The following is a 56,893-nucleotide window of genomic DNA, read 5'->3' on the forward strand; positions in this document are numbered from 1 at the left end:
TCACACCCGTTCCCATGCCGAACACGGAAGTTAAGCTCTTCAGCGCCGATGGTAGTTGGGGGATTCCCCCTGTGAGAGTAGGACGCCGCCAAGCTAGTTTTTTTTATTTGCTTAAACTGAACGGCTTTATGACCATTCCGCAGTAGCTCAGTGGTAGAGCTATCGGCTGTTAACCGATCGGTCGTAGGTTCGAATCCTACCTGCGGAGCCATGCTTCCATAGCTCAGTAGGTAGAGCACTTCCATGGTAAGGAAGAGGTCAGCGGTTCGAGCCCGCTTGGAAGCTTCCGAATAAACGTTGATATGACAAGGTTTCTCCATCATAGGAGAAACCTTTTTTGATGCTCTGAATTTAACAACCGACCAAACAACCGACCAATTTCATTTTTTTATCCTCGGAAAAGCTTTTCCGGCTTCTTGATTCATCTTTTTTGACACATGAGCATAGATGTTCATCGTGGTTTGGTAATCTTTATGGCCGAGTCGCTCTTGGATCACTTTCATGCTGTAACCTTGGCTCAAAAGATAGGAACAGGAAATTGTGAATGAAGCCAGCATCCGTACAACGATATTTGAGGATACGTACATTGTAGAAATTAGGAAAGAGTCGTTTGATTATTTGGTTGTTAAAGCTGAAAAGGAAGCCAAACTTCGTGAAAAAGCAACTAAGCTTCGGAAGAAAAATGAACGGTTGAAAAAAGCATTGAGTTTTTATTCTGACTGTGATGATTACTTTGGTCATGGTGAAGCGGATATCTTAAAGGATAGAGGTAAGTAGCAAGAAAAGCACTGGCAGGTGATCCCGAATGATACCTTTGCAAACTCAAATTAAACATTCCGTTCTTGCTGCTAAGAATCAGGTGCTGACGGTGGAATATCTGTCAAAGAAATATAAGGTTCCGGCTGAGTAATCATTGCGATGGCTGAACGAAATTAGGATTTGGTTGTGACAAACGGCGTGGTCATGGCGAAACGTGAGAAAGCTTTAATAGCTGTATTCACCGGGGCAGGTGCTGTAGCACTCCTTGCTATTTTGATTTTGCCAGGGTTGTTTGGATGAATGGACAACTACTGTGCAATAGAAAGAGAGCTAATAAATAAGGGGGAGCTATTTATCCCCCAATCCCACTAACTACTCTTATAACATCAGTAAGGTCAAAAATCTTAGATGAAATGTTGGATAACTCGGATAACTCAAATACTATGTATATAAGACTTATGGCAATTATCCCTAAGAAAAGCAATAAAATAATTTTAAAATACATGTCGAACTTGTTTTCCATTAGATCCCTCCGTCCTTTTAGAAAAGAATTATACTAGATTATTAAACTAATGGACATGAAAAATTGAAACAATAAATAAATTTCAGGGGAAGTTGATAGTTTTTATCTTGGTACGTTGAAAATACACAACAATAAATGCCCTAAAAAAGGCTTGTAATCGCCATTTAATGAAACAAGCATGATTATCGACTTTTGGCCATTTATTAGGAGGGAACATTATGAGACTGAAAGAATTGAAAATCGATCCTAGTACAATGAGACTAGAAGTTGATGTAATGGAAGAGCAGGAAAACTTTGCTATTGTAGTCAGCGAAGGAACAGCAAAAATGACCAAGCTTCCTCCTCATGGTGAGACTAAGATCATTACTCATCAGGGAAAGGTGAAGCGTGTGAAATTTGATGAGGGGGAAGAGTTTTGAAGGAAAATGATATTAATAAAAAGATGTTAGAGAAATTAGATTCTGAACTACATTTAATTTACAAACTTAAAAAGCCAGTCAAAGTATTTAACAAATCAAAAGTTCTTATTTCTGTTGCGCCATTAATTATGATAGTAGTATTGATTTTATTTGTAAGAAATAGCTCAATAGACGGGTTAAGTAAGGCTCTTACAATTTCGACTATATCTTTATTTGTCACCTTATTATATCCAATATATAGGGATTTAATGGAAAAATACTTTGGTATGAATCAGAAAATTAATGTTGGTGACCTTTGTTTTACCTCAGTTCTCACAGGCCCAGGCAAGCGAATTGAATGCAACAGTTTCTGATCAGGCTTCAGAAAAGGAATTGGAGAAAGTGTTAAAATTTTATTTTGAAGAAGTTGGGGAATTTACAGATGAAGGATATAAGGTTAAAGTTAAAGAATTGTTTAATGCAAAAGTTTCGACGGGAGATCCTGCAGCTGTAAGATTGAAAGAGTTGATGCAGACCGATTCCGTTTCCTCAGGTTCATGTCAAAAATCTGAGGTTGCTGGTGCAACAACTTCTGACTTTCAAGATGCTAGTGCTACATCTTTCGGTAAATGTGTTGTCAACAAAATGGCAAACAGTTATGGTAATATTGCAAGACAATGGTTACAAGGTTATATCTGGACCTACATCACAACAAAGCAATATGATTTAGCTGCCAGATTGATTTTTAATTCGTTAATTAAAGCCGGTTTTAAAGTTAGTGCAGCAACTATTGCAATCGAGTTGGGTTACTACGGATGGCAATGTCGAAATGAGTGGTAAAGCATAACCTGTAATGGGGGAGGAAGCATGTCTTTTAAACTAATAAGTGAGATCATCTTATTAATAACACTATTGGGTTTATTCGCATGGACTTTCAAAGGTAAAAAAATTATGAAGATGACGTATATAATTATTCCAGGTACATTATTTATTTGCTTGTAGCTGAAGTTGTTATATATGTCATATTTCAGCTAGTTTAAAGCAGACTAAACTTCAATTTAGAGACTTGAAAACGGGCAGCCCAAAAAATCCCGTCAAATTAAGCTTTTCAATAGCCTACAAATTTTGTGGGCTATGTTTTTAAATTTGGGGACTTGAAAATCAACATATGAAAATGTATATTCAATTTACTGGTGTTAGAACTCTTATCGGTTTTGACGATAAGAAAGAACAATGGCGAGTATTCCTTTTTTGGGAATGCTCGTTTTTTATTTTATTGTCATTGGAAATCGTTAACACATGTTCTTGTTTCAATTAAAAAAAGATGGCTCTTTTTTTGAAAAGAACCATCTTTGTTTCCGCACCTTCCGTTAGGAAAGGTGTCTATCCGTCAACAAGGAGATGGTGAATACGGACCAGTTACCGACAGCAAGCCCGACAACTATAAAAATCCGGAGATTGCATTCACTGTTTATTGGCTAACTGATCTCGATCCGATGCTTGTGGCGGTTGCTCTAGCCAACCGTTATCAATCATTATATTGGCTCCATCTTCTGAATATTGTACAATTTCCGCCATTAAACGAGGATAAAGAGCTCCTAAATCGCGTCTTGGACTTGTCCCAAGACAAGCTCCATAATGGGTGATTCCTATCGAAATTAAAGCTGTTACGTGAAACATCATCAGTTTATCGGAAAATGGGGCAACCGTTGAATCAGTTGCTTCAGCATCCCATTTACTAGCTGGTGGCAGGTGATCCTCACTTAATATGGAGCCGAAAATTTCAATATGTTTGGCTGAAATGTCTCTTCCTCTTATCAAGTAGTTACGAACCTCTTGAGACCTCGCTACTTGACTGAATCCCGTGACCAATGCTTTTCCTAATATATTTCGTATCATACTAAAATAGATATTCGAAATTTCTAATGAATTAAGAGGTCTGCGCTTTCCAAACCAACCTGTTAAATAACTTTGTTTTTGAACGTATTGAACCTGTTTTGGTTTTGGAATATGCGGAGATCTCGTATGGTTTCCCTTTGATAACAATACCTGTAATGCTTGGTTAAATAGTTGAGTGTATTCAGTTAGACAGTTGGTGAAATATTGACATTGGTCTAATCGAGAGGAATTAGCTAGGGCCAACCCATATGATTCAATTCCGATTTTGCCCATATTGTGAATGTATGTCAGAAAGAAAGTATCCGTAAATAAAGGAGGGGCTTGTAAATTAAGATCCTCATTTTCGTTAAATCCATCCGGAATCGGAAGTTGTTCTTCGTTAAACATAGCAGTTAATTGTTGCACATGTGATTGAGATAACTGTAACGCAAATTCTAAAACGCTACGAATTTCCGTATCTTGAACAGTGGCTAGAGCATATTTAACGACACAAATGATCATCGTATCATTTTGGTAAGCCGTCCAAAGATTGCCCATTTCCGCAGATGTTAAATCAACATGATGTTCTGTTTGCATTAAAATTCCTCCAACTTTTTATTTCCTAGTAATAATTTCTCCGATATCAAATTAAAATATGTGAGTTTGAGATTAATTCTAAGCCCATCAACGGTTAGCTTGTTATATGAGATTTAAATTACCCCCTCTGCTTTTTCCTAAAAATCTTTTTTAATAAAAACCCGACGAGTGATCCTAAAATAACACACAAAATTGGGAGCCACACGGGTCCTAATCTTGTCCCAAATATCGTTAGTATAGGGGAATAAATGGTTCCCACTGTTACGAAGTAGGCAACAAACAAAAAGGGAAAGAATGAATATGGTTCCTTCCCGGCTCCTGCGTCCCTGTAAGCGTCCCACATTGCGAACATATAAAGACAAGGATAAAACATAAGCCATTGATAATCAGTTTGTTTAATCGCATGATCAATTTCTCCATGAAAACTTAAAATAATCACTTCATTAAAGTTTGCTTGAACGTTTACTAAAAATTCAAGACCAATGAAAAGAACCCCTTTAAATAAATTACCGTTTAAAATTTGTGCAAAGCCAGGTAACGCAATGCTCCAAAGTAATGCTTCGATTTGTTTTGACTTTTTCATTGTCAATCATTATTTCTTTTTTCCTTTTGATAAAGCCATACGGTCATCTGCGGTTGGTGGTTTTTCCATCCAACCATTTTTAATCATTATATTTGTACCATCTTCTGCATATTTCATAAGTTCAGCTGTAAGTCGTGTATAATGTATAGCTAAATCTCTTCTTTGACTAGTTGCTAATGCAGCTCCATAATAAGCAACTGCAGAAGTTGTTAAAAAACCAATATGATACATCATTAATTTATCGGAAAATGGTGTATTTGTTGAATTAGTTACCATAGAATCCCACGATATGGGAAAATTGAGATTGTCTTCACTAAATACCGAACTAAACACTTCAGTATGTTTAGAAGATATCTTCGTCCCTCTTACGAAATATTCACGAACTTCTTGCGTATTCGCCACTTGACTAAACCCAAGCGTCAAAGCTTTACTTAAATATGTTTTAATCATATTAAAGTTAATATTACCTATTTCAGTAGAGGTCAACGGTCTCCGGTCTCCAAACCATCCTGTTAAAAAGTTTTGCTTTTCCGCTAATCCGGCAATCTCAGGCGGATTTATGTATGGAGGTCTTGTATATAATCCTTTTGATAACATCACATCAAGTATTGTGTTATAAAGTTCTATTGATTCAATATTACAATTAGAAAAATATCGCCGAATATCTTGACGTGCAGAAACTCCTAAAGCAACACCATATCCAGTTAGCCCGTGCATTGTCATTACATAAATATAATTTAAGAAAAAGGTATCGGTATAAAGACGCGAGGCTTCTAAATTGACATCTTGTTCCGTAAATCCTTGAGGTATTGGATATTTTTCTTGTTCAAAGAACTCTTTTATTGTTTTTACATGGGTTTGTGAAAGGTTTAATGCGGTTTCATATATAGATTTGATTTCTGGGTCTTCAACTATTGCTAAAGCATATTTATTAAAACATATTGCTATTGTATCATTCATAAATTGACCCCAAAGACCTGCAAGTTCTGGAGCCGTTAGTTTTGCATTAGATTTATGTTCTATTTCCACTTTGAAAGTTACCTCCAATTAAGTAATGTACTTGAATCCGGAATAAGACTTTTACTTAGTTTGTTTTTGCCAATGCTTATTTATTCATTTAAATACAATCTCGTTTATTTTTCGTTATAACGTGTTAAAACAAGAAGTTATTACGAGGGAATAGGCATAATCATCATGCGTAAAACTCTAAAAGATCTAAGTGTACCTCTTATTTGATAACACGCTAACATTTGTTCCTTATTCAACAAGAAAAAATACCCACCTGTTAAGGCGGGCACAATCAGACCTATTAGTCGAGTTTTTCAAGATAGCATATCCATTTATAATAAATCAAAACAATACCTAATAATATTGGGTTAATTAGCACTGAATACCACAAATTCCACCAACCATGATGAAAATATCCCCACGGTTCAGGCAGTAATGCGACAGCTTCATAAAGGGTTGTTCCGGCAACCCAGTATACAAAATAAAGGATTCGTTTATAAAAAGGTTTTCCGAACGGATACCAGCTTAAAAACATGATATTAACAGGTGGAATTAATACTGTTATTGCAGGAAGTGACTCCCAATCAACACCCTTAGTAAAATACCAGTACCTATGATACTTAAAAATGATATATATATCGCAAAGATATTGAAAGGCTATTGTGAACATCCATATGTTTACGATCTGTATTTTGGTTAATCGCTTATTTGTATAAAATACAATAAAATTAAAAAGAAGAGCAGCTACAATTAATCCAAACATTTTAGAAATATTCCTTTTTTTACAATTAGCTTTACCATGACATCTGAATATTAACCATCGATGGCAATCAAATGTTTTTGTTCTTATATCATTGGAGAAGAAGCCCACCAATCGGTGAGCTTTTTTATTTTCGCTTTATATTCACAATATCCATAAATTTGACCAGGTTTGTATCTCCCTTACTATCCACAACATGAAGCCGTTTTGTTCTCTCGTTTATGTATTCCACAAGCCCTGTGACATCACAAAAATGTCCATCATCATACACAATAAACTGTAACGGAAAAACAAGTTCCATTGAATTACTCTTCCGATTGGAGAGGGTTTCAAAATGTACATAACATGCCTCTGGCGCCGATTCTTGTAGTTTTATGCACATAAAAGTGGTAATCCTACTTTTTATAATACTTAGCGAATATGCACAAACACTTGGACCTTACTCAGAATATGATTATTAATATGTTTGAAAAAAAGGAAAAATATATTTTTTTAAGTAAATAAAAAAGTTGAGAAATTGGAGTGATAAAAACCATGAGCGAACATTATGAAGAAGATAGATCCCCTACCTCTTCAACTGAAAAAGAATCTTCAACTGAAAATAATTCCTCTAATAAAAATGAATCTTCAACTGAAATTAAACCAACGATAATGGAACAAAAATGGGTCAAACAATAAAACCTATTATTTTGCTGACATTATGGAGAGATTAATTCTCTCCGGTACATACTAATTCTTTTTTAAATCCACAATATCCTCAAACCTAGTAAAATTCATGTCCCCTTTCTAATCCTTCACATGCTTCTCAAAAGATGAAGCCATCATCCGTATACGCAATCCAATTATTCTTATCCTTATCCCATTTAATCCTGTTTTGCGCGATAAGGCTCCTTACGATCTGACGCTGCTCTTTTTCAGTTCGGCCGGTTTTGATATTATGCTCAGAGTCACCTGTTCGTGAGATGAAGTCTTATTGAAAATGATGCGGAAGACTTTGCTGTCATTCATTTCACACAGCTTGGTCTTTGTTCAAGTAAGAACTATCACTAACTCTCCTGATAAAAAGTTTTCTGATTGGAGGATATTACCTAATAACATAGACAATATCGATGAATCGTATTTTTAGCCCATCTTCTTACCCTCCGCTTTCTTCTTAAAAACATTACGAATCAGTGCTACCAGTAGTAATAACAATGGAATAACCATAACCAGAAAAGGGTGTAATTTCTGTAAAGCTACATTACCTTCCTCTAAATGGTCCGTAAAACTGGTGGCTATATTCATTGACAAAAATATGAGAATACAACTAATTGGTAAAATAATCAGTTTGTGATTTTTTAACTTGAACAAATCCACCATCCCGATTAGGGCACCATAAAAAAAGATGGATGCCTTGAAAAACACCGTCATCAGCATGGTAAAAACAACAATAGCATCAAGTCGCTGTATAAACTCGAAAAGGTTAACCCTTCCGATGGTTGCTAACGTAGAAAACGTAGCTCTCTCCATCACGTCTATCCCAAGAACAGTAACATTTAAAGTTGCTGTCCAACTTAGGATCAGACCGCTTGAAATCAAGGCAGACAGCCACAATTTTTTCACTAATCTATATTGATTTAAATAAGGAAGCAGCATCGTAAAGACAATCATTTCACCAAAAGGAAAAGGAGTAGTGTCCCAAAAGGCTGTCGTTAAGACGGGTTTCCATCCGTTTTCCAGAAATGGTCGCAAATTGTTTAAGTCAACATTACCAGAAATAAGAACCAAAAAGTTTGCTGCTGCCCCAAACAGGAGCAAAATGACAATCATTACTTCTGCTGTACGTCCTAATACTTCAATTCCTAGATAAAGTACATAACAAATCACAAGAACGAATAAGATAATGATTGCTAATAACGGAGTTTCTTGAAATGTCGATGAAAGAAGCAAATCGCCGAAATCACGCGTATTTCTGGCAGAAACATATAAAAAATACACAATATATAACAATCCAATAACCCACCCCAGATACTTACCTAATATTTTTCTAGCATATCCGGTAAGCGGTAAATTGGGGTATTGACGAAATAAAAAGTAGTAAATGAAAAATAAGACCATTCCCCCACACATTCCTAAAAGAATGGCAATCCATGCGTCTTTTTTGGCTTCTATTCCATAACTTATGACCACCGAAGTTCCCATGTCAAACATAAACATCAAAGCAAATAGTTGGATAACACTAATTTTGGCTTTCTCCATCGTCTAGAGGTCTCCTCTTTATTCCGGCTGATCCATACATTTATTCAGTTAAATCTAATTAATTCTTTTCTTATTAGAATGTATTAAAGGTTGAAGAAAATTCGGGATACATGAAAAAAGACAGCTCCTTTACGAAAAGAACCATCTTTGTGAAACAAAATAACCTTCTTAAGGAAGCAGCTCGGAGACATACTTGGCTAGGAAGCTTTATTAGTATACGACAGTTTTAACTTTAATAAACGCTTTTTTATTTTGGCTTCCGTATGTCATATTTTTTAAAGAATTCTTTTATTTCATCTGGCGCTATTCCGATTTCCAGCGGCGTGCAAGATCAACAATCTCCATTCGACCTAGTTTTTTGTAATTCAACCTTTTCACACTGCCTTTCAAGAGTAAAATGTATAGGAACATATGCTCTTCGTCAGGTGATGATTTCCCAGTAAAAAAAGCGAGCAACCAAAATGATTACTCGCTTTTTTTCATTCTATATATCAGATGGTTCATATATCTCAAATTCATCTCAAATTATTGACATTATCATCCTTGAATGCTACCTTTTGTTTGCGGCAAAAAACTAAAACTCGTTCCAAGGTTAAATCATTTTTGCCAGAACACATCTTAGAGAAACACAACTAACCTTTATGAGGAAAGATCCACTCTGCAGCTTGGGAGACAGAGTGGATCTTTCCTCTTACATGGAAGCCTCTTTAGTTTACGACAATTTGCCTTCATTATACTTACCCAACTTTATTCCGGCTTCCGTATCTCATATTTTTTAAAGAATTCTTTTATCTCATTCGGCTTGATTCCTATTTCTAACGCATGCAGAATTAATACTCTCCATTCTAGATTTAGTTTTTTGTAATCCATTTTTTCCACACCTTTTAAATAGTAGGTATGGGTAACCGACCAAACTGACTAAACAACTGACCAAACTGACCAGAAATTGATTTTAAGTGTCATGAAATAGCCTAATGGCAAGCCATAAAACGTTTATATATAAGGGTTTGTCATAAAGTCGAATATTGCTGCCTTGTACCATTATCTCCATGATAAGGAAGAGGTCAGCGGTTCGAGCCCGCTTGGAAGCTTACATATAAACATTGATATAACAGGCTTTTACTCACTTATGAGTAGAAGCCTTTTTTAATTTTATTTTGCATGGGGACAGATTCAAAAAAATTATTAATATGCCATTCTTTGAGGAGCGAATTTTTTCGTTCCTCATACTCAGACTCAGAAATAATTGGAGAAACCGAACCTGAAGTTAGAATTAAGACTAGAATGTTTTGATAAATGGACGAATTGGAGACCATTTGATTATTTTGGTCCCCAATTCATCAAATTTTCTATTGCTTCAGATGCCATTAGATCATTTAATCTGAGGTAGTGATATCAAAAAATCCCCACAAAATAAAAATTAATTTATTATTAAGGGAACGTACATTCTATTTTTGTTTGAAAAAAAGCCCTATAAGAATAGGGCTATATTTAAGCTGAAATGCTTTGTGATTTATCTTTTCTGACAAGACCCATAATCCCTGGGATAATTAATAAAACGGCAGGCAGTAAATAAAATAGTGAGATACATATAAGTCCGCCTACTCCTGAAACAAGAAGTAATATTCCGCCTAATTTAGGCTTTTTCCTAACAATTACAGATGCTACGATCCCAAGAATGGATAAGAATATCGCTCCCCATCCTAAACCTATAATATCACTTGATCCAGTCGAATTAACAGCTGCATCTATTCCTCCGATAGCAAGTGCCATGATCGCACCAATAAATCCAAAAATCCCACCGATTAATCCTAACACAAATTCAGTTGTTCTTTTCATTTACGATCACCTACTTCACAGGTACCGTGAACTCTACTGCTTTTGTTTTCATGAAATCAGCAGTGGTTACGTCACCGAATAGTAGTTTGACCTCTTTGATAGAAGCAACATCAATTTCTTTTCCTTCTGGTGCTAAAAACTCAATAACGCCATCTTGTTTCACTCCGCCTTGAACTTCTCCACCGATTTCCCCACTCGTCATAAACAGATTGGCTTCTAATTGCATGTCACCAACAACAGCTTGTCCTTGATCTGGATAAAAGTTAAGAGCGTCACCAGTTGTATTTTCAAGATTGATCCCTACTGAAATTTTATCAGCGGCAACTTTCATTTCTCCCAAAGAAACTTTCATTCCAACTGCTTCCGTTGAATTTTTAGAAGCATCTACTGTTTTTGAACCATCGTCTTTTGGTTTCTCTTTAGAATCTTCTTTGCTTTCATCTTTCTTTTCAGATGAATTGCCTTCGCTCCCGGTTGAAACATCCGAATTACCACAGGCAGCAAGAGCTAGTGATAAACCAAGTGCTAAGAATAATGCAATAAACTTCTTCACTTTAAAATTTCCCCTTTTATAAATATATTTACATCTATATTATCGGTTGTGCATCTGTTTGTTTTAGTAAAAAAGCAAATAACCATAAATTTTAATATGATTATTTGAAAAACTTAGTGCTAGACTTTACCAAAAATATGAATTAAATTGAACTCATAAGGGGGTATGGTCATGCTAATGGAAGCTGCACGAATCGTATGCGGATTGCTTGTGGCAGCTATAATTGCCTTCGGAATAACAGACTATTTCAGTAAAGAAAACAGAGAAAAAAGAAAAAATAAAACTTCAGAGGAAAAAGAAAAAGAAAGACAAGAAAATGATTATTACACATTTTCGTATGATGATTAGTTCTTTTCACTGGTAACCCCTATAATTAAAACGTTTTCATGCACGGGGGTTGCGGCTTGAACAGAAGATTTTGTTACGCATAGTAGAGCACTACACATTTCAGCCAAAAGCCGCAAAAAAAGTCGCATTAATTATACATATAAATTTCAATCATCCAGCTGATCCTTTTCCTCCTTTTCGTTTCTATAATCAAAGTAACAACAATAGAAATGGGGATGATGAAATTGAATCAACAACCAGTCATTATGATAACCGGGGCATCAAAGGGACTTGGGTATGCGCTTCTCGTAGCATTTGCCAAACAGAAGGCAAGGCTTGCGATTTGCGCGAGAAATAGTGAAAAACTTGAGGTAGCAAAAATAGAAGCTGAACGTTTAGGAGCTGAAGTGCTTGCTGTCACAGCCGATGTTTCAAACATAAGAGATGTAGACCGATTTGTTTCTTTAACAGAGGAAGCCTTTGGAAGAATAGATGTCGTGATTAACAATGCTTCTATCTTTGGACCTGGACCATGTCTCATAGCCGATTACCCGGAGGATGAGTTTTCAAATGTGATTCATGTGAATGTATTAAATCCTTTTTTAGTAACAAAGCGTGTCCTTCCTGGAATGCTGATAAGAAACAGCGGATCCATCATAAATATTACTTCAGAAGCTGGAAAAACAGGATTTGCTGAATGGGGAGCTTACGGAATAAGCAAATTTGCAGTGGAAGGTTTAACTGAAACACTGGCAGATGAGCTAAAGGAAACAAATATAAGAGTTAATATGGTTGATCCTGGGGAAATGGATACAGAGATGCATCACGTGGCCGTTCCGGATTGTGATTATGAACTGGCGCGACCTGAAGATATTACGAGTGTATTTCTATACTTGGCTTCACTGGAATCAGAAGGAGAGCACGGAAAACGATTTGAGGCGCAAAATTTTGTATTCGATAGAAGGGCGTCCAAATGAATACATCATTAATGAAATTTCATATTCCTGAAGCTTTACATGCTGCAGATCCTCCGGAAAAAAGATTATCAGCTCGTGATCAGGTGAAATTATTGGTTCTAGACCGACAAACGGGAAAATTTAAGCATGATCAATTTGTTCATATCAGAAGCTATTTAGAGAAGGGCGATTTGCTGATCTTTAATAATAGCCGAACGATCCCGGCGGTACTACGTGCGAATCATAACGGAAAAAGCGTAGAAGTCAGGCTTTCCCGACGTTTGTCAGATTCGGAATGGGATGTGCTTCTCCCTGAAAGTCGTTTAAATATTGGAGAAAACCTCAAGTTCTCCAATGGCGTTTCAGCAATCATAACTGGATATGGAAGCGAGCCGCCCCTTGTTAAAATCGACTTTTCAGCCCGAGGTACGGATTTGCTCCATCTATTTTACGAAACAGGCGACCCGATTCGATATGAGTATATTCATCATCCTTGGCCGCTTGAAGCTTATCAGACAGTATTTGCAACCGCCCCCGGATCGGTCGAAATGCCTTCGGCAGGAAGAGCGTTTTCTTGGAAACTGATTAAGGATTTGAAAAAAGAAGGGATTGGCATAGCATTTTTATCTCTTCATGCGGGGTTAAGCTATTATGGAAACGACAAGTGGCCCTCTCCAAAAAAACATCCAGAAACGTATTCGGTCCCTAAATCGACAGCTGAAAAAATAAATGAAGCCAAAAGGAATGGAAAAAGAGTCATTGCCGTTGGAACTACAGTCGTCCGGGCATTGGAAACTGCTGCAGGAGCAAACGGTTTGGTCGAAGCAGAAGAAGGGACGACAAGCTTGTATGTCACAAAAAATTATCCGCTGAGAGCAGCGGATGGACTAATTACGGGATTTCACGAACCGGAAGCGAGCCACTTGGATATGCTTACTTCTTTTGTCCAGGAAGAGTTCTTATTATCCGCCTACCAAAACGCAATTTCTAAAAACTACTTATGGCACGAATTTGGTGATATGAACATTATTCTGCCTTTAAAAGGCAAATGATGAAATGGCACCATGTTGGAATTTACGTAGCTGATATGTACGCTGCTGAAAAATTTTATCAATCCATGTTTCATTTTCAAGTTGAAAAACGGTTAACTTTAGATAATGAAGACATCACTTTTTTGATTCATGGGAATGTGAGGATCGAATTGATTCAGGCAAACGATAAAGTGCTTGTAACGAATGGATCTCATATGACGTGGGAAATAGAAAATATGGCGGAATGGATGAGAAAGCTCAGGTGCAAAGGGCTGGCGCCGTGTGAAGGTCCTATCCGCCTGAAAAACGGCTGGAAAACAGTCTTTTACGAAGGTTTAAATGGAGAAATCATTGAACTGATTGAACTTTAATCGAACCTCGGTGCTGCTTTTGCGGCACTTTCTTCATTTCTAAAAAAGAAGGCATTAGTGGTTAGGATTCAATTGTTGGATGTTCATAAGCTCATCAAGCTCTTGACTAACCTCGACTGTTTTTGGGTGGGTAAATCCCATGGATAAGGCGCATTCAATCAATAGGCTTCTGAAATTCTCTATTTCTTCTTCCAGGTTATAGGGCAAATAAAACATCGAATCAACCTCGTTTCAAGAAGATAACAGATATAAAATTCTTTATAGTACAAAATATTACAATAAATATAAAAGATTTACAATAGAAAATCAAGGAATTCTTTTGGAAATTTCGTTAATAATACAATAAATGACACATGGGTAATTGTAACATATCGAATTCAGTCTTTGAACCACCTGTTATTGATAAGAACGTTTGTTCGTGTTATGATAAAAATGAAGAAAGGAGCGACAGTACAGTATGGATTTTTTATTAAGGCGTTCGATGAAAGAAAACATGCCGGTGGAGATCATTTATGACAAAGGCAACGAGTTTTCCAAAAGAATGATTAACGTTTTTGAAATTGAGCAGGATCATGTAAAAGCTTTTTGTTATACGAGAAATCAAATGCGAACATTTCGCACTGAACGAATTCTTGCTGTTGCTCCAGTTCAAATTGTAAAGAATTATAGTTTAAACGCCTAAAAAAGGCTTTTTAGCATGCTTGTTTATCCATTCCTTTTTCTCCAACTTCTTATTCTCCGCCCATTCGGTCGAATTTTTCCTCTCTCGTATCATTCGGATCTCTAAATTTTGGTATAATAAATTTAAAAAGACTTTTCATTATCAATAGGAGTTTTTTGTATGCTTCAACAATTGAATCGCACGTTGGGAAAAGTAATGCCTGTTTTAACGCCGCTTAGTGTCGTTACTGGCGTACTGCTTGCAGACAATCTTTCGTATTTAGCCTTTTTGGTGCCTTGGGTGTTTGCCCTTATGACTTTTGGTGGAAGCTTAGGGTCAAGCTTCAAATCATTTCAGCATGCGATTGTGCATCCGTTGCCTTTAATTATCGTTATCGCTGTCTTGCATATTATCGCGCCGCTTATTGCCTGGAGTACCGGCCACCTCTTTTTTTACGGAGATTCATATACCATAACTGGATTAATCCTGGGAATGATCATCCCAACCGGCATTACGAGTGTTATTTGGGTTTCGATGTATAAAGGGAACCTTGGATTGACACTATCTATTATTTTAATCGACACGATTCTTTCTCCGTTCATCGTTCCTTTCAGCTTGTCCTTACTGGTTGGAGAGCAGGTTCATATGGAGGTCTGGGGAATTATGAGAGGGCTTTTCGGAATGATTGTGATTCCTTCTCTTTTGGGAATGGGCTTTAATCAATATGCCCCAAAAATAACAAAGCGCTTAAGCACGCTTCTTGCACCGGTTACCAAGCTCGGATTAATTGTTGTTGTTTCAATTAATAGTTCGGTCGTTGCCCCATATTTTCAACACATAGACTATAAGTTCGTGTTGACTGCTCTTACCGTCTTTATCTTGGCATTTTCAGGCTATTTAATCTCCTGGTTATTAGGCAGGATGCTTCGAAATTCAAGAGAAGTCATTATTTCTTTAATCTACACGGGCGGAATGAGAAATATTAGCGTTGGAGCCGTGCTTGCCGTTGGTTTCTTTCCTCCGCCTGTGGCAGTGCCCGTGATTACAAGTATGCTTTTTCAGCAGGTTCTCGCCGGATTTTATGGATTTTTAATCGGAAAATATTTAAATAAGCCTGTTTCGGTTCCTGTTCGCGAAGGTTCAGCATAGAATTGGCTGATCATTTAAAAAGAGAGCTCAAAAAACAGCTCTCATGAAACGATGCATTAATTGTAAAGCAAGTACTTCTTACGCACTTTCATAAAGTCTTTCTTACCATTCTCATAGTTACTAACAATTTCTTCAACCGATGCGCCATTTTTAATCATTGCTTGTACCCAGTCATTTCCCATTAGCAGATTAAAGTGGCCGTTTTCCAGGAATTTAAAGTCGTCAGGGTATAGGTCATGTATGGTTTTAATGATGTGCAGCCCGGTTTCGGTCGGTTTGAATTTGTCCCGGTCTGTTACAAAAACCTCTACTCCGTGGCTTAGCTTACCGCTGTGCTTGCTGAACGACGGAGTAAAGGAGGCTGCTCTGAATCGGACACCGGGCAAATAAAGGTTGTTTAATTGCTCGGCAAGCTCTGTGCTGTTTATAAAGGGTGCTCCTATTAATTCAAAAGGCTTTGTCGTCCCTCTGCCTTCAGAAAGATTCGTGCCTTCAATCAATCCTGTTGCAGGATAAACAAAAGTACTGTTTACCGTTGGCATATTCGGTGAGGGCAGGATAAACGGAAGGCCCGTGTCGTCAAAGTTCATTGAACGCCTCCAGCCTTTCATTTTCACTACTGTAAGATCGGCAGCTATACCAAACTCTTCGTTAAAGAGCGCAGCGAGCTCTCCAGCCGTCATGCCATGGCGCAAAGGGATCGGATAAAGTCCAATAAAGGATGAAAACTCAGTCTCAAGAACGGGCCCATCTATGCTTTTTCCTCCAATCGGATTAGGGCGGTCAAGTACGATAAAGGGAATATCATTTTCCTTGGCGGCTTCCATCGCATATGCCATGGTTGAAATGTAGGTGTAGTACCTTGTGCCGATATCCTGAATATCAAAAACGAGTGCTTCGACATTCTCCAGCATTTCCGGAGTTGGCTTTCTTGTTTTTCCGTAAAGACTATACACTGGCAGTCCTGTTTTTTCATCAATATAGAAATCAACGTATTCCCCTGCTTGGGCATCCCCGCGGACTCCATGTTCAGGCCCGTACAGAGCGGTTAATTCAAACTCCTCATGTAACAAATCGACGCTGCTTGTAAGGTCTGCATTCACACCTGTTGGATTGGTAATAAGTCCAACCTTTTTCCCTTTCAGCAAATCCTTTTCTTCCGCTATCAGAATGTCGACTCCTGTTTTTACCTTGTGCATCCTGCCTTCTGTTTCGAGATCGGCTGATACGTTAGTCCCGGTCAATGCTCCGACCAAAAAAACAGCTGTTACTAGAGAAATTCCAGTTTTTTTCAATTGCTTTCCCCCTTCATACTCCCTATTTACAATGCCTGCTTTATTCAAGCGGCTTTCCATTTTTGAGATTTAATCCATATCCGTACTCATATAATATTTCATCCGGATTTGTGATCGAAGGTATGTCAACCGGCAGCTTGCCTTTTGGCGTAGATTTGCCGAAGATGGCCTCAATTCCTGCCGGGATGTTCGGCTGTCTGAACCGGCCGTTTGAATAGCCTTTAAATCCATAAACGGCGATCAGAGCCTTTGCTTCCTCAAAATTTGCAGCGTCGTATGGGTTTCTAAGGCTCATCAATACAAACTTCTTGTCATGTCCTTGGGCATAATTCATAGCAGCCCTAGGGAAAACAGTCGCCCACTTGCTCGGATCCTCTATCACGTCATCGATGACACCGTCCCGAACGGCAGGATCATTTTGAATCACATAAGAGCCCGTGATAATGTAATCGGCGTGGTCAATTTTCTCTTTGACTTCATCGTTTACGACTTGTCCGGAGAAGCTATACGTTTCAATTGACGAGTTTCTTAGCTTTTTGATCTGGCGAATGGATCGTTCCATTGCTTCTGCTTGGTCCTCGAACGGGGCAAGAATGAGAATGCGATCATTTTTCTTCGGTTTGAACGGTAATGTTTTCTCCTCATTTTTTAAAACGGTGACGGCATCCTCTGCCATTTTCTTTTCCAGCTTCTGATGCTTTTTACTGCCGACCGTTTCTAGTGCGTTGTTAACTTTTTCATCAATTGAAGACGTGTCAGGAGTATAGATGCCCCGCTCTATTTTTAAGGCGAGAATCCGTTCGACCGATTGGTTGATTTGTTCTATTGGGATCTTTCCGTTTGAAACAGCGTCTTTTACTGTCTCGACTACGTTTTCCAAACGGTACTCCTCTTCGAGGGAGGTGACAGATGCAGGCATTAAAGCAATGTCCACACCTGCTTGAAGAGCCATGACGACGGCTTCTTCCTGGCCAAAATTATCAGCGATAGCTTTCATATTTAATGCGTCAGTGACAATCAAGCCGTCAAATCCCAATTCTTCTCTGAGAAGACCGGTCATGACCTTTTTGGAAAGAGTCGCAGGAACCATGATTTCCTGGCCGTCTTTTTTGCTGATGTAGGTCGTGTCGTCAAAGGCAGGGAACTGGACATGAGCCGTCATTATTACGTCCACACCGGCATTTATCGCTTGTTCAAAGGGGTAAAGCTCGACCTCGCGAAGCCTTTTTTCATCATGGGAAACGTGCGGCAGACCATAGTGGCTGTCCGTGTCTGTGTCTCCATGTCCCGGGAAATGTTTTGCGGTTACTGACATATTTTCATCCTGTAGTCCTTTCATTGTCGCGATTCCAAGGCCTGCGACAAGGCCGGGCTCAGAGCTGTAGGATCTTACGCCGATCACTGGATTTCCGGGGTTATTATTTACATCAAGCACCGGGCTGAAATTAACATTCAGGCCTAATGAGTGCAGCTCTTTGCCTATAATTTTCCCCGACGTATAGGCATGTTTTTCATTTCTTGTTGCCCCAAGCGCCATATTGCCAGGGAGGTTCGTACCTGATTGCAGCCTTGTTACGATTCCGCCTTCTTGATCAATTGACATGAGTAACGGAATTTCCGGGCTTGCCTGCTGAAAACCGTGTGTTAATCGGACGGTTTGCTCCGTATCCACGACATTTTCAGCGAATAAGATGACTCCTCCGAGATGATATTTTTCAACAATCCCAGCAACCTCGCCATTCATTTCCGTTAAGCCTGAAGCCGATGTTTCCCCTGCTTTTTTCCAGCTTCGAAAATCAGGCATTAACATTTGCCCGATTTTTTCTTCGAGAGTCATGCTGCTTACAATGTCTTTTGCATTTTGGAGCTGTTCACTTGCAGCTCCTGTCCCGGCTTGGCCGAAAAATACAAGCGAAAGAATCAACACGCCGCACATTATTGCTTTCATGCTCTTTCCTCCATTTCTCCTGCTATTGTTTGTTTATTGGCAATAACTTATTTATAGGTATAGTGGTCTATACAATAATAGGCGAAAAGACGGAATTACCGTCTTTCTAAAGCTTCATAGACCGCTGAAACCACTTCTCCGTATTGTCCGGTTGCAAACTCATCCCCCTCAAAAAGATTGGGGTTTTCCAATGGATTAATGATGCGTGAATGTTTCTTATTGGTTAGTAGAACAATTCCTAAATCGAACTCAGGATCTATAATTGTCACTGTTCCTGTCCAGCCTGTATGACCGTATGCATGTTCACTCGCATATGGGCCAAACATCCATTCCATCGATGAGGACCCGTTTCGTCTCCAGCCAAGCCCATAGGTCGGATCTGTTTCGGAAGGTTGGACGAATTGGTCAATCGTTTCCTGATCAAAGAGCTTGGTCTTACCATATCGGCCTCCATTCAGCATCGTTTGCAGCAAGACTGCCAGATCCTCAGTCGTAGAAAAAAGCCCTGCGTGCCCTGAGATGCCGTCCATGGAATAAAAAGCTTTTTCATCGTGTACTTCGCCTTGCAGTGTATATGCTCTTACGTTAGGAAAATAAAACATGCCTTCCCGCGTGTTTCCGATTAATTCAGTAGCTGCAAAATCCTTTGCCTCATAGCCTTTTTGTAAAGGATTAAACATTGTGTTTTTTAGCCCGAGCGGTTGATAAAATTCATTTTCCAAATACTCATCCATTGGTTTCCCGGTAATTGTTTCTACAATGAGCCCAAGAAGCATATAGTCGATGTCGCTGTAAATGTGCTCTGTACCCGGCTCGTAAATAAGTGGTATCTTTGGCAAAAGGCTGAGGGTTTTCTCGCGATCCTGTGAGTAAAACTCCCCTGCACTTTCGGGGTTGTGAAAATGGATACTTGCAGGGAATCCTGCAGAATGGTGAAGAATGTCAATAATTTTCAGGTCATTTTTTCCTTTGATCGAATCATCTTCGTTATCTTTAAATTCGGGAAGATAATGCTGAATCTTTTCATATAAATCAAGCTTCCCTTCACTGACCAAGCGTTGGAGAGCAAAGTTTGTTGCATACATCTTTGTGTTGGAGGCCAAATCAAAGAGAGTATCCTTTTTCATTTTTGCAGGATGCTTTAAAAGTTCGGTACCTTCGTATTTCTTTTTATAACCATACTGGTCGCTTTTGACAATTTTCCCGTCCTTGATGATGACTATGGTAGCACCCGGGAACCCATCTTTGATGTCATTTTTAATCAGCTGATCGACTTTTTTTAATTTTTCTGATGAAAATCCTGTTTCTTCCGGCCGCTTTGATTTTTTCAAAATGGGTGAATTCCCCTCCTGCGTCAGATCCAGATTGAGGCTGGTCAAGCTATATCTGGATGCGAATGCCGGCATAGTGATCGAGATTATCAACAGAAAGCACACGCTCCCTGTAGTGAAACGTTTCATTCGTATCACTCCTTGTCAGTAACAATTATGATTTGTAAAAAGACGTTGTGTCGGGGAACATGGTTGCCAAGGAAATGAATAGAGAAGTAATTTTTTACTAATATGAATGTGTTCAACAGAAGGGAGGATAAATCCTTTAATAAATAGAATTCAGTAAGGAAGTCATATGTGACAAAAATGAACAGGTCTTTAGTATGACCTGTTCATTTCCTTATTAGGTATTAATCGAATTCTGCTGCCATTTCGTCTTTAAATCCAAACAAGTACGTAAAAAGATATCCGAAGGCGTAGGAAATGAGGAGGCCAACCACGTAAAGAATTACTTCATTCGGATTGACGAGAAATATAAGAGGGAGCCCTGACACCCCGACGGAATGTGTCGCGACATGAAAAGCTGCTTGAAAAGCCCCGCCGACACCCGCCCCGAGGCAAGCGGTTAAGAAAGGCCGGCCGAGCGGCAAGGTAACGCCGAATATGAGTGGCTCGCCAATACCAAGTAATCCTGAAGGGAGTCCGCCGCCAATGGCTTTTTTGAGGCGGGATTTCTTTGTTTTCATATAGATGGCAAATGCCGCGCCAACCTGTCCGGCGCCACCCATTGCCAGGATGGGGAGGAGAGGATCGTCGCCAATGGCATTGATTAATTCCAAATGAACGGGAGTCAAACCCTGGTGCAGGCCGGTGACCACAAGAGGAAGGAAGGTTGCTCCCAGAATGAAACCTGCAACAACACCGCCAATATCCAATACGGCGAGAAGTCCTGATGTTATCGCATCAGAAATAAAGCCGCCGACTGGCATAAATACGACATAAGTGACAATCCCCGTCACCAGAAGGGCAATCGTTGGCGTGACGATAATATCAAGGGACTCAGGAATAAAGCGCCGCACTTGTTTTTCAACAATAGCCATAAAGATCGCGGCAAGCAGCACGCCGATCAGTCCGCCTCGCCCGGGAAGCAGGTTTTCGCCAAAAAGGACGATGTTGGCGACCTCGGGATTAATAATCAATATACCTGCCAATGCCCCCATAGCTGGGGTGCCGCCGAATTCCTTGGCTGCGTTCGTTCCGACTAAAACGCCGAGATACATAAAAAGCCCTTTTCCAATAACTGAAAGTATAATTGCGAGCTGGGATTCCTTTGATAGCCAACCTGCCTGCACAATGGCTTGAGTAATCCCGTTGATTAATCCGGAAGCGACCAATGCCGGAATGAGAGGAATAAAGATGCTTGCGATTTTTCTAAGGAAGAGCTTAAACGGTGTCGCGTTTTTCTTTTTAATGTCAGATTTCGTTTTTGAGGCTGCTTCTTTTAAATCAAAATCACCAGCGGAACCGATGAGCTTTCCAAACTCATCTGCGACTCGGTTTACGATTCCTGTTCCGAGAATGATCTGCAAGGTTTCGGCTTTCACAACGCCGATAACTCCATCGATCTGTTTGATCGCTTCTGAGTTAACGAGCTGATCGTCCTTTGGCGTCACCCGGAGGCGGGTCATACAGTAAGTAAACGACTCGACGTTTTGTTTTCCGCCGATATTCTCAAGGATTTGACCTGCCAAAACTTTGTATTTGCTTCCTTCATCCATGATAAAGCCCCCTTTATTCACTTTTTCTCTAAAAATTTGATCGCGTCTCTCGTTCGGTCAATATACTGAATGGTTTTGTCATACTGCTTTGCGGCAATTCCCAGAAATAAAATATCAATTATATAAAGCTGTGCCAGACGGGAAGAGGTTGCGGCACTTCGAAACAGTGCCTCATTAGAATGAGAGGTATAAAGTGAAACGTCGCATAGAGAAGAAACAGTATTTTGTCCAAAAGATGTCAAACCGATTGTGTTTACTCCCTTTTCTCTGGCCAGCCTTAGAATATCTATCGTTTCCCGTGTTTCCCCGGAAAAAGAAATTCCGAAAACTACATCATTAGGATTGCCATTGGCAATGAGTGTTGCGGCAAGGTGCATGTCGGTAAATGCAGTTGCATGTTTATTGATGCGCAACAATTTTTGTTGGGCATCTGTCGCGACAATGTGGGACGCGCCGATGCCGCAGAAATGAATATAGCTGGCATTGATAATAAGATCGATGGCTCGTTTTATCTCGATGTGGTTAACGATTTCTGCCGTGTCGCGAATCGCTTGGATACTGTTGCTCGTCGTTTTTTCTACAATTGAATAGAGTGATTCAGATGGTTCAATATCTCTGTAGCCCTGTTCTGCAGGTTTATTTAAGTCGCCGGCAATTCTGATTTTCAAATCCTGAAAGCCATTCAGTCCAAGAGATTTACAGAGACGAATCACTGCGGCGCCGCTTGTCTCAGCAGAGGAGCTGACCTCCTGAACAGTGCTGTTGATCACCTCCCTCGGGTTTTTTAAAATATAGGCGGCAAGCTTCCTTTCAGATTGAGGAAGCTTGCTCATCATCTGTTGAATCATTTTTAGTCCGCCGGTTGTCATTGGTTATTCTCCTCGTTCATGTAAAGTGATTGCTTTTTCAATAAATCCATCGGTTATAGCGAGAAGTTCTTTAGCGACATCATAGGACGTGTTGGTTTTTAGCATTACAATTGCGGGTTTTACTTGAAGATCTGCTTTTTCCAAGGTTACCTTTGCTGTTTCGTAACTGGCGCCTGTAACGGTACTGATGATTCCAATTGCCCGTTCCTTTAATTTGTAATTGCTCACTTTTACATCGACCATTAAATTTTCATAAACCTTTCCCAAGCAGATCATTGTTGTGGTGGAAATCATATTTAAAATCATTTTTTGTGCGGTTGCTGCCTTCATTCTTGTTGATCCTGTCAATACTTCAGGACCAACGATTGCTTCAATGCGGTGATCTGCCTCATTTCCAATTAAAGAGTTGCTATTATTCGCAAGAGCGACAGTTTTGGCGCCGATTTTTCGGGCGTATTTTAACGCGCCGATAACATAAGGGGTTCGGCCGCTTGCTGCAATTCCGATGACAGTATCCTTTTTATTTAACTTGATATTGATAAGGTCTTCTTGACCAAATTCTTCTTTGTCCTCTGCACCTTCCACTGCTTTTACAAATGCTTTTTCTCCTCCTGCGATAATTCCAACAACCGATTCAAAAGAGGTGCTGAATGTAGGAGGGCATTCTACTGCGTCTAACACACCGAGACGTCCGCTCGTACCAGCACCGATATAGAGTAACCTTCCGCCGTTTTTAAGTGATGCGACTGCAAAATCAACCGCTTTTTTTACATCAGGAAGAACCTTCTGAACGGCTGCCGCGACCTTCATGTCTTCGTTGTTGATTACTGTCAAAATCTCCATCGTATCGGAGTGATTCATGTTTCTTGAACGATCATTACGTAATTCGGTCGTTAAAGAATGCAAATCGTTTTCCTTCATTAATATGGATCCTCCCAAATTGCAACCAGATTAAGTTGTTCGTATTTTCAGTATATGAAGACTCAAATGAAATTTCAATAATTATTTGTATTTTCTGAAATTTTATTTCAATTTGAGTTCTATTATCGCTATGTTCAGCATAGAAACAGGGTTTTTATCATTTTACAATGATGGGGAAAGTTTTTTTGTTTTTTTATCATAAAATGATAAATTTTCTCTTTACAAACTAGTAGAAACCTGTTTATAATGGTTTTTGTCAGATTCGACAGAACACGAACGATGGCCCGTTGGTCAAGCGGTTAAGACACCGCCCTTTCACGGCGGTAACACGGGTTCGAATCCCGTACGGGTCACCATACTGTGGAACGCTAAGAATTTCTTTGGAGGATTAGCTCAGCTGGGAGAGCATCTGCCTTACAAGCAGAGGGTCGGCGGTTCGAGCCCGTCATCCTCCACCATCTTAGTTGAATAATCTTTAGGTTTTGTGTTATCTTATAAAAGCTGTGTTTGATTTGTAAGTACCAAATTTGGGACGGCGAGCCCAAGTTGAATACTACAGCAAGATCTATTATTTTTCTTGCCGGCATAGCTAAAGACCTTAATATGGAGGGGTAGCGAAGTGGCTAAACGCGGCGGACTGTAAATCCGCTCCCTCAGGGTTCGGCGGTTCGAATCCGTCCCCCTCCACCATCATTGGGCTATAGCCAAGCGGTAAGGCAACGGACTTTGACTCCGTCATTCGTTGGTTCGAATCCAGCTAGCCCAGTATATGTAATAAAAAACTCTGGCAGGAATTATTCCTGCCAGAGTTTTTTTCTACCATAATATTGCTATCAATCAGCAGGAATTGAGTTCTCTGCATGAGTAAACCCTGCACCAAATACATTTGGATCTGCTATTCCCTCTGGGAGAGCTGCGCCTTCGATAAGAAGCCTTTTCACTTCATTCGGACCAGCATCCGGCTTTTGTTGAAGAATGAGCGCTGCGATTCCTGCGCAAATCGGGGTAGCCATGGATGTTCCAGACATCGTCATATAGGCTGTCCCAACACGGGCTGATTTTTGCAATTTATCTAAATAGGAATTAGGGGAGCGAAGCGAGATGATGTTGACGCCGGGAGCTAAAATATCGGGTTTGTTTTTTCCATAAATCGTTGGGCCGCGGCTTGAAAACGATGCAACGCCATCATCGCCTGCCCCCTCAGTGTCCCTGTCATCAAAGGCTCCGACCGTGATTACTTTTCCGCTGATTCCCGGGCTGCTGATCGTTTTTGGTTCGGGACCGGAGTTTCCCGCCGCTACACAAACGGTGATTCCCGAATTCCAAGCTTCTTCAACGGCTTTAACCATTGGATCCTCTTGTTCATTTTCATAGTTGAGGGCTTCTGAACCTAAAGACATACTAATAATATCAATTGGATCGTCAGGGTATTGTTCATTAAATTCCATACACCATTCTATTCCTTGAATAATTGTCTCCAGTGAACCGGAACCCATTTTATTTAATACTTTAACGCCTATTAGATCCGCTTCAGGAGCAGGTCCTTTATATTGTCCTGAGGATGACTCGCCGTTTCCTGCAACATCACCGGCACAATGTGTCCCATGCCCGTTATCGTCGTACGGCTCTTTTTTATGACTGATAAAATCAACAAAACCCCTGATTCTTCCTTTTAAATCGGCATGCGGATGAATGCCGGTATCGATAACGGCGATCGTTACGCCTTTTCCTGTTAACGTTTGATTATTTCGAACGACTTTCTTCGCATGGCTTGATTGAACACCTACATCCAGTAATGTGTTGACTTTTCGATTTAAATAGATTTTTCGAATATCGTGACAGTTTGTAAGAAGCTTTTGTAAAGTTAGAGGAGTCAAATCCGCACTGCAGAAGCCGGTGCGTGTAAAATTATGTCTTAACATATTGCCTTTTTGACTGCCGACAATTGTACTAATAGTATGATAGCCGTTTTTATGGCAGTCTTTTTCAAATTCAATGAGGACTGAAATTTTTTTCGATTGTAAAAGTCTATATTCAAATTGGCGATGCATGAAACAAGGAGTCCATTTAAGTGGCCTGTAAAGCTGCAATACGTTTTCCCGCAAGGGCCGATCCAGCTTAGTGGCATTTGCTCGCACCATTTGAACCATAGAGTAGCCAAACATAAATTATCCTCCTTTTAAAAGGTTACCTGATAGATTATGAAGACATGTCTAAATTTGTAAGGATGTTTGTCCACCGTTTGAGTGAAAGGGGCTCTATCATTACTATTTATTTATAAAAATGGGGAAAGGAATGTTTCGAGTTAAAGAGAGATTGTCGGAGAAATTAAGATCACGATTTCCATTGTGAAGGTGAAAGTAGGCACGCGGATTTTCTAATAGAAAATGAAGTTTAACGAAGAGTTACGGAGTGATATACATTATGGGTGTGAAAATTGATTTTCTATGGACTTATTGCGCCATTTTGTCCTTCAGAACAGAGATGAAGGACATTTTTAAGGCTCATTTGCGTCTTTCTTGTCCTTCAGCACCCGGATTAAGGACATATCTTTGGCTTTCTTGCGTCATTTTGTTCTTCACAACGCAGATGAAGGCCATTTCTTGGGTTCACTTGCACCTTTTGTCCTTCAGAACAGAAATGAAGGACATTTTTAAGACTCACTTGCGTCTTTTTGGGGCTCTCCAATAAGTCGATTTTTCGAAAAAGTTTCATGATTATTTAATAGCTCTCTCAAATTTAGGTTATTTAGATTAATCAATGAACTATGGTTGAATTTAAAGATAGAATTAATGATGGCTATGCTCGCCATGATGTTGTTCGGATTTTGGCTGCAGTGATTTTATTTCCTCTTCGGAAAGCTTTCCGGCAATCACTTGTTTAGTATGCATTACATGTGAATCCCGAGCGCGGACCTCCGCTTTCACAAGCCATCTTCGGTAAATGTTATTTCTGCAAACGTCCTTCCTCGTCATTCCGTGCATTTATTACATCTGGATTATCCTTGCTATCCTTTTTCCAGATTTCAAACTGAATATCAGCGGCATCTACTTTTTCCCCGCCTTGTGTCAGATTGACCTTAATCACCTGTTTTTGATTCAGAGAAAAGCTTTCGGGCAAGATCATATCAACCTCTAGCGGTTTAGACTGTCGATATAGATTAGCCGTACCAGGGGTGACTGAACAAGCTGACGACAGAAGCGAAAAAGTACTTATTATAATGAAACCGACTCCATTTTAAGCTAAGAGAAAAAAGCCCCAGAATTAGGTGGTTTATAAATTCTTCCGAGTTTCAGATAAAAAATGAGCCATTTCATCTAGAATCGGTTCATTTTTTATCTGAAAGCTAATCCGTGAATCTATAAACAGACAATTCCACGTTCTACGATTTAAAATGTGTTTATATTCATCTTGACTCTCCCCTGTACGGGAAGGTGTATATTCCAAATAAGAAGCAATGACTGCTGCAAAGAAAGGTGATGAAACGATGTTTAAAATCAGTGAGTTTTCCAAGCTTGGCCAGGTTTCTGTGAAAACTCTTCGTTATTACGACAAGCTTGAGCTGTTAAAACCGGCTTATATTGATTCTGATACAGGCTACCGATACTATACAGCTGATCAGCTTTTTCTATTAAATCGTATTCTCGCTTTTAAAGAGTTAGGGTTTACACTAAACCAAATCAGGCTGTTATTAGAAGAAGAAATTCCAGTCGAACAAATTCGCGGGATGTTCCGTTTGAAACAGGCCGAAATTCATACTCTGTTAGAAAACGAACTAGGTCGTTTAAAACGGATTGAGGAGCGGCTGTATCAAATTGAAAAAGAAGGGAGTATTGAGGCGGAGCATGAGGTTGTTATAAAAAAGCTGGAAGCACAACACTTCGCCTCTTTACGTAAACCTGCAGCGATTCAAGAAATCCCTCAGCTTTTTGCACAGCTGGATCGTGATCTTGGGAAAAACTTTTCTTCCTCATATCCTCAGACTGTCCTCTGGCATTGCTGTGAAGAATGTGAAGGGGAAGTTGATTTAGAAGTCTGCTATCCCCTGCAACAAATATCAATGAAATCAGAAGTTCAAGTTCAGCAGCTGCCTGAGGCTCCGATGGCGGCAACCCTGCTGCATCGTTGTCATCCTGCAAGCCCTTGCACAGCCAGCGCTGAATTAGGGATTTGGATTGAGCAAAATGGATATCAAATCAAAGAAAATGAACCTCGTCGAGAAGTGTTTTTACATCCAGAACATGATTTTTACATTGCGGAGGTTCAAATTCCTATTGAGAAAGTGCCATCAAATGTACGTTGAGATTGAGAAAAAATCAGTCTAGGCCAATTGCGCTAAAGGTATTAGCTCTTGCATCCTTTGGAATTGGAACAACTGAACGCTGAAATTAATCAGCATGTTTTGTGATAAAAGAAGACTTTGGTAAAAGGAGAGCTTATCAAATGACTAATTTAGAAAATCAAATCATCACAGAAGTAAATATACCAGTTGAGATGAAAAATGGAACGGTGTTGCGAGCTGATATATACCGTCCTAATAGTAAAGGTCCTTGGCCAGTTCTTTTGACTCGCTTGCCTTATGGAAAGGACAACGAACTTTATATATTTAATGATATTCCACGTGCAGTTCAGCAAGGGTATGTGGTTATCATCCAAGATACAAGAGGGCGTTTTGCTTCAGAGGGAGATTGGGATCCTATTCTTACTGCAAACCACGAAGCCTCCGATAGTTATGAAACCATCCATTGGGCTGCGAACCTTCCTTATAGCAATGGTAAAGTAGGGATGTTTGGTCTATCGTATTACTCTTTTACGCAATGGGCTGGGATGCTTCAACAACCGGATCCTTTAATGGCGGCTTCTCCTGCATTATCTTGGAGTGACCCTTTTGACGGATATATGTACCGAGGGGGCGCTTTCGAGCTGGGTTTTTTATCGTATTGGCAATTAGGGATGTTTGAAGACACGCTTCCAAGACTTTATCCAGATCAGCAAGAATTAGCTCTCGCGGAAAATCAATTACAATCAGAAATTGAAAAACTACAAACAGAAATCAAATCACTTCCTTTGAAAAATTTTGCTCCTTTTACCAGAAACAAAGTGGCACCTTCAATTCTTGAACACATTAAAAGAAACGTGGATCCAGAGTATGTTGATTCATTATTATTAAAGGGGAAACATGAACACGTTACGGTTCCTACACTCCAAATCGCTGGATGGTATGACATCTTCCTGCAGGGAACGATTGATAATTTTGTACAAATGCGTAACAACGGAGGCAGTCCGGAAGCCCGCCAGAGTAAATTAGTCATTGGACCTTGGCAGCATATAGATCATAGCCATCAAGTTGGAGAAATCAATTTTGGAAAGTCGGCTGATTCCACAACGATAGATTTGATCGGAATCCATTTGCGATGGTTTGATCATTTTTTAAAAGGAATTGATACTGGTATTACTAACGAAGCCCCTATCAAATTGTTTGTAATGGGTGAAAATGTCTGGCGTAATGAATACGAATGGCCGCTGGCTCGTACCCAGTATACAACATACTATTTGCATAGCAGCGGACGTGCTAATACTCTTCAGGGAGACGGCACTCTTAGTACGGTTTCCCCTATTCAAGAAAAACCCGATCATTTTACCTATGATCCTATAAATCCAGTACCCACGAAAGGAGGATCGATATTTATGCTGCCGGATTTTCCTGGCGGTGTATTTGATCAAAGGGAAATTGAATCCCGGGAGGATGTGCTAGTTTATACGACTCCCGTATTAGAACAAGTTGTAGAAGTAACCGGACCGGTAAAAGTAAAGCTATGGGCGGTTTCTAGTGCTCCGGATACCGACTTTGTCGCTCGATTAGTAGATGTCCATCCAGATGGCACAGCTATTAATTTGACGGATGGTATCATTCGCGCCCGTTTTCGGAATAGGGGAATGGGAGAAGCTCCAAGCTTGATCGAACCTGGAAAACCCTATCTCTATGAAATTGATCTATGGTCTACAAGCAATCTTTTTAAAAAGGGACATCGCATCCGCGTGGATATTACCAGCAGCAATTTCCCGCGCTGGGATCGAAATCCGAATACGGGACAAGATTTTGGTGAGGATGAAGAGAATGATCTCATACCTGCCCAGCAAACGATTTTGCATGATGAAGAGCATCCTTCTTCAATTGTTCTTCCTATCATTCCAAGAAAATAATTAGACTAATACAACCTTGGCCTGTTAAATGAGCTAAGGTTGTATTATTTTATGATTCTTTTCGAAAATCTCATATAATTGAAATTAAACTTCCTATCTTTGTTGAAAGGATAAGATAAAGATGGCACAAAACAACCAAAAGAAAAGAGTGAAAATAGACAAGCCGAAAATTCGCGCAGATTTCAATCGGTTCAAGGCTGCCGATCTGGAAAATGAAGAATCCTATGTCTATCAAGCCGAAATGAGAGATGCAGAAATTGCGAACATCTATGTGGAGAAAATGGCGTTCGAACAGGTTGTTTTTCAAAACACCTCATTTGCAGAGACCGCCTTTCCATATGCAGAGTTAACCGATGTATTATTTGACCATTGTGACTTGTCCAATGTTGATTTCAGCCATGCGATATTGCACCGTGTGGAGTTGAAGAATTGCAAGCTGGTAGGAACTAATTTTTCAGAAGCCGCTCTGCGAAACGTGATATTTCAAGAATGCCATGCCAAGTATGCATCGTTCGGCTTTTCGAATCTGAAGCACGTGCGTTATGAGTCATGCTCGCTGGCCAACGCGGATTTCTATGAATCGGAGTTTAAGCAAGCGGCTTTTGAAGCATGTGATCTGAACCAGGCAAATTTTGCGGGAACGAAGTTGAAAGGGATCGATTTAAGTACATGCTCGTTCGAAAATTTAATGGTTTCGATTGAAAATTTAGCGGGGTGCATTATTTCACCGGAGCAAGCTGTCGGTTTTTCCAGGGCTCTTGGGTTAATTATTAAGGATTCACAATAACGGTAAAAAAGTATCTCGATTTCAAAGACTGAATTTCGTATAATAGAAAAGCTGAAATTTTAAGGTAAATTTCAGCAAAACTCTGCCAAAAATTTGATAAACTTATTTATATAAAAAAATGAAACTTATGACTAAGTCATTCGTATACATACAGATCGGTGAAGGCAGAGGTTAAAAAAACTATGGAAACATTGATCAAAAAAAGAATAAAACAAGTAAAAAAAGGTGATCGCAATGCGTATGCGGACATTGTTGATATTTATAAAGACAAAATATATCAGCTTTGTTACCGTATGCTCGGCAACGCCCATGAAGCCGAAGATATTGCTCAAGAGGCCTTAATCAGAGCCTATGTAAATATCGAAAGCTATGATATCAATCGGAAATTTTCAAGCTGGCTTTACAGAATTGCAACCAATCTGACGATAGACCGTATTCGTAAGAAGAAACCTGATTATTTTTTGGACGCTGAGGTTGCAGGAACGGATGGTTTGAATATGTACTCCCAAATCGCAGCTGAAGGAAGGCTGCCTGAAGAGGAAGTCATTTCCATGGAGCTGCAGGGAACCATTCAGGAAAAAATCCTCAGGCTTCCGGAAAAGTACAGGGCGGTGATCGTTCTAAAGTATATTGATGAGCTCTCTTTGCTTGAAATCAGCGAAATTTTGAATATTCCTGTCGGTACGGTGAAGACAAGAATACACAGAGGCAGAGAGGCTTTACGAAAACAACTTAGGGATTTATAAGTGGGGTGATTGAATGAACTGTCCCGAACACATTGTTCTGCTTATGCACGAACAACTGGATGGAGATATCCTCCCGGAAGACGAGAGGACACTGAAAGAGCATTTGTCTATATGTAAGAGCTGCCAGCAGCATTTCTATGAACTCGAAAAATCGATTGCCCTTGTTCAGAGTACCTCTCATGTAGAAGCTCCAGCAGGATTTACTGCAAACGTCATGGAGCGTCTTCCGAAAGAAAAACGGAGGGTTTCTGTACAAAGGTGGTTTCAAACTCACCCATTTGTGGTGGCTGCATCCTTTTTTCTGATACTTATGGGAACCAGCATTTTTTCCAGCTGGTCAAACGATCAGACATTCAGCGTATCCAGACAGTCGAATCTGATTGTTGAAAATAACAATGTCATCGTACCTGAGGGTGAAGTGGTCAAAGGTGATGTCGTCGTGAAAAATGGGAACATCAGGATAGAAGGCAAGGTGGAAGGCAGCGTAACTGTCGTAAATGGTGAGCAGTACACGGCTTCAGCCGGACGGGTAACAGGCAAAATTACAGTCATTGATGAAATGTTTGAATGGCTGTGGTACAAGATCAAGTCTATTGGTTCCGATGTGATAGGTGTATTTGAATAACCTTGCTTCTTCAAACGGTTTATAAGCTAATCCAGCTTTTAAACCGTTTTTTTATTGTTTTATGCCTTACAGCGTTCATTTCACTTGTGATTTGAAATTATGGTATAATGACGTGGTTATATAAGCAATATAGCCACATAATAGAAGCAAGCGACGAAGTTTTATATAGAAAAGTGAAAATTTTTTTGGAGGACGAGGACATGGCTCTTGAGGATATTCCTTTTTTTCAGTACCTCGGCAATGCCGTTGATATTCTCCTTGTTTGGTATGTGATATATAAATTGTTGGTTATCATTCGCGGCACAAAAGCAGTCCAGCTTTTAAAAGGGATTATTGTCATTGTCGTCGTTCGAATGGCCAGTCAATATTTAGGCTTAAACACCCTGCAATGGATCATGGATCAGGCAATTACATGGGGAGTTTTAGCCATCATCATCATCTTCCAGCCGGAGCTGAGGAGAGCGCTCGAGCAGATCGGCCGCGGCCGGCTTTTCTCAAGGAGTGCCGCTCCTGAAGAAGAGGAACAGCAGCATACCATTGATGCGATTACAAAGTCCGTCAGATATATGGCAAAGCGTCGTATCGGCGCTTTAATGACGATTGAAAGAGAGACAGGGATGAGCGATTACATAGAAACCGGCATTCCACTCGATGCGAAGGTAAGCTCTGAGCTTCTCATTAATATTTTTATTCCGAATACTCCGCTTCATGACGGAGCTGTAATTATTAAAAAGAACGAGGTGGCTGCAGCTGCTTGTTATTTGCCATTGTCGGAGAGCCCGTTTATCTCGAAAGACTTGGGAACGAGGCATAGAGCGGGAATTGGCATAAGCGAAGTAACTGACAGCCTTACCGTGATTGTCTCTGAGGAAACGGGTGCGATTTCCTTGGCCAAAAACAGCGACCTTCATCGGGATATTTCGGAAGAAGCGCTAAAGGAAATGCTTTCGGCAGAATTTCGCAAGGAAAAAAATTCTTCTTCGAACCTATGGAACTGGAGGGGGAAAAAGAATGGATAAGTTTTTGAATACCCCGTGGGCAGTGAGAATTATTGCACTGCTTCTTGCGATTATGCTATTTATATCTGTCAGCATTGAGAAGCAGCCGGATTTTAAAAAACCCGGCGAGCAATTGTTCCAAGAAGAGCAGCCAACAACGGAAGAAGCAACGCTTACGAATATACCAGTCAATACGTACTTTGATGAGGAAAACCTGGTGGTAACCGGTGTTCCGCAGACTGTGAATGTCACATTAAAGGGATCGACGAGTGCTGTAACTACCGCAAGACAAACGAAAGACTTTGAAATTTATGCAGATTTAGAAGGCTTGTCCACTGGCTCGCATCGTGTCGTGTTAAAAGCGAGAAACGTAAATGAAGATCTTGACGTATCGATTAATCCGTCTGTTACTACTGTAACGATCCAGGAAAAAACGACAGAGAATTTTCCGGTCGAGGTTGATTTCTTTAATCAAAACAAGATGGCAGGTGGCTATACACCTGAACAACCGATAGTCAGTCCAAAAAACGTGAAGGTGACTGGAGCCAAGGAAGTGATCGACAATATTTCAGTAATTAAAGCAGGCGTTGATCTGGAAGGAGTAGACAAGACGTTAGAAAAACAAACGAAAGTGACTGTCTATGACAGTGACGGAAATATTCTTCCTGTTGACGTGGAGCCTGCTGTTGTCGACATCACTGTCCCTGTGACCAGCCCGAGCAAAAAAGTCCCGCTTAAGATCAATCGTACCGGGAAACTTCCTGAAGGCACCAGTATTTCAAGCGTTGAAACAAATCCGTCTGAAGTAACGATCTACGGACCCCAGGATGTTCTTGATTCCATTGAATTTATTGATGGAGTCGACCTCGACCTGAGCAAAATTAAAGATAATACGGTGCAAGAGGTAGACATCCCGCTTCCAGATGGAGTGAAAAGTGCATCTCCTGACAAGGTCAAACTCAATGTAAAAGTTGAGAAAGAGAAGGAAAAAGAACTGAACAATGTATCAATCAAGCCTGTGGGGCTGAAAAATGACCAGAACCTAGAATTTTTGGATCCTGACACGAGCCAATTGAGTCTCTTGGCAAAGGGCTCAACAGAAGAGATTGATCAATTGCAGCCTTCTGACATTGAACTTTATGTGGATGTATCAAACTTAAACGAGGGCGAGCATGACGTGAACATTGAAGTGAACGGTCCGCAGAACATTACGTGGACCATGCCAAAGGAACGTGCAAAAGTGAAGATTACATCGAAAGAATCCGAAAACGAAGAAGAAAACAAAGACGAAAACAAAGACGAAACAAATAAAAACACAGATGATGGTTCGAATCCAGATTCAAAAACAAATACAGAGCCGGACAAAAAACAGGATATAGATTCGGAAAAACCCGATACTTCAAATACCTAATCATCAGCGGTAAAAAAAGGAGCGATTGTTAGAATGGGCAAGTATTTTGGAACAGATGGAGTCAGGGGTGTCGCCAACAGCGAGCTTACACCCGAACTCGCATTTAAAATTGGTAGATTCGGCGGCTATGTACTGACAAAGGACAAAGAGCGGCCGAAAATTTTAATCGGACGTGACACTCGCATTTCAGGGCATATGCTGGAAGGAGCCTTGGTAGCAGGTCTTCTTTCCATCGGTGCCGAGGTCATGCGTCTTGGCGTTATTTCCACACCGGGTGTTTCTTATTTGACAAAGGCAATGGACGCTGAAGCAGGAGTCATGATCTCAGCGTCCCATAACCCTGTTCAAGACAACGGTATCAAGTTTTTTGGTTCTGACGGTTTTAAGCTTTCGGATGAACAAGAGCTTGAGATTGAGCATTTAATGGATCAGGAAACGGATTCCTTGCCGCGGCCAGTTGGAGCCGATCTAGGGCTTGTCAACGACTATTTCGAAGGAGGACAAAAATACCTCCAATTCCTTAAACAAACGGCAGATGACGATTTCACCGGCCTTCACATCGCGATTGATTGTGCAAACGGCGCAACGACATCACTCGCCACGCATCTTTATGCCGATTTAGACGCGGATGTTTCGTCGATCGGCACGAATCCGAACGGCTTAAATATTAATGACGGGGTAGGCTCTACTCATCCTGAAACGCTGGCTGATTTTGTCGTCGAAAAAGAAGCCGATGTCGGTCTTGCTTTTGACGGTGACGGCGACCGGTTAATTGCCGTTGATGAAAAAGGAAATATTATCGATGGCGACCAAATTATGTTCATTTGCGCAAAATATTTAAAGCAAGAGGGACGTTTAAAAGAAGATACGATTGTCAGTACGGTAATGAGCAATCTCGGCTTTTATAAGGGCCTTGAAGCCGAGGGGATTAAAAGTGTTCAAACCGCGGTTGGCGACCGCTATGTCGTAGAAGCAATGAAAAAACAAGGATACAGTCTCGGGGGCGAACAGTCAGGACACATCATCTTCCTGGACAACAATACGACTGGAGATGGATTGTTATCGGCAATTATGCTCCTAAACGCAATGAAGCTGTCTGGAAAGCCATTGTCAGAGCTTGCTGCTGAAATGCGGAAGTTCCCTCAGCTGTTAGTCAATGTCAAAGTAACTGATAAATACAAGGTCGAAGAAAATGAAAAAGTGAAAGCTGTCATTGGAGAGGTAGAAGCTGAAATGAATGGTGACGGCAGAATTTTGGTACGTCCATCAGGTACAGAACCTCTTGTCCGCGTGATGGCTGAAGCCCGGACAAAAGAGCTGTGCGAGAAATATGTCCACCGTATTGTCAATGTGGTTAAAAAAGAAATGGGTGCAGAATAATAACTAAAGTGTAACTATTTTTGTTTGACATACGACCAATTTATGAAAAACGAGTACCGGGCAAGAAGATTTTACATAATATGTAGGGAATGCGGTTTTAAGATACTAAGGTGAGTAATTGGTTGGCTTTGGCGCTCTGCGGCGGATTCGCCCTTGTGCAATAGCCGCGGAAGAGCCTCCATAGCCAATCATTTTCATACATCTTTGATTGACGTGCATTTTCCCCTGTAGTAAAATCAATTTGTCTTGTCTCTATATTTGGAAGTAAGGAGGGGAGTAAGGTAATTTCATAATTATAGCGCCCGAACTAAGCAGACGGACAAGAGCTTAGTTGACGAGGATGGAGGTTTATCGAAGTATTCGGCGGATGCCTCCCGGCTGATTTCAGATCACAGCCGAAAAGAATTTCTTTAAACCAAAGAGGCGACTCTTTGAACAAAGGGAAATTGCATGATCTGACTACAAATAAAAAAACATGTAGGAGGGGACGAAGAAAAGTCCCTTCCAAAAAAGGATTTTCTTCTCCCCTTCTCAGGACTTGGAGGAAGAAAACATATGTGTGGTATTGTAGGATATATTGGACAGCGTGATACAAAGGAAATTTTGCTTAAAGGCCTAGAAAAGTTAGAATACAGAGGCTATGATTCTGCAGGGATTGCCATCATGAACGATGAAGGCGTCCATGTTTTCAAAGAAAAAGGCCGTATTGCTGATTTGCGCGAGGTTGTTGATGGCAAAGTAGCTTCTACAATTGGAATCGGACATACCCGCTGGGCAACCCACGGGGAGCCAAGCCATTTGAACGCTCACCCTCATCAAAGCGCTTCAGGCCGGTTCACGCTGGTTCATAACGGTGTCATCGAGAACTATGTTCAACTGACCCGTGATTATTTACAAGACGTCACATTAAAAAGTGATACAGATACAGAGGTGGTCGTTCAGGTCATCGAGCAATTCGTCGAAAGCGGCCTTGAAGTCGAAGAAGCGTTCCGCAAAACGCTGGGACTTTTAAAAGGCTCTTACGCTATTGCCCTCTTTGATGCTGAAAACAAAGAAACCATCTACGTCGCAAAAAACAAAAGTCCGCTGCTCGTCGGCCTTGGAGACACATTTAACGTTGTCGCATCCGATGCAATGGCCATGCTTCAAGTAACTAATGAGTATGTGGAATTAATGGATAAAGAAATGGTCATCGTTACCGACAAAAAGGTTGTCATTAAAAACCTTTCCGGCGACGTCATGACTCGTGCCTCATACATCGCTGAGCTTGACGCCGGCGACATTGAAAAAGGCACGTACCCTCACTACATGTTGAAGGAAATCGATGAGCAGCCGCTCGTCATCAGAAAGATTGTACAAACGTACCAGGATGAAAACGGCAAGCTTGACGTTCCTGGCGACGTCGCCGATGCTGTCGCAGAGGCGGACCGCATTTACATCGTCGCATGCGGAACAAGCTACCACGCAGGACTTGTCGGAAAGCAATTCCTTGAAACGTGGGCAGGCGTGCCGACAGAGGTTTACGTATCAAGTGAGTTCTCCTACAACATGCCATTGCTTTCAGAAAAACCGTTGTTTATATTCCTTTCTCAAAGCGGAGAGACAGCGGACAGCCGTTCCGTCTTGGTACAGACCAATAAGCTCGGCCATAAAGCATTAACAATCACGAACGTACCAGGCTCTACGTTGTCCCGCGAAGCCGACTACACCCTGCTTCTGCACGCAGGCCCTGAAATCGCCGTCGCATCAACGAAAGCCTACACAGCCCAAATCGCAGTACTCGGAATTCTAGCTGCGATCGCAGCCGGAAAGCGGGATAAGGAACTGAGCTTTGACCTAGCTCATGAGCTTGGCATCGTCGCCAACGCGATGGAAGCCCTCTGCGACCAAAAAGACGAAATGGAAATGATCGCGCGCGACTACCTAACTGTTACCCGCAACGCCTTCTTCATCGGCCGCGGACTCGATTACTACGTCTGCTTAGAAGGTGCGCTGAAGCTGAAAGAAATCTCTTATATTCAGGCAGAAGGCTTTGCTGGCGGAGAACTAAAGCACGGCACAATCGCGTTGATTGAGGATGGTACACCTGTATTCGCCCTAGCAACGCAAGAGCATGTGAACCTTAGTATCCGCGGAAACGTTAAAGAGGTTGCAGCACGTGGAGCAAACCCATGCATCATCTCGCTGAAAGGCTTAGAAGAAGCAGATGACCAATTTGTACTTCCTGCTGCTCATCCGGCTCTATCCGCTCTGGCGTCCGTTGTTCCTTTACAGCTGATTGCTTATTATGCATCGCTTCATCGCGGTTGTGATGTTGATAAGCCGCGGAATTTGGCTAAGAGTGTTACGGTGGAGTAAGAGGGAAGTATTGGATAACCGTTATGAGGTATTGTAGATTTAAAATAAAGTCGCGATGTTTTACCCCTTTAGATATGATTATCTAAAGGGGGTTTTTTATATTTTCTTTCTTAATAGCTATATTGAATAATAATTTCCACGATCGGGCGCTTTAATGAAGTAATGGAAAAGCCCAATTTCTCTATAAATTTACGGAGAAGTTGGGATTTTTGGTATAGGAATTTCCTTATCGTTGTAAATCCGCATTTTCCTGATGGTACCCCTATATAAGATGATGATCACTTATATATCGGCCCAACAGGTGTCAATCATTATTAAACAAAAAGGCGCTTTAATAGAACAGTATAAAACAGAAAAAGATCGAACTTTTTTATAAAAACCAAATTGAAATCTCTTGGAGAAGAATCCATTTTGATCAATCTTTTTTCAAAATGGATTCCTTTAATTTAACGAAAAATATGGGTTTGTGAGGTGTTTTTAATCAATCTTTATTTCAAAGCTACAGAAACGTCTCGCACTTTATCTATCAATTTTATATTGACAAGCCTAAAGAGGTTACTTATACTCTTAATATAATAATTAATACGCGTTGAGTGGAAGTAGTAAAAGATTGATTCATTAGGTATAGAGAGCTGCGGGGTGGTGAAACGTAGTCCAATGACACTTTGAACTTGTCCAGGAGTGGTAAATTAGTAAAAGATACATAAAATTGGTTGTTTTCCTTATCTTTTACTAATTTAACGATTGACCTTCGTTACAAGGTATTAGTATAATTACATGTACTAGCAAAGCAGAATTCTCATGTTAGAATTAATAAGAGTGGTACCGCGGTAGTCAAAACTCATCGTCTCTTGTCTTATATATTTATATAAGACAAGAGACGATGAGTTTTTTTTATGGAGGGAGAAAAAATTGAGTAAAAAAGAAAGTATATCATTAAAACGTTCAATGACAACACGGCATATTATGATGATGGCGTTAGGCGGTGCAATCGGAGCAGGTTTATTTAAAGGAAGTAGTGTAGCAGTCGACATGGCTGGTCCAGCTGTATTAATTGCTTATCTTATAGGAGGTATGATCTTACTGTTCATTATGCAAGGACTAGCTGATATGACGATTAAGAATAAGCAAGCAAGAACGTTTCATGATCTTATCGAACCCGCCATTGGCTCGTACCCAGCTTATTTCTTAGACTGGATTTATTGGAAAATGTGGGTATTAAACATTGCTGCAGAAGCTATAGTTTCTGCTATGTTTTTACAATATTGGTTTCCACAGTATCCTATTTGGGCACTGGCTTTAATTATTTCGATTGCAGTGACTATTGTAAATTTATTATCAGTAAAAATATTTGCAGAAACAGAGTATTGGCTTGCTTTTCTTAAAATCAGTGTAATTATTATTTTTATTATGGCAGGTTTATTTTTAATGTTTGTGACTACTAGTAACCATCAAGCGGTTGGTTTATCTAATTTAACAAGACATGGTGGTTTTTTTCCTAATGGAATAGACGGTTTAGTTATTGCGATGTTAGTCGTTATTTATTCTTATGGTGGGACAGAGCTAATTGGGGTTACATTAGGAGAAACGAAAAACCCCGAAAAGGTTATACCAAAAGCTACTCGTGGTACATTAACACGTATCGTTGCTTTCTATCTACTGCCATTCTTCATCATTGTCAGCCTTATTCCTTGGAATCAGGTAAATAATGCAACAGAAAGCCCTTTTGTTACTGTCTTTGATTTGTTAGGTATTCCTTACGCTGCTGATATCATGAATGGTGTTATTTTATTAGCACTAGTTTCATCCATGAATTCTGGATTGTATGCATCGTCTCGAGTTATTTACACACAAGCAATAGATGGCAGTATTGCAAAGATATTCAGTAAGTTATCTATAAAAAAAGTACCAACTTATGCAATTTTACTATGTACTTCTTCGTTATATATCGGTGTACTAATTTCTATTATTGCAGGAGAAAATACGTTTAATTATTTAATGGGTTCATTAGGTTATACCGTCCTTTTCATTTGGTTAATCATTGCTTCGGCTCATTTTAAATCATGTATGCAGCAAAATAGTATTGAAAAAAGAAAATTCCCAATAACTACACTTATAGCTATTATTTCCTTATTATTAATATTGGCCGGTGTTATTATCACAACAAAAATAATCATTACCTTTATTACCTTAATAATCTACTTAGCGATTACTGCTGTTTATATTATAAAACGTAAATAACAAAAACCAACTCTACAACTTATATACTTGATACTAAGTGTATGTAGGTATCTCAAACTTAAATTTCATATATAAGAGAATTAGCTAATGAAAATGATTAATCAATAGCAACAAATATTGAAGACGACAAAAAGTCGTCTTTTTATTTGTGCGAAGGGCAGAGTAGTACCCTCGACAGGTGTTTGGACCGGCACGCCAAGGACTATGCCTATCTGTCGGCCACGCCGAACCAATTAAAGGCATTTGCCGAAGCTGTCGGCCAGATGATGAGGACACAACCCAACTATTCTCAGCGTGATTTGGCTGATTACCAGGTGCCCGTCGCAATCGTACAAAGCGAGCATGATGAGAACATGCCGAATATCTTACTAGTAGCATTCGCGGGAATTGATCCTCCTGCTTGGAGTGAGCCATTTCGCGCCGCTGCAGAGGCCGGAGCAATTCAACAGCGTGATGCGTGTTTTCCCCGGCAAGGTACTTTCTTGAAGGAAGGATGGTGTTTGGTTAGTGCCTAGCCTGGTCAAGTTGGGTCATCCCGTCTCTATGTTATGTCCATTCAAGGTTTTTTTGGCACAATTTTTGTTTCTCAATTGGATGCTGGCTACACAGGAAAATGATCAAACTACTTAAATCTAATCCATTTTGATCAATTTTTTTCAAAATGGATTTTTTTAATTTGCCGTAAAACATAGGTTTGTCTAACGTTTTGATTAAACGACGCTGTTTGAAAATAAAGAAATAGCATTTATTCGCTAGTGAAACGTTGAAATATATTCGTAGCTTTTTAATGGAGCAAGTGGTAAAATTTTAAAAGAATGAAGTTAGTTAGTTGAATAACTAAATCGGTGGTGAAAAAATGGCGAAGCCAAATGTTGTTAATAAAAATGATTTAATTCAATTTGCAAAGGAGTGTTTAGTTGAGAAAGGAATTGAAAAGTTTACTTTGAGGGCAGTTGCAGAAATGGCAGGAGTGACACAAGGTACTATTTATTATCATTTCCGAACAAAAGAACAATTGTTTGCAGATATCGTAAATGATATTTGTAATCATTCTTGGAATGAAGTATCACAATGTAACGAAAATCTTATAAGAAAGGCAATAGAGTCAGCAAAAAGCCGTTGTTCTTATGATTCATTTTTTCATAAATTGTTCTTAATGTTAATAGTGTCAGGTTTTAATAATGAAAAAATAAGAGAGCAGCTTGAAGATATTATGATAAAAGAAAATAATGCTCTAACGGATCATTTATCGAAACTATGGTCTGAATCACCTATAGAAGGTGTTTCACTAGGAACATGGGGAGTATTTTTAAATGCAATTGTGGATGGTCTGGCTTTACAGGCTTTATTATCGAAAGAGTTTTCAGTAGAAAAAACTTATGAAGAACTCGAACAGTTACTTATAGGACTTAGTAAACTGCTAAATGAGGATAAGAGCTAATGAAAAATTATTTGTATACAGCATTATGGGGTGTCATTGTCTGGTTTTTTGCAACAATATTTTTCGTACTTATTGGAGAGCGTGTTCTCTATAGTCCTGGTACCAGTGGATTTACTATTAGTATTGTATTCTTATTAATTGGAACGGGAATCTTGTTGTCAGGTGTTACATATGTTTGCTTAATATTTGATAAATCTGAGAACGCAGCACTTAAGTTTGGCTTAATTGGTACTATTGTTGGCTTAACATTAGATACATTCTCTATATCTAACCACCATGTTATTTTCCCAAAACTGGATGATTCGCAGGTTATTGCTTTTACAGCTTGGATGACTTTTGCATACGCTTTATTTTTAATTATACCAACTATAATTAACGAACGAAAGAAAAGGCAAAGCAATTAAAGAGGCTAACATCGTTATGAAGTGGGAATCTTTAAAGATTATTAAAAGTTCTTATTTCGCTTACGAAAGTCAGAAGATGCAAACTTTCTTATAAAAACCAAACTTAAATCTTCTTGAGAAGATTCCAAGGAATTTAGTCTAACCCTTGATCAAATATTAATTTGTATTAGACAGATGATTAAATGTTTAAGGAAGCCTAGAAGTTACAGGTTTCTACAACGATCTAAATTATTTGTGATGAAATGATGGAGAATTCGGCAGAAACATTAGGATTCAACGAAGAAACATTTGAAGAAGCTTAAGAAATAGAATTTGGTAATTTCTGCGGAGCAAAAGAGTAAGAAAGGGAATCGATTTTTGATTCCCTTTTTGTTTATTAAGAGGACAGAGGAGGATAAAATAAGCGTTATTTCCAGATTAGAGGACGATGAGAGCAGGTAGAAAAAAGGTATTGAGGAGACTCAAATTTCGGAAATTGACATTTCCTTCCCTATAGATTAATATTTCTATAAATATAGAATTATAAAAGGAGGCAACTTAATGTCAGAAGAAACTCTTTCTGTAAAAGAGGCTGTGAAGGTGTATAAGGCGTTAGGTGAACCGACTCGGCTGAAGATTGTGCAGCTTTTGAGCAAACATAGGGAATTAAGCTGTACTGAAATTGGGGCGCATCTGAATCTTTCGAAAGGATCAACTCTCTCTCACCATCTTAAACAATTAACGGACTGCGGGTTGCTTGAATTGTCGCGAAAAGAAGGAACTTTTCATTTTTATCATATTCAAGAGAATATTCTGAAGCGATATGTAGCCGATTGAATCATTTCAATTGGACTGATTTTTTGTTCTATATTTCGATATATATGAAAGTATTGAAATTAAAATAATAAAATAAAAGGAGAGACAACGAATATGAAAAATTATCGTCTTGCCATCGGGAAGCGGGAAATCGTATGGGGAAAGCAGCTCGACGTACGCCCGACAGCCGGGCAAACCGTCGTGACCAAGCAGCCGAACGAGCGCTACGACTGGAATCTCCCGAGCGGCGTATACCGCGCTCAGGATATCGTACGGGAGTTGGACGCACTGCTGGAGGCCGTACTCGTGCAGCTCGGCGGGGCGGCGGATGCTGAGGCGCTGCTCGCCAATCTGGAGGCAAACCTCGCAATTACCGGCCGGGAGTCCGATTTGCCGCTCGGCGAGATGGCGCAGCATAACCGGGCAGGGGAGGAGCTGTCTCGGCAGGCGCAACTGATAGGCGAGGGCTTGGTCCGCTGGGCGCGGGTATTCAATTCACAAAAGCGGGCAGCCGAAGCATTCGGAAATTCCACGCTCCGCAGCCTGAGCTTCAGAAGCCACTGTGACAATCATCTATGGACGCACAAGGTCTCCTCTTTGCTGATGGGACCAGCGGGCGGGCCGGGAGTCATGCAGCTGTTCAACGAATACTTGCACCAGATCATTCTGCTGCGGGACGCGCTCCTCCCCTTCGACAATTGGGAAGAAGTGCCGATCGAGGTCGAGGAGAGTCATGGCAAAGGATTGCGGTTCGTCGAGCGGTCACGTTCGGAGTTTCTCGCCAAGCTGCTCGGCAAAAAGATGACGCACAAGACTATCGTGCAATATGCCCAAAGCGTGCTGAGTCCGGAGCTGGATAGGGTCGGATACGGCTTTCAGTACCGTCTTGGCACGGTGCTGCCTGGAAGCCTCGGAGCTGAGCTGGCGAGCGCTCCCCGCTACTTGCTCCGCTGGCATCCGGTGCTGTTGGTGCCGGATGGGACGGCGGACGGGGACCCGAGCCTCGTCGCCTTCGATTATGAGTTCCCCGATTATTATGCGGCCCCTCGCAGCCGTGTAGCGGGCGGGGACTCAGTGAATGCCCTTACAGAGGTTCCGCTCCCGGTGACTTCGGATATCAGGGAAGCGCAGCTCGTGCCGGTTGGCCAGTCGAATCGTGTCGTCGTACAGTACCGGCTGCAGATCAATGGCGACGTCTATGTGGTTGATCTCGGCCAAGCGTTCCGCGGACATCGATTTATGTATCGTCCGGCGGCGGCTTCCGATTCGACATCCCCGTTCCAGGTCCGTGTGCATCACCCGTCGCACATTCTTGGCCTAGAGGGGCTTGTGACGGACGAAGAGGACACCCATCTGATCCCGACCGCGGGCAATCCGCTTCTCGAATGGGCGTTGCTCGGCAAGCTTTACCCGGAAAACGTAGTCGTGCTCGAAGGCGCCGATAAAGAGAAGATGGCCGCTGCCCGGAACGCAGGCAAAGGGTTCGGCACCAAATTTCTGATCGTCTGATCGAGTAGGAGAGAACGGCTACCCCCGTCCTCTCACCCCTAGTATGCGGCTCAGCACTAGGCGGTTCACCAGCCTTGACGAAGTTTGTAGTATCTTTGGGTTAAACTCTTGAGCCCCCGGTGGGATTTACACAAGTAACGATTTATCTCATTGTGAGAAAGGATGAAGAGACATGAACATTTTAAAAGTATATACCCCAGTTTTTATACGCAATAATCAGCTGGAGGAAAGCATTGCTTTTTATGAACAATTGCTTGGGGAACGTAGCGATTTGCGCTTCTCGTATCACGAGGCTGGGATGGAGATAGCGACAGTGAGCTCGATTCTGCTGGTTGCAGGCCCAGAAGGTTCAATAGCGCCTGTGAAAGAGATGAAGCTAGCACTGCTTGTTGATTCGCTCAATGAGTGGAAAGAAGAACTTGTAAAGAAGGGAGCGACTATCCTTTCGGAGCCTCAAGAAGTTCCGACTGGCTATAACATGTTTGTAAGGCATCCGGATGGCTCGCTTGTTGAGTATATTGAGTGGGTAAATGAGAAGGTAGCTGCAATTAACCTCATCAGAGATGAATAATGTGTAAATCCCAACATTATTGCAGCTAGGTATTGTTGTCGCATAGGGAAAAAAAACAACTTTTTCATAACAGTTCATTTTCTTTAAAGCTCACAATCTATGATTCGAGTAAATGGCTGTGATTAGAGCGATAAAGACACTGATTTCACAATCCTTATGTCCAACAACGAGAGCTTATTTAGAAAGGGTGATTGTTCATCTCACCGGTATCCAAGCACCGCAAAAAAGGAAAGAAAAAGAGAAAAAACAACAACACAAAGATCAACTCATTAAACAAGAAGCAGAGCGTCAGCTATGTTTGTTTGAATTGTCATGAAAAAGAAGACATTCCTTATGAAGTCGTAAGAGATTTTGATTTCATGGATGGCGGAGATCCAACTACACCACCTAGTTCCTTGTTTATTTGAGGAATCTTTTATATGTGTAACACGTACTATGTATATTTTTTATATATAGTCTTTTCTTAGAAAAAGGAGGAACAAAGGAACAAACCGACGGGAATTGCGAACATACATACAAAATAGTATGTATGTTCGCGCGACATTGGAATCGCTTACTTTTCGTGGATTACTTGCATATACGCAAAACCGGCATCAAAAAAGGAACATTTCTACCCTAAAAAGGAACAAAGCAGGAACAAAGAACGCATGTTGAAAGATATTTCATCATTATTTCCACTGTCTGCTTGACAGGAGGGGGGGAGTTCATTTCAGCATGCTTTTAACACTATCATTGCGCTTCTGAACTTTAGTAGTTTTATAAGTTATTTGAAACAAGATATGATGGCAGGAATATTAGCCCCCCCTACGACTGCAACTGCTCCAATGCAAGCAGCACAAATTGCTGGTACAGCTGGGCAAGACGCAATACAAGTTGCCGCAATTAATCTTGCTACTGTTAAATCTATTAAAGCGACTAAAGAAATGCATAGAACGACTTCATTAAAACTCTTTTGAGCTTGAACACCATCACCAGCTTTATCTTGCATATATTTTAATTCTCTTTGAAGTTTACTGTTACTAATATAATCTATATCAGTCACTTTTTCTTGGACTAATTTCCCATTGAAGTAAGTAGTGACAACAAACTTATTATTATCACTTTTTGTAATCAATGTTTCTGAATAGCTTATAATGTTGTCTTCTGAATCAAAAACAAAAGTCAAATTACTTATAAAACTGTATTGTTCTCCTACAATAGGGATTGTGACAGATGCGTATTTCTCATTATTTTCTTTAATATCTAAGAATTTCGCATCGTCAAAAACTAAATCAGCACCGGAATTATTTAAAATCACTTGCTTGCTAGATATAGCTTTCTTAGACATATCTGTTAGGTGTTGAATCTTTTGGGGATTTTTTATTTCCTTTGTTTTGCTAGCAGTACCATTCATTTGTTCAAAATTTCATTTGTTCAACACTGCGGGAACTTTCCTCTGTTGATTTGGCATTAGCATTAGAGATTGAGCTAGCCGATCCTGAGACTAATAACGTTAAAGCCATAGCGACAACAACCATTTTCTTCAATAAATCCATCAGAAATTTCTCCTCCATCTCCTATTTTTTGAGTGGATGGTATTTTTACCCATACCTAACAAAAATAACAGAAGTAGATCATGGAGTAAAGTCGATAATTTCAAAATAGTCTTATTTATCTAATTATTATATTGCTTTAATAAAACAACCCATACAATATACTCTTAATACCCTTAAAATTCTTACAACTTTATTTTCTGTTCATGAAAATAGTTGTATTTTTAAAAAAAGTAAATTAATGAATTATAATCGTCTGCAATATGCTTTATAATCTAAGTAGAATTTTTTTTTTGAAATAATCGTATAATTTTATAAAAGAGGGGGGATTAACTTTATGGTTTATCATTCAAAACCTGATGTTTTTTTTATAACATTTATCTTCTTATTGATTTGGATAATGGGGTTTATATTCCTGGTTCCCTTCATAACATCATTTACAACATTAATTATTATATCTACAATCTTTATTATTTCAGCAATTTTTTTATGGTGGTACGCAGTTTCTATTAAGTATGTTTTTTACGAAGATTATCTATTAATAAAAGGTGGACCATTTCAAAATAAAATCCCTTATCAAAGTATAATAAAGGTTGCTCCAACGTCAGATAAGTTGACAGGTTATCAAATTTCATCAACTGATAAGGGACTTGAATTATTTTATCAACGAGAATCTCATGGTAGTATAAAAATTTCACCAAGAGATAAAATGAAGTTTATCAACGAGTTGAAAAAACGATGCCCTAATGTACAGATCCCGCATAATTAAAAAATCGAATAATTAGTTTATCAGTATAACAGCAAAGGGCCTCATAAAACGTGAGGCTCTTTGCCGTTATACTGGTTCTCTTGAGGTGATTTGAGATTCTTATTAATTGCAATTAATATTAGGCAGCGATTTAAATCGGATGTCTATTTTAAATTCGCAAGCGATTGAGAAATCGGAAGCTTATATAGTTTTTTTCAAAAAGCTCAATGTATTTTCCGTCTTCTACTTCTCCATAAGCAATGACTTCAGATCCAGCAGCTTTTTTTGATTGATTCGTTAACTCAAGTTTGACACGGTACAGGGGTTGGGCAAAAATACCTATCTTAACGCCAGCCTTTTTTGTTCTACTGTATAACCTGATAATCCCCTGAAGTAATTCTGCAGCACGAAATTGCGTTCTTTCTGCATGTTGAAGATAGGCAGGTCGAATTTATAGATGAATTTTATTTTGGAAAATCAATATGCTTAACTATACACGGTTGGAAATGCATCTTCACATAAAATTTACACCCCGTCTATAATACTGTAGTTCGAAGTTAATATTTACGTAATATATTTAAAATGTTTTTCAGTTTTAAAAGCTTTTTGAATGACCTCTTATAGCAAGATCTTCACCAGTGATCCCTCTCTCAAAACTAGATTACATATCATGTGGTAAAGAAACTGTTCCAAATAATCAGACGTATAAGGAGAGTGCTGTAAGTTCGATGAGAACCCTTGAAATCTTATTACTCAGCCTCAATGTACTGACACTTGTCATACTCCTATGGAAAAGGGGAAAAGCAAGAAAGTTGCTCCTTGCATTGAGCGGAGTAGCTCTGATTTTCTTAGTTCTGCAGCTTGTTGTCGAGCATTACCGCTGGCAGATGGTGCCTTCTTATGCGCTAACGTTATTTTTGCTGTTACGGTCTGCTATGCAGTTCCGAAGCCAATCAAACAGGTTATTGCATCCCGCTTTAAAGGTTATCGCTGTTATCCTTGGATCGCTATACGTAGTTATTGCGGTTGGACTTCCTATATTACTGCCTGTTTTTGAAATCGCTAAGCCAAGTGGTCCCTACCTGATAGGAACGGCAAGTTACCATTGGATAGATGATAAAAGGGAGGAAAAGCTGACTGAAGATCCTTCTGACAAAAGGCAGCTGATGGTACAGGTTTGGTATCCAGCAGAACCTTCCGGGGATGAAAAGATATTACCCAACATTCCAGACTTGTCCGGTTTGCAGACGGCTGTTCAACAAAAGTACGGGGTTCCTGGCTTCTTCATAGACTATCTTGGCAACGTAAACACTCACGCCAGAATTAATGCGAAAATTTCCGGCTCTCAGATGAACTATCCGCTGCTTCTGTTTGCACACGGTTTTCCGGGAAGCCGCTATACGAATACGTCACAAGTGGAGGAGCTAGTCAGTCATGGTTATATCGTGGCTTGTATCGACTACTCTTATTACTCTTTAGCGACTGAGTTTCCTAACGGAGAGCTTGCTGTATTGAGCGACAACGTACCAGCTTTGACCGATTGGGATAGTTGGGATCAACTTATCTCCGATATCTGGGTGCCAGATTCAACCTTTGTGCTGGACAAAATGGAGCAGCTAAATGCTAAAGATCCGAACGGCATTTTGAACGGGAAAATCAATCTTGCGAGTGTGGGCATGTTCGGCCACTCCTTCGGCGGCGCGGCCGCTGCACAGAAATTGTTAGCGGATTCGCGGTTTAAAGCGGGGATGAATATGGATGGAACGCTGTTCGGAAAAGGGGATTTGAAAGACGGCCTTAAACAGCCGTTTCTCATGATGAACGTGAAACCACCAGAAACTGACAGCACCGATGAACCGACCGATGAGGAGTTGCAACAAATGGGGTTGACCCGTGAAGGTTTTGACTTTATATCGAAAGAAATTCCGATGCGCAAAAACAATCTACTCAAAAACGGTGGTTACAGTGTGATGATTGACAAGATAGACCATCTGAGTTTGACCGACATGTATTTGCTGTCGCCATTTTTTTCATGGAATCGTGACATGTCTCCACGTCATGCGCACACTATCATCAATAAATATACACTAGACTTTTTTGACAAACATTTAAAAGGAAAAACAGACACCCTTTTTGACAGCCCGTCTTCCCCCTTTCCTGAAGTAACGGTATCTTTACCACAATAAAAGAAATAAACTTCCCCCTTAGCCAGAAAACAGCCGGTCTAACGGATTTGTTCGACCGGCTGTTTTGCGCCTCAAGCTGTACCGGCTCCTAGTCGGTCACTTTGATTGCCCCTCTGGCTAATTCCCATAATAGCAATCGTTGGTACTGGTTGAAGTTTCGTTATCATCGCTGTATAAATACCATCAGAAAACAGCTCTATCAGGGCAGTATTTTCAAAGGAAAAAGCATTAAAAAAACAAAGTACTGGCGCAATATTATATATTAGAAAAATGTTCAGTCTACCGGTTCGTTTCCCAAAATTGAATATATGGACAAAGTAATAACGCCATTATTTGCAATCGCTTTCTTGAAATTTTGTATCAAAAAAATTTATTGGAATAATTTTTTGCCGTGGAATTAACTGATAATATGTTAAACTCTTATCTAGATGTTAATTTGCTATCAATTGATTATTAAAAATTTATGATCAGCAAAAAATGCAAACAGATTAGAGAGAAGGAAATCATATGCAAGAACAAAAATTGTCGAGAGGCCTTAAAAATAGGCACGTACAGCTAATCGCTATTGGCGGGGCAATCGGAACTGGATTATTTCTTGGTGCTGGAAAGTCTATTCATTTAGCAGGACCATCGATTTTATTTGCTTACATGATTACAGGAGTAATTTGCTTTTTAATCATGCGCGCACTTGGAGAACTACTCTTAACCAATTTAAAATATAATTCTTTTGTTGATTTTATTAAAGACTATTTAGGTAACATGGCAGCGTTTATCACTGGATGGACTTACTGGTTTTGCTGGATTTCAATTGCAATGGCCGACATAACAGCAGTTGGTCTCTATACCCAATTTTGGTTTCCTGATCTGCCACAGTGGATTCCAGGATTAATTGCGCTTGTCATTTTGTTAATTATGAACCTTGCAACCGTAAAACTTTTTGGTGAAATGGAATTCTGGTTCGCATTAATTAAGGTTATCGCGATTCTGGCACTAATTGTTATCGGTATTTTCATGATCATAAAAGGTTTTTCTACCAGCTCAGGCCCATCTAGTTTCACGAATCTATGGAGTCACGGAGGCATGTTCCCAAATGGCATAAATGGATTTATCCTCTCATTCCAGATGGTTGTGTTTGCGTTCGTTGGCATTGAACTTGTAGGACTTACAGCAGGTGAAACAGAAGACCCGGAAAAAGTTATTCCAAAAGCAATCAATAATATCCCTATTCGGGTGTTAATTTTCTATATCGGCGCACTTATTGTCATTATGAGTATTTATCCGTGGAGCGCCATCAACCCAATGGAAAGCCCATTCGTCCAAGTCTTTGTTGCGGTTGGTATCGCTGCAGCTGCTGGGATTGTCAATTTTGTCGTTCTAACATCCGCAGCTTCTGCATGTAACAGCGCCATTTTCAGTACAAGCCGGATGGTCTTCTCACTGGCCAAAGATAAAAATGCACCTGTACCATTTACAAAACTTACGTCCCATAAAGTGCCATCCAATGCATTGTTCTTTTCAACTGTTGTCATTCTCATTGCGGTTGTTTTGAACTATGTTATGCCAGAAGGAGTATTTACGCTGATTACAAGTATTTCTACAGTATGTTTCCTCTTTATTTGGGGAATTACGGTCATCTGCCATTTGAAATACCGTAAAACAAGACCGGATCTAGCGAAAGTGAACAAATTTAAATTGCCGCTTTATCCATTTTCCAATTACTTGATCCTTGCTTTCCTAGCATTCGTTCTTGTCGTGCTGGCACTTGCAGAAGATACTCGTGTCGCCTTGTTCGTAACGCCCGTTTGGTTTATTTTGCTGATTGCGATATATAAGTTGCGGAAAACGAAGACGAATCAAGCGGAAGAGGGAAAGGTAGTAGGAAAATAAGCCATCGGGGTTTATAGTAAAGATGCAAAAACCCCTGTCACTTGTTTTGATCTAGAAATGTACGGAGTAATTCTCTTTTTAGAGAGAATTACTTCCTTTTTTCTTTTAGGCTATAATTTAGCATCACGGATGATCATACCAATAATTTGTAATTTAACTTATTTTGTGTGCTGCACAAATTTGTATGTTAGTATTTTACCAATATAGCAGTTTCATATTCGAGAGTGTAGATTCTTTTCAAAAAAAGTGTTTGGAACGAACTTTGGTTTACCCTCTTGATTTATATAGGTTTAGCATGGTTTAATTATGGATGGCAAAAATGATATATCAATAAAGGGACTATAATCGTCAGTGATCAGCCCCGTCAAATAGACTTTTTTAAAAAGCTACACTACCTTTCTTCGGTAATCGACGACTGGAGAAAGGTTTGTAGTTTCTTTTACGGTTGAAAATGATAACAAATATATTTGTAGGATGATTTTTCTGATAATTATATTTTTTCAATCGGTGTAATTGATTAATTTATTGGAGGTTCTAATATGGAAAATAAAATACCTTTTTCCTTTATAGTCATAATTGGTTTAATGTTATTTGCTCTATTTTTTGGGGCAGGAAATTTAATTTTTCCTGCAATGCTGGGTCAATCAGCAGGATCAAATATTTGGTCAGCTAATATGGGCTTTTTACTTACAGGTGTTGGTCTGCCGTTACTCGGTGTATTGGCATTTGGGTTCTCTGGTAAAGAAGATTTGCAATCCTTAGCAAGTCGTGTCCATCCTATTTTTGGCGTCGTATTTACTACTGTTCTATATTTAGCAATAGGACCATTATTTGCTATGCCGCGAACAGGAAGTGTTTCTTTTGAGATAGGGGTAAAGCCGTTCATATCAGAAGGTTCTAGTTCTATTGCTTTACTTGTTTTTACAATCGCCTTTTTCAGTATTACGTGTTTTTTTTCGCTTAACCCCGCGAAAATTGTCGATATTGTAGGAAAAATCTTAACGCCGATAAAATTAACATTCATTGGTATCTTAGTAGTTGTTGGATTCATTTATCCGATTGGGAAATTTCAAGCACCGACAGACAATTATACAACTCACTCCTTTTTTAATGGATTTCAAGAAGGATATCTAACAATGGATGCTCTTGCATCGTTTGTTTTTGGAATTATTATTATTAATGCCATTAAAGAAAAAGGAGCTAAAACAAAAAAACAAATTATAACAGTTTGCGTGAAGGCAATAGGAATTTCTGCTGTTATCCTTGCAATTATTTATACAGCTCTATCCTATATAGGTGCTTCCAGCGTAGGAAAACTAGGTCATTTAGAAAATGGAGGAGCAGTATTAGCGAAAGTTTCAAACTATTATTTTGGAAGTTACGGCGGCGTGTTATTAGGACTAATGATCACCGTAGCTTGCTTAACGACTAGTGTAGGACTTACTACTTCTTGTGCTGCCTATTTTCATAAATTATTGCCAGCCATATCTTATAAAAAACTCGCAATTGGTTTATCTGTTTTCAGTACCATAGTGGCTAATATCGGTTTAACTCAATTAATTTCTATTTCCGTCCCTGTACTATCGATTATTTATCCATTAGCGATTGTACTGATAATCCTAACTTTCTTTCATCCATTATTTAATGGAAAGTCTGAAGTTTATCAAGGAAGCATGTTGTTAACCTTTTTTGTAAGTTTAGTAAGCGGGATAAATGATTCTGGTATACTCATTCCAATCGATAAATTTTTTAGTCACTATCTTCCTTTTTATGAAATCCTAAATGATTCTGCTTTAAACATTTCAATTATTAATAAATTTTTCAGTCATTATCTTCCTATGTATGATATAGGGTTAGGATGGGTTATTCCTGCTATTGTCGGTGGTCTTTTAGGACTTGGAGTAAGTATGCTGAAAAATAATGAACAGATTAAATATAAATCAACAGTATTAGACAAATAAAAAAATTTCAGGGAGCCTAGAGGTTACTTAGGCTTCTTTTTTTACTAAATTTTTCATCAATTTAGTTGAAGGATCATAAATATGATCAAACTTATAAAAAATCGGTTTTCCAAATAAATTTAAATGGAATGAGCGACCATTCGAGATGGTAAATTTTGTTCATTTTCATCATTGTTCCTCATTGGTCTTTATTTCTAATCATGTTATTGTCTTCTTTTAATTGGTATGGTAAATTTATTCTAAAGTTTTAATCCCAACCAAATACATTGGTTTTGTTTGTGTTCTGACCGGTCTACCGGAGGTACTCATCTAATTTCTTAGATAGGTGCCTCTTTTTTTGTTGAGGTTATAAATAAAAACTGAACAAAACAAAGCAAAAAAAGAGGGGAATGAAAGCAATTGGAGACAAGAGAATATGTAACAGATGTTCTTATTGTAGGTGGGGGAACAGCTGGGACAATGGCAGCAATTAAAGCCAAAGAGACAAATCCTGATTTGAATGTCCTCATTCTAGATAAAGCAGATATTCGAAGAAGTGGTGCTATTTCTATGGGGATGGATGGTTTAAATAATGCTATTATTCCAGGTCATGCTACCCCAGAGGAATATACTCTAGAGATAACAGCTTCTAATGATGGAATAATTGACCAAAGAGCGGTTTATCGACAAGCGAGTGAGTGCTACGAAATCGTTAAAGAGTTGGATTCGTGGGGGGTAGACTTTGAAAAAGACAACCAAGGTAATTATGTTGTCCACCGTGTCCATCGAAAAGGAAAATATGTTCTTCCAATGCCAAAGGCTAATGACCTTAAACTCATATTAGCTAAAAAAGTTAAAAAAATGAGAGCTAAGGTTGTTAACCGGGTTATGGTAACTAGATTATTAACCATAGGAAATCAAGTAGTTGGTGCCTTAGGTTTTGATGTATTCAAAGGAGACTTTATTGTAGTTAGAGCAAAAGCGGTTGTCCTCACAGCTGGTGCTGCCGGACGAATGAGCCTTACTGACAGTGGATATTTATATGGAACTTACGAAAATCCAACCAATTCAGGTGAAGGATATGCGATGGCATATCATGCCGGAGTGGAACTAACAGGAATTGAATGCTATCAAATTAATCCAACAATGAAGGATTACAATGGTCCTGCTTGTGCCTATGTCGCTGGACCATATGGTGGATTTACAGCTAATGCAGAAGGGAACCGAGTAACAGGATGTGACTATTGGAGTGGCGAGTTGATTATGAATATGTGGAAGCTGGCTAATAAAGGAGAGTGGCCGCTCTATTTAAAAATGAACCATCTTGATGATGAAATAGTAAGTAAAATTGAATCCATTTTACATAATAATGAACGACCTAGCAGAAGTACGTTCCACGCAGGAAGAGGAAATGATTATCGAACAGATATGGTCGAACTTCATTTTTCAGAAATTGGCCTATGCAGTGGACATAGTGCAGCCGGTGTCCTTGTTAATCATGAAGCGGAAACCTCGATGAAAGGTCTTTATGCAGCAGGAGATATGGCTTGCGTTCCACATCAATATTTGTTGGGGGCCCTTACATTTGGGAAAATCTCCGGGATAAATGCCGCTAATTTTGCAGCAAAACAAAGCTTGCTTGAGGTGGACGAATCACAAATCTTCGAAGAAAAAGAGCGAATTCTTAAACCGCTTTCAAATCCTAACGGTGTACCACATCATCAAGTTGAATACAAAATCCGTCGTATTGTCACACAATATATGATGCCGCCAAAAACAACGGTAAAACTGGAAATAGCTCTCGAGAAAATTGCTCATTTTCGAAAGGTTGATATGAATCTATTAGGGGCAAAAGATCCTCATGAACTTGGGCGTGCCTTAGAGATTTATAGTATTTTAGATTGTGCTGAAATGATGGCAAAAGCATCATTATTTCGAAAAGAGAGCAGATGGGGATTTTATCATTATTTCTTAGATTATCCGCAAAAGGATGACGAAAACTGGTTAAAAAGGGTCATCGTAAAAAAGGAGCAAGATGGCTCGATGAACATTTTTTCAAGAGAACTGCCAGAACTTATTTTAGAGCCTAACGGAAGTAATCATAATGACGAAGTGGAAAAGGAGATACAAAATGAGCAATCTGTCTACTAAATTGGTTCCCCAACGTGCAGAAGCGAGTATCATTATTGATCGAGATAAATGTATTGGCTGCAATATTTGTGTTCAAGTATGCCCTATGGGTATTTTGGCACTAGATAAGGACAAAAAGGCATACATGAAATATGATGAATGCTGGTATTGCACACCTTGCCAAACTGATTGTCCTGTTGATGCTGTGACCGTCAATTTGCCTTACTTAGTTCGTTAAAAATAACATTGGGTGCTGGAAAATTTATTACCCGGCACGAAAAGTAAGGAGTGAACAGAATGTTTGTTAAAAGAAAATTCTTATTATTCTCATTATTCTTATTAACTGTCTCCTTAGTCCAAGGCTGCTCTGGTCAGGTAAACACCAAAGCAGATTCAGCGGACGCAAGCAGCAATGGAAAAGAGACAATAACAATTGGGTATCAAACACCAACTGCTCAAACGTGGGGAGCGCTTATCGTAAAGAATCAGCGTTTATTTGAAAAATATTTAAAAGAACAGCATCCTGATAAGGATTTTAATATTGTTTGGTTTGATGCAAATGCTGGATCTATTTTAAATAACAACATGGTGGGCGGAAAAATCCAAATTTCTTTTTTAGGTGATATGCCTTCATTACTCAATGCGGAAGCTGGTTTAAAACAGTCGAATTATAATTCTGTATTTCTGGCTTTTGATGGAAAAGGATATGAAGGAATAAATCAATCCATTGTAGTGCCTAAAGGAAGTAAAATAACGAGTATAGAGGATCTTAAAGGTGAAACGGTATCCACACCGATCGGAAGCAGTTCTCATCGCATGCTTCTTGATGCCCTGGAACAGCATAATTTAGTCAACGAAGTGGAGATTGTGGATCAGTCTGTAACGGTTGGAATGCAGAGCGTTGAACAAAATAAAATTTCTGCCCATTCAACATGGGAGCCATACCCTAGTTTAATCGAATCCAATAATGTTGGCGATATTTTATTATCTGGAGAGGAAACAAAAATAGACTATTTAGCTGCAGTTGTTGCCAATGCAGATTGGGCAAAGGAGAATCGGAGCTATGTTATTGCTTTCCTTCAAGCATTAAACGAAGCGCACCAACTAGCATTGAATGACCCAAAAAAAGCAGCTCAAATTTTCCAGAAAGAAAGTAAATTTCCTTACGAAATTACATTAAAAATGGCAGAAAATATTAGGTTTGATTCGACTGTTTACCAAAAAGATATCGATACGTTAAATAGCAGTATTGATTTTTTAACAAGCATTGGACGATTAAATGAAGCT

The 56,893-nt window shown here is 39.7% G+C and carries 56 protein-coding genes, 6 tRNA genes, 1 rRNA gene, 1 pseudogene and 1 other annotated feature (1 of these 65 cut by a window edge); of the genes and pseudogenes, 42 read left to right on the forward strand and 22 right to left on the reverse strand.

The window, feature by feature from the left end:
* From rrf to JOC74_RS13525, 3 genes are all read left to right on the forward strand, one after another.
* Positions 1-94, forward strand: a 5S ribosomal RNA gene (rrf, locus tag JOC74_RS13515); the annotation flags it as partial.
* A 42-nt stretch (positions 95-136) separates the two neighbouring features.
* Positions 137-211 (forward strand) — tRNA-Asn (locus JOC74_RS13520).
* Position 212: 1 nt separating this feature from the next.
* Positions 213-285, forward strand: a tRNA-Thr gene (locus JOC74_RS13525).
* Positions 286-380: 95 nt separating this feature from the next.
* Here JOC74_RS13525 and JOC74_RS23565 read toward each other — a convergent pair.
* Positions 381-587: a tyrosine-type recombinase/integrase gene (locus tag JOC74_RS23565; RefSeq protein WP_082364193.1), complete on the reverse strand. Its 207-nt coding sequence runs from the start codon at positions 585-587 to the stop codon at positions 381-383.
* On the opposite strand from JOC74_RS23565, the gene JOC74_RS13535 reads away from it, so the two are divergent.
* The 4 genes from JOC74_RS13535 to JOC74_RS13550 all read left to right on the forward strand — a co-directional run bounded on the left by JOC74_RS13535 (position 541) and on the right by JOC74_RS13550 (position 2,520).
* On the forward strand, positions 541-777 hold the full coding sequence (locus JOC74_RS13535) for a hypothetical protein (RefSeq protein WP_053605224.1): 237 nt from the start codon (positions 541-543) through the stop codon (positions 775-777). The two genes, JOC74_RS23565 and JOC74_RS13535, sit on opposite strands and share 47 nt — an antisense overlap.
* A gap of 723 nt (positions 778-1,500) precedes the next feature.
* On the forward strand, positions 1,501-1,701 hold the full coding sequence (locus JOC74_RS13540; protein WP_053605225.1) for an XtrA/YqaO family protein: 201 nt from the start codon (positions 1,501-1,503) through the stop codon (positions 1,699-1,701).
* Entirely contained in the window at positions 1,698-2,054 is a 357-nt protein-coding gene (locus tag JOC74_RS13545) for a hypothetical protein (RefSeq protein ID WP_148564347.1), read from the forward strand. Before JOC74_RS13540 ends, JOC74_RS13545 begins: the two co-directional genes overlap by 4 nt.
* Positions 2,035-2,520, forward strand: coding sequence for a hypothetical protein (locus tag JOC74_RS13550; RefSeq protein ID WP_225970273.1), 486 nt, complete (start codon positions 2,035-2,037; stop codon positions 2,518-2,520). Before JOC74_RS13545 ends, JOC74_RS13550 begins: the two co-directional genes overlap by 20 nt.
* 624 nt (positions 2,521-3,144) lie before the next feature.
* Here the strand turns inward: JOC74_RS13550 and JOC74_RS13555 are convergent.
* The 5 genes from JOC74_RS13555 to JOC74_RS13575 form a co-directional block, all read right to left on the reverse strand.
* Positions 3,145-4,155 (reverse strand): DUF3231 family protein, encoded by a 1,011-nt coding sequence (locus tag JOC74_RS13555; RefSeq protein WP_053605227.1) that lies wholly within the window; start codon positions 4,153-4,155, stop codon positions 3,145-3,147.
* 118 nt (positions 4,156-4,273) lie between these two features.
* Positions 4,274-4,738, reverse strand: a complete 465-nt coding sequence (locus JOC74_RS13560; RefSeq protein ID WP_053605228.1) for a hypothetical protein — start codon at positions 4,736-4,738, stop codon at positions 4,274-4,276.
* Between the two features lie 9 nt (positions 4,739-4,747).
* Complete coding sequence (locus JOC74_RS13565) at positions 4,748-5,767, reverse strand: DUF3231 family protein (protein ID WP_225970274.1); 1,020 nt, start codon at positions 5,765-5,767, stop codon at positions 4,748-4,750.
* A gap of 280 nt (positions 5,768-6,047) precedes the next feature.
* Positions 6,048-6,509, reverse strand: coding sequence for a hypothetical protein (locus tag JOC74_RS13570; protein ID WP_053605229.1), 462 nt, complete (start codon positions 6,507-6,509; stop codon positions 6,048-6,050).
* 124 nt (positions 6,510-6,633) lie between these two features.
* Positions 6,634-6,888: a YolD-like family protein gene (locus JOC74_RS13575; protein WP_225970275.1), complete on the reverse strand. Its 255-nt coding sequence runs from the start codon at positions 6,886-6,888 to the stop codon at positions 6,634-6,636.
* A gap of 152 nt (positions 6,889-7,040) precedes the next feature.
* Here JOC74_RS13575 and JOC74_RS13580 point away from each other — a divergent pair, with 152 nt between their 5' ends.
* Positions 7,041-7,184 carry a hypothetical protein gene (locus JOC74_RS13580; protein WP_158320324.1) on the forward strand — a complete coding sequence of 48 codons (144 nt, stop codon included), beginning with the start codon at positions 7,041-7,043 and terminating at the stop codon, positions 7,182-7,184.
* A gap of 444 nt (positions 7,185-7,628) precedes the next feature.
* On the opposite strand, the gene JOC74_RS13585 is transcribed toward JOC74_RS13580, so the two are convergent.
* From JOC74_RS13585 to JOC74_RS13600, 4 genes are all read right to left on the reverse strand, one after another.
* A complete protein-coding gene (locus JOC74_RS13585; RefSeq protein ID WP_053605230.1) occupies positions 7,629-8,744 on the reverse strand; it encodes a GerAB/ArcD/ProY family transporter in 1,116 nt (371 codons plus the stop codon).
* A gap of 747 nt (positions 8,745-9,491) precedes the next feature.
* On the reverse strand, positions 9,492-9,614 hold the full coding sequence (sinI, locus tag JOC74_RS13590; RefSeq protein WP_148564348.1) for a DNA-binding anti-repressor SinI: 123 nt from the start codon (positions 9,612-9,614) through the stop codon (positions 9,492-9,494).
* Positions 9,615-10,235: 621 nt separating this feature from the next.
* Complete coding sequence (locus JOC74_RS13595) at positions 10,236-10,583, reverse strand: DUF4064 domain-containing protein (RefSeq protein WP_211086178.1); 348 nt, start codon at positions 10,581-10,583, stop codon at positions 10,236-10,238.
* Between the two features lie 10 nt (positions 10,584-10,593).
* Positions 10,594-11,136 carry a hypothetical protein gene (locus JOC74_RS13600; protein ID WP_053605231.1) on the reverse strand — a complete coding sequence of 181 codons (543 nt, stop codon included), beginning with the start codon at positions 11,134-11,136 and terminating at the stop codon, positions 10,594-10,596.
* Positions 11,137-11,307: 171 nt separating this feature from the next.
* Here JOC74_RS13600 and JOC74_RS13605 point away from each other — a divergent pair, with 171 nt between their 5' ends.
* The 4 genes from JOC74_RS13605 (at position 11,308) to JOC74_RS13620 (ending at position 13,821) form a co-directional block, all read left to right on the forward strand.
* Entirely contained in the window at positions 11,308-11,484 is a 177-nt protein-coding gene (locus JOC74_RS13605; protein ID WP_158320325.1) for a hypothetical protein, read from the forward strand.
* 218 nt (positions 11,485-11,702) lie between these two features.
* Positions 11,703-12,440, forward strand: coding sequence for an SDR family oxidoreductase (locus tag JOC74_RS13610; RefSeq protein WP_082364197.1), 738 nt, complete (start codon positions 11,703-11,705; stop codon positions 12,438-12,440).
* Positions 12,437-13,471: an S-adenosylmethionine:tRNA ribosyltransferase-isomerase gene (locus tag JOC74_RS13615; RefSeq protein ID WP_211086179.1), complete on the forward strand. Its 1,035-nt coding sequence runs from the start codon at positions 12,437-12,439 to the stop codon at positions 13,469-13,471. The genes JOC74_RS13610 and JOC74_RS13615 overlap by 4 nt, the downstream gene beginning before the upstream one ends.
* Positions 13,471-13,821, forward strand: coding sequence for a VOC family protein (locus tag JOC74_RS13620; RefSeq protein WP_053605234.1), 351 nt, complete (start codon positions 13,471-13,473; stop codon positions 13,819-13,821). The genes JOC74_RS13615 and JOC74_RS13620 overlap by 1 nt, the downstream gene beginning before the upstream one ends.
* Positions 13,822-13,875: 54 nt before the next feature.
* On the opposite strand, the gene JOC74_RS13625 is transcribed toward JOC74_RS13620, so the two are convergent.
* A complete protein-coding gene (locus JOC74_RS13625; protein ID WP_082364199.1) occupies positions 13,876-14,037 on the reverse strand; it encodes an aspartyl-phosphate phosphatase Spo0E family protein in 162 nt (53 codons plus the stop codon).
* Positions 14,038-14,278: 241 nt separating this feature from the next.
* On the opposite strand from JOC74_RS13625, the gene JOC74_RS13630 reads away from it, so the two are divergent.
* Together JOC74_RS13630 and JOC74_RS13635 are read left to right on the forward strand one after the other, a co-directional pair.
* The gene (locus JOC74_RS13630; RefSeq protein WP_053605235.1) at positions 14,279-14,503 is read left to right on the forward strand and encodes a hypothetical protein; all 225 of its coding nucleotides are present in this window, start codon (positions 14,279-14,281) and stop codon (positions 14,501-14,503) included.
* 159 nt (positions 14,504-14,662) lie between these two features.
* Positions 14,663-15,631, forward strand: a complete 969-nt coding sequence (locus JOC74_RS13635) for a bile acid:sodium symporter family protein (RefSeq protein ID WP_053605236.1) — start codon at positions 14,663-14,665, stop codon at positions 15,629-15,631.
* A 56-nt stretch (positions 15,632-15,687) separates the two neighbouring features.
* Here JOC74_RS13635 and JOC74_RS13640 read toward each other — a convergent pair whose 3' ends face one another.
* The 6 genes from JOC74_RS13640 to murQ all read right to left on the reverse strand — a co-directional run bounded on the left by JOC74_RS13640 (position 15,688) and on the right by murQ (position 23,713).
* Positions 15,688-16,830: an exo-beta-N-acetylmuramidase NamZ family protein gene (locus JOC74_RS13640; protein WP_376773400.1), complete on the reverse strand. Its 1,143-nt coding sequence runs from the start codon at positions 16,828-16,830 to the stop codon at positions 15,688-15,690.
* Positions 16,831-16,966: 136 nt separating this feature from the next.
* Positions 16,967-18,874, reverse strand: coding sequence for a glycoside hydrolase family 3 protein (locus JOC74_RS13645; protein ID WP_211086180.1), 1,908 nt, complete (start codon positions 18,872-18,874; stop codon positions 16,967-16,969).
* Between the two features lie 95 nt (positions 18,875-18,969).
* Positions 18,970-20,334: a penicillin binding protein PBP4B gene (gene pbp4b, locus JOC74_RS13650; protein ID WP_280882379.1), complete on the reverse strand. Its 1,365-nt coding sequence runs from the start codon at positions 20,332-20,334 to the stop codon at positions 18,970-18,972.
* A gap of 221 nt (positions 20,335-20,555) precedes the next feature.
* Complete coding sequence (locus JOC74_RS13655; RefSeq protein ID WP_211086181.1) at positions 20,556-21,923, reverse strand: PTS transporter subunit EIIC; 1,368 nt, start codon at positions 21,921-21,923, stop codon at positions 20,556-20,558.
* A gap of 17 nt (positions 21,924-21,940) precedes the next feature.
* Positions 21,941-22,792: a MurR/RpiR family transcriptional regulator gene (locus JOC74_RS13660; RefSeq protein ID WP_053605240.1), complete on the reverse strand. Its 852-nt coding sequence runs from the start codon at positions 22,790-22,792 to the stop codon at positions 21,941-21,943.
* Positions 22,793-22,795: 3 nt separating this feature from the next.
* On the reverse strand, positions 22,796-23,713 hold the full coding sequence (murQ, locus tag JOC74_RS13665) for an N-acetylmuramic acid 6-phosphate etherase (RefSeq protein ID WP_053605241.1): 918 nt from the start codon (positions 23,711-23,713) through the stop codon (positions 22,796-22,798).
* Between the two features lie 281 nt (positions 23,714-23,994).
* Here murQ and JOC74_RS13670 point away from each other — a divergent pair.
* From JOC74_RS13670 to JOC74_RS13685, 4 genes are all read left to right on the forward strand, one after another.
* Positions 23,995-24,069, forward strand: a tRNA-Glu gene (locus JOC74_RS13670).
* A gap of 26 nt (positions 24,070-24,095) precedes the next feature.
* A tRNA-Val gene (locus JOC74_RS13675) sits at positions 24,096-24,171 on the forward strand.
* A 147-nt stretch (positions 24,172-24,318) separates the two neighbouring features.
* Positions 24,319-24,403: transfer RNA gene (locus JOC74_RS13680), tRNA-Tyr, on the forward strand.
* Between the two features lie 4 nt (positions 24,404-24,407).
* A tRNA-Gln gene (locus JOC74_RS13685) sits at positions 24,408-24,479 on the forward strand.
* A gap of 67 nt (positions 24,480-24,546) precedes the next feature.
* Here JOC74_RS13685 and JOC74_RS13690 read toward each other — a convergent pair.
* Both JOC74_RS13690 and JOC74_RS13695 read right to left on the reverse strand, forming a co-directional pair.
* Positions 24,547-25,878 (reverse strand): S8 family peptidase, encoded by a 1,332-nt coding sequence (locus JOC74_RS13690; RefSeq protein WP_053605242.1) that lies wholly within the window; start codon positions 25,876-25,878, stop codon positions 24,547-24,549.
* Positions 25,879-26,659: 781 nt separating this feature from the next.
* Complete coding sequence (locus JOC74_RS13695) at positions 26,660-26,935, reverse strand: FixH family protein (protein WP_312883830.1); 276 nt, start codon at positions 26,933-26,935, stop codon at positions 26,660-26,662.
* Between the two features lie 265 nt (positions 26,936-27,200).
* Between JOC74_RS13695 and JOC74_RS13700 the strand changes: the two genes are divergently transcribed.
* The 8 genes from JOC74_RS13700 to glmM all read left to right on the forward strand — a co-directional run bounded on the left by JOC74_RS13700 (position 27,201) and on the right by glmM (position 35,864).
* Positions 27,201-28,016 carry a MerR family transcriptional regulator gene (locus tag JOC74_RS13700; protein ID WP_053606176.1) on the forward strand — a complete coding sequence of 272 codons (816 nt, stop codon included), beginning with the start codon at positions 27,201-27,203 and terminating at the stop codon, positions 28,014-28,016.
* Between the two features lie 140 nt (positions 28,017-28,156).
* Complete coding sequence (locus JOC74_RS13705; RefSeq protein WP_211086182.1) at positions 28,157-29,917, forward strand: CocE/NonD family hydrolase; 1,761 nt, start codon at positions 28,157-28,159, stop codon at positions 29,915-29,917.
* A gap of 121 nt (positions 29,918-30,038) precedes the next feature.
* Positions 30,039-30,704, forward strand: coding sequence for a pentapeptide repeat-containing protein (locus JOC74_RS13710; protein ID WP_053605245.1), 666 nt, complete (start codon positions 30,039-30,041; stop codon positions 30,702-30,704).
* A 182-nt stretch (positions 30,705-30,886) separates the two neighbouring features.
* Positions 30,887-31,450 carry an RNA polymerase sigma factor SigW gene (gene sigW / locus JOC74_RS13715; protein ID WP_053605246.1) on the forward strand — a complete coding sequence of 188 codons (564 nt, stop codon included), beginning with the start codon at positions 30,887-30,889 and terminating at the stop codon, positions 31,448-31,450.
* A gap of 13 nt (positions 31,451-31,463) precedes the next feature.
* Complete coding sequence (gene rsiW, locus JOC74_RS13720) at positions 31,464-32,075, forward strand: anti-sigma-W factor RsiW (protein WP_053605247.1); 612 nt, start codon at positions 31,464-31,466, stop codon at positions 32,073-32,075.
* A gap of 200 nt (positions 32,076-32,275) precedes the next feature.
* Positions 32,276-33,094 carry a diadenylate cyclase CdaA gene (gene cdaA, locus JOC74_RS13725; protein WP_053605248.1) on the forward strand — a complete coding sequence of 273 codons (819 nt, stop codon included), beginning with the start codon at positions 32,276-32,278 and terminating at the stop codon, positions 33,092-33,094.
* Positions 33,087-34,484: a CdaR family protein gene (locus JOC74_RS13730; RefSeq protein ID WP_053605249.1), complete on the forward strand. Its 1,398-nt coding sequence runs from the start codon at positions 33,087-33,089 to the stop codon at positions 34,482-34,484. Before cdaA ends, JOC74_RS13730 begins: the two co-directional genes overlap by 8 nt.
* A 33-nt stretch (positions 34,485-34,517) precedes the next feature.
* The gene (gene glmM / locus JOC74_RS13735; RefSeq protein WP_053605250.1) at positions 34,518-35,864 is read left to right on the forward strand and encodes a phosphoglucosamine mutase; all 1,347 of its coding nucleotides are present in this window, start codon (positions 34,518-34,520) and stop codon (positions 35,862-35,864) included.
* A gap of 105 nt (positions 35,865-35,969) precedes the next feature.
* Here glmM and JOC74_RS23955 read toward each other — a convergent pair whose 3' ends face one another.
* Positions 35,970-36,104 (reverse strand): hypothetical protein, encoded by a 135-nt coding sequence (locus JOC74_RS23955; RefSeq protein WP_280882382.1) that lies wholly within the window; start codon positions 36,102-36,104, stop codon positions 35,970-35,972.
* 315 nt (positions 36,105-36,419) lie between these two features.
* Here JOC74_RS23955 and glmS point away from each other — a divergent pair, with 315 nt between their 5' ends.
* From glmS to JOC74_RS13780, 9 genes and pseudogenes are all read left to right on the forward strand, one after another.
* A complete protein-coding gene (gene glmS / locus JOC74_RS13740; protein ID WP_053605251.1) occupies positions 36,420-38,222 on the forward strand; it encodes a glutamine--fructose-6-phosphate transaminase (isomerizing) in 1,803 nt (600 codons plus the stop codon).
* A gap of 580 nt (positions 38,223-38,802) precedes the next feature.
* Positions 38,803-39,077, forward strand: a binding site (T-box leader).
* Positions 39,078-39,170: 93 nt separating this feature from the next.
* Positions 39,171-40,463 (forward strand): amino acid permease, encoded by a 1,293-nt coding sequence (locus JOC74_RS13745; protein ID WP_211086214.1) that lies wholly within the window; start codon positions 39,171-39,173, stop codon positions 40,461-40,463.
* A gap of 263 nt (positions 40,464-40,726) precedes the next feature.
* On the forward strand, positions 40,727-40,978 hold the full coding sequence (locus JOC74_RS13750; protein ID WP_211086183.1) for a hypothetical protein: 252 nt from the start codon (positions 40,727-40,729) through the stop codon (positions 40,976-40,978).
* 341 nt (positions 40,979-41,319) lie between these two features.
* The gene (locus tag JOC74_RS13755) at positions 41,320-41,904 is read left to right on the forward strand and encodes a TetR/AcrR family transcriptional regulator (protein ID WP_053605254.1); all 585 of its coding nucleotides are present in this window, start codon (positions 41,320-41,322) and stop codon (positions 41,902-41,904) included.
* Complete coding sequence (locus JOC74_RS13760; protein WP_053605255.1) at positions 41,904-42,308, forward strand: DUF5367 family protein; 405 nt, start codon at positions 41,904-41,906, stop codon at positions 42,306-42,308. The genes JOC74_RS13755 and JOC74_RS13760 overlap by 1 nt, the downstream gene beginning before the upstream one ends.
* 540 nt (positions 42,309-42,848) lie before the next feature.
* A complete protein-coding gene (locus JOC74_RS13765; RefSeq protein WP_053605256.1) occupies positions 42,849-43,124 on the forward strand; it encodes an ArsR/SmtB family transcription factor in 276 nt (91 codons plus the stop codon).
* Between the two features lie 93 nt (positions 43,125-43,217).
* Positions 43,218-44,612, forward strand: coding sequence for a hypothetical protein (locus JOC74_RS13770; RefSeq protein ID WP_053605257.1), 1,395 nt, complete (start codon positions 43,218-43,220; stop codon positions 44,610-44,612).
* Positions 44,613-44,784: 172 nt separating this feature from the next.
* Positions 44,785-45,183 (forward strand): VOC family protein, encoded by a 399-nt coding sequence (locus JOC74_RS13775; protein WP_053605258.1) that lies wholly within the window; start codon positions 44,785-44,787, stop codon positions 45,181-45,183.
* Between the two features lie 148 nt (positions 45,184-45,331).
* A pseudogene (locus tag JOC74_RS13780) lies at positions 45,332-45,499 on the forward strand (IS91 family transposase); the annotation flags it as partial.
* 447 nt (positions 45,500-45,946) lie between these two features.
* On the opposite strand, the gene JOC74_RS23570 reads toward JOC74_RS13780, so the two are convergent.
* Both JOC74_RS23570 and JOC74_RS13790 read right to left on the reverse strand, forming a co-directional pair.
* The gene (locus JOC74_RS23570; protein ID WP_225970276.1) at positions 45,947-46,576 is read right to left on the reverse strand and encodes a hypothetical protein; all 630 of its coding nucleotides are present in this window, start codon (positions 46,574-46,576) and stop codon (positions 45,947-45,949) included.
* 4 nt (positions 46,577-46,580) lie between these two features.
* Positions 46,581-46,718 carry a hypothetical protein gene (locus tag JOC74_RS13790; RefSeq protein ID WP_211086185.1) on the reverse strand — a complete coding sequence of 46 codons (138 nt, stop codon included), beginning with the start codon at positions 46,716-46,718 and terminating at the stop codon, positions 46,581-46,583.
* A gap of 334 nt (positions 46,719-47,052) precedes the next feature.
* Here JOC74_RS13790 and JOC74_RS13795 point away from each other — a divergent pair, with 334 nt between their 5' ends.
* The 7 genes from JOC74_RS13795 to JOC74_RS13825 all read left to right on the forward strand — a co-directional run.
* Positions 47,053-47,484: a PH domain-containing protein gene (locus tag JOC74_RS13795; protein WP_053605260.1), complete on the forward strand. Its 432-nt coding sequence runs from the start codon at positions 47,053-47,055 to the stop codon at positions 47,482-47,484.
* Positions 47,485-48,101: 617 nt separating this feature from the next.
* Positions 48,102-49,649 carry an alpha/beta hydrolase gene (locus JOC74_RS13800; protein ID WP_211086186.1) on the forward strand — a complete coding sequence of 516 codons (1,548 nt, stop codon included), beginning with the start codon at positions 48,102-48,104 and terminating at the stop codon, positions 49,647-49,649.
* A 507-nt stretch (positions 49,650-50,156) separates the two neighbouring features.
* Complete coding sequence (locus JOC74_RS13805; protein ID WP_053605262.1) at positions 50,157-51,536, forward strand: amino acid permease; 1,380 nt, start codon at positions 50,157-50,159, stop codon at positions 51,534-51,536.
* A 539-nt stretch (positions 51,537-52,075) separates the two neighbouring features.
* A complete protein-coding gene (gene brnQ / locus JOC74_RS13810) occupies positions 52,076-53,497 on the forward strand; it encodes a branched-chain amino acid transport system II carrier protein (RefSeq protein ID WP_053605263.1) in 1,422 nt (473 codons plus the stop codon).
* A 399-nt stretch (positions 53,498-53,896) separates the two neighbouring features.
* The gene (locus JOC74_RS13815) at positions 53,897-55,627 is read left to right on the forward strand and encodes a fumarate reductase/succinate dehydrogenase flavoprotein subunit (RefSeq protein ID WP_053605264.1); all 1,731 of its coding nucleotides are present in this window, start codon (positions 53,897-53,899) and stop codon (positions 55,625-55,627) included.
* Positions 55,581-55,844: a 4Fe-4S dicluster domain-containing protein gene (locus JOC74_RS13820; RefSeq protein ID WP_245212957.1), complete on the forward strand. Its 264-nt coding sequence runs from the start codon at positions 55,581-55,583 to the stop codon at positions 55,842-55,844. The genes JOC74_RS13815 and JOC74_RS13820 overlap by 47 nt, the downstream gene beginning before the upstream one ends.
* A 59-nt stretch (positions 55,845-55,903) precedes the next feature.
* Positions 55,904-56,893 carry the 5' portion of an ABC transporter substrate-binding protein gene (locus tag JOC74_RS13825; protein ID WP_053605266.1) on the forward strand. 120 nt of this gene lie beyond the right edge of the window, so 990 of the gene's 1,110 nt are visible here — the first part of the coding sequence; its start codon is at positions 55,904-55,906; its stop codon lies beyond the right edge, outside the window.

Origin of the sequence: Bacillus capparidis (assembly GCF_017832095.1) — a bacterium.
GTDB lineage: Bacteria > Bacillota > Bacilli > Bacillales > Bacillaceae > Bacillus > Bacillus gobiensis.

What these genes read in the sequence shown, in the direction of transcription:
- JOC74_RS13620 (WP_053605234.1), top strand. Translation starts at nt 13,471, where the DNA reads ATGAAATGGCACCATGTTGGAATTTACGTAGCTGATATGTACGCTGCT.
- JOC74_RS13570 (WP_053605229.1), bottom strand. Translation starts at nt 6,509, where the DNA reads ATGTTTGGATTAATTGTAGCTGCTCTTCTTTTTAATTTTATTGTATTT.
- JOC74_RS13605 (WP_158320325.1), top strand. Translation starts at nt 11,308, where the DNA reads ATGCTAATGGAAGCTGCACGAATCGTATGCGGATTGCTTGTGGCAGCT.
- JOC74_RS13775 (WP_053605258.1), top strand. Translation starts at nt 44,785, where the DNA reads ATGAACATTTTAAAAGTATATACCCCAGTTTTTATACGCAATAATCAG.
- JOC74_RS13820 (WP_245212957.1), top strand. Translation starts at nt 55,581, where the DNA reads ATGACGAAGTGGAAAAGGAGATACAAAATGAGCAATCTGTCTACTAAA.
- pbp4b (WP_280882379.1), bottom strand. Translation starts at nt 20,334, where the DNA reads ATGAAACGTTTCACTACAGGGAGCGTGTGCTTTCTGTTGATAATCTCG.
- JOC74_RS13660 (WP_053605240.1), bottom strand. Translation starts at nt 22,792, where the DNA reads ATGACAACCGGCGGACTAAAAATGATTCAACAGATGATGAGCAAGCTT.
- JOC74_RS13730 (WP_053605249.1), top strand. Translation starts at nt 33,087, where the DNA reads ATGGATAAGTTTTTGAATACCCCGTGGGCAGTGAGAATTATTGCACTG.
- JOC74_RS23570 (WP_225970276.1), bottom strand. Translation starts at nt 46,576, where the DNA reads ATGAATGGTACTGCTAGCAAAACAAAGGAAATAAAAAATCCCCAAAAG.
- JOC74_RS13560 (WP_053605228.1), bottom strand. Translation starts at nt 4,738, where the DNA reads ATGAAAAAGTCAAAACAAATCGAAGCATTACTTTGGAGCATTGCGTTA.
- JOC74_RS13615 (WP_211086179.1), top strand. Translation starts at nt 12,437, where the DNA reads ATGAATACATCATTAATGAAATTTCATATTCCTGAAGCTTTACATGCT.
- JOC74_RS13765 (WP_053605256.1), top strand. Translation starts at nt 42,849, where the DNA reads ATGTCAGAAGAAACTCTTTCTGTAAAAGAGGCTGTGAAGGTGTATAAG.
- brnQ (WP_053605263.1), top strand. Translation starts at nt 52,076, where the DNA reads ATGGAAAATAAAATACCTTTTTCCTTTATAGTCATAATTGGTTTAATG.
- glmS (WP_053605251.1), top strand. Translation starts at nt 36,420, where the DNA reads ATGTGTGGTATTGTAGGATATATTGGACAGCGTGATACAAAGGAAATT.
- JOC74_RS13770 (WP_053605257.1), top strand. Translation starts at nt 43,218, where the DNA reads ATGAAAAATTATCGTCTTGCCATCGGGAAGCGGGAAATCGTATGGGGA.
- JOC74_RS13655 (WP_211086181.1), bottom strand. Translation starts at nt 21,923, where the DNA reads ATGGATGAAGGAAGCAAATACAAAGTTTTGGCAGGTCAAATCCTTGAG.
- JOC74_RS13640 (WP_376773400.1), bottom strand. Translation starts at nt 16,830, where the DNA reads ATGCACAAGGTAAAAACAGGAGTCGACATTCTGATAGCGGAAGAAAAG.
- sigW (WP_053605246.1), top strand. Translation starts at nt 30,887, where the DNA reads ATGGAAACATTGATCAAAAAAAGAATAAAACAAGTAAAAAAAGGTGAT.
- JOC74_RS13755 (WP_053605254.1), top strand. Translation starts at nt 41,320, where the DNA reads ATGGCGAAGCCAAATGTTGTTAATAAAAATGATTTAATTCAATTTGCA.
- JOC74_RS13585 (WP_053605230.1), bottom strand. Translation starts at nt 8,744, where the DNA reads ATGGAGAAAGCCAAAATTAGTGTTATCCAACTATTTGCTTTGATGTTT.
- JOC74_RS13790 (WP_211086185.1), bottom strand. Translation starts at nt 46,718, where the DNA reads ATGGATTTATTGAAGAAAATGGTTGTTGTCGCTATGGCTTTAACGTTA.
- JOC74_RS13795 (WP_053605260.1), top strand. Translation starts at nt 47,053, where the DNA reads ATGGTTTATCATTCAAAACCTGATGTTTTTTTTATAACATTTATCTTC.
- JOC74_RS13595 (WP_211086178.1), bottom strand. Translation starts at nt 10,583, where the DNA reads ATGAAAAGAACAACTGAATTTGTGTTAGGATTAATCGGTGGGATTTTT.
- sinI (WP_148564348.1), bottom strand. Translation starts at nt 9,614, where the DNA reads ATGGATTACAAAAAACTAAATCTAGAATGGAGAGTATTAATTCTGCAT.
- JOC74_RS13690 (WP_053605242.1), bottom strand. Translation starts at nt 25,878, where the DNA reads ATGTTTGGCTACTCTATGGTTCAAATGGTGCGAGCAAATGCCACTAAG.
- JOC74_RS13760 (WP_053605255.1), top strand. Translation starts at nt 41,904, where the DNA reads ATGAAAAATTATTTGTATACAGCATTATGGGGTGTCATTGTCTGGTTT.
- JOC74_RS13580 (WP_158320324.1), top strand. Translation starts at nt 7,041, where the DNA reads ATGAGCGAACATTATGAAGAAGATAGATCCCCTACCTCTTCAACTGAA.
- JOC74_RS13540 (WP_053605225.1), top strand. Translation starts at nt 1,501, where the DNA reads ATGAGACTGAAAGAATTGAAAATCGATCCTAGTACAATGAGACTAGAA.
- JOC74_RS13705 (WP_211086182.1), top strand. Translation starts at nt 28,157, where the DNA reads ATGACTAATTTAGAAAATCAAATCATCACAGAAGTAAATATACCAGTT.
- JOC74_RS13635 (WP_053605236.1), top strand. Translation starts at nt 14,663, where the DNA reads ATGCTTCAACAATTGAATCGCACGTTGGGAAAAGTAATGCCTGTTTTA.
- JOC74_RS13700 (WP_053606176.1), top strand. Translation starts at nt 27,201, where the DNA reads ATGTTTAAAATCAGTGAGTTTTCCAAGCTTGGCCAGGTTTCTGTGAAA.
- JOC74_RS13750 (WP_211086183.1), top strand. Translation starts at nt 40,727, where the DNA reads ATGATGAGGACACAACCCAACTATTCTCAGCGTGATTTGGCTGATTAC.
- JOC74_RS13710 (WP_053605245.1), top strand. Translation starts at nt 30,039, where the DNA reads ATGGCACAAAACAACCAAAAGAAAAGAGTGAAAATAGACAAGCCGAAA.
- JOC74_RS13610 (WP_082364197.1), top strand. Translation starts at nt 11,703, where the DNA reads ATGAAATTGAATCAACAACCAGTCATTATGATAACCGGGGCATCAAAG.
- cdaA (WP_053605248.1), top strand. Translation starts at nt 32,276, where the DNA reads ATGGCTCTTGAGGATATTCCTTTTTTTCAGTACCTCGGCAATGCCGTT.
- murQ (WP_053605241.1), bottom strand. Translation starts at nt 23,713, where the DNA reads ATGAAGGAAAACGATTTGCATTCTTTAACGACCGAATTACGTAATGAT.
- JOC74_RS13625 (WP_082364199.1), bottom strand. Translation starts at nt 14,037, where the DNA reads ATGTTTTATTTGCCCTATAACCTGGAAGAAGAAATAGAGAATTTCAGA.
- JOC74_RS23565 (WP_082364193.1), bottom strand. Translation starts at nt 587, where the DNA reads ATGTACGTATCCTCAAATATCGTTGTACGGATGCTGGCTTCATTCACA.
- JOC74_RS13555 (WP_053605227.1), bottom strand. Translation starts at nt 4,155, where the DNA reads ATGCAAACAGAACATCATGTTGATTTAACATCTGCGGAAATGGGCAAT.
- JOC74_RS13645 (WP_211086180.1), bottom strand. Translation starts at nt 18,874, where the DNA reads ATGAAAGCAATAATGTGCGGCGTGTTGATTCTTTCGCTTGTATTTTTC.
- JOC74_RS13805 (WP_053605262.1), top strand. Translation starts at nt 50,157, where the DNA reads ATGCAAGAACAAAAATTGTCGAGAGGCCTTAAAAATAGGCACGTACAG.
- glmM (WP_053605250.1), top strand. Translation starts at nt 34,518, where the DNA reads ATGGGCAAGTATTTTGGAACAGATGGAGTCAGGGGTGTCGCCAACAGC.
- rsiW (WP_053605247.1), top strand. Translation starts at nt 31,464, where the DNA reads ATGAACTGTCCCGAACACATTGTTCTGCTTATGCACGAACAACTGGAT.
- JOC74_RS13575 (WP_225970275.1), bottom strand. Translation starts at nt 6,888, where the DNA reads ATGTGCATAAAACTACAAGAATCGGCGCCAGAGGCATGTTATGTACAT.
- JOC74_RS13630 (WP_053605235.1), top strand. Translation starts at nt 14,279, where the DNA reads ATGGATTTTTTATTAAGGCGTTCGATGAAAGAAAACATGCCGGTGGAG.
- JOC74_RS13745 (WP_211086214.1), top strand. Translation starts at nt 39,171, where the DNA reads ATGACAACACGGCATATTATGATGATGGCGTTAGGCGGTGCAATCGGA.